The organism is uncultured Methanobrevibacter sp. (assembly GCF_902774605.1).
Taxonomy (GTDB): Archaea; Methanobacteriota; Methanobacteria; order Methanobacteriales; family Methanobacteriaceae; genus Methanocatella.
Window position 1 is genome coordinate 1 of the sequence record NZ_CACYJE010000003.1, and the last position, 57671, is coordinate 57671.

General features: G+C 40.3%; 48 protein-coding genes and 1 pseudogene (1 of these 49 running past the window's edge). 24 read left to right on the top strand and 25 right to left on the bottom strand.

From position 1 onward, the window contains the following. The 7 genes and pseudogenes from QZU77_RS00920 to QZU77_RS00950 all read right to left on the bottom strand — a co-directional run. A pseudogene (locus QZU77_RS00920) lies at positions 1-246 on the bottom strand (formylmethanofuran dehydrogenase subunit C); the annotation flags it as partial. 2 nt (positions 247-248) lie between these two features. Further along, positions 249-1964, bottom strand: coding sequence for a formylmethanofuran dehydrogenase subunit A (locus QZU77_RS00925; RefSeq protein WP_295598933.1), 1716 nt, complete (start codon positions 1962-1964; stop codon positions 249-251). Positions 1965-1971: 7 nt separating this feature from the next. Then, positions 1972-3348, bottom strand: coding sequence for a formylmethanofuran dehydrogenase subunit B (locus tag QZU77_RS00930; RefSeq protein WP_295598647.1), 1377 nt, complete (start codon positions 3346-3348; stop codon positions 1972-1974). After that, positions 3338-3907, bottom strand: coding sequence for a molybdopterin dinucleotide binding domain-containing protein (locus tag QZU77_RS00935; RefSeq protein WP_067040048.1), 570 nt, complete (start codon positions 3905-3907; stop codon positions 3338-3340). Before QZU77_RS00935 ends, QZU77_RS00930 begins: the two co-directional genes overlap by 11 nt. Before the next feature lie 12 nt (positions 3908-3919). Further along, the gene (locus QZU77_RS00940; RefSeq protein ID WP_292743149.1) at positions 3920-4150 is read right to left on the bottom strand and encodes a ferredoxin family protein; all 231 of its coding nucleotides are present in this window, start codon (positions 4148-4150) and stop codon (positions 3920-3922) included. 8 nt (positions 4151-4158) lie between these two features. Next, positions 4159-5256 carry a tungsten-dependent formylmethanofuran dehydrogenase subunit FwdF gene (fwdF, locus tag QZU77_RS00945; RefSeq protein WP_295598649.1) on the bottom strand — a complete coding sequence of 366 codons (1098 nt, stop codon included), beginning with the start codon at positions 5254-5256 and terminating at the stop codon, positions 4159-4161. Beyond that, a complete protein-coding gene (locus tag QZU77_RS00950) occupies positions 5249-5719 on the bottom strand; it encodes a 4Fe-4S binding protein (protein ID WP_295598651.1) in 471 nt (156 codons plus the stop codon). The genes fwdF and QZU77_RS00950 overlap by 8 nt, the downstream gene beginning before the upstream one ends. Before the next feature lie 589 nt (positions 5720-6308). Between QZU77_RS00950 and mobB the strand changes: the two genes are divergently transcribed. Together mobB and moaA are read left to right on the top strand one after the other, a co-directional pair. After that, entirely contained in the window at positions 6309-7346 is a 1038-nt protein-coding gene (mobB, locus tag QZU77_RS00955) for a molybdopterin-guanine dinucleotide biosynthesis protein B (protein ID WP_295598653.1), read from the top strand. Between the two features lies 1 nt (position 7347). Next, positions 7348-8277 (top strand): GTP 3',8-cyclase MoaA, encoded by a 930-nt coding sequence (gene moaA, locus QZU77_RS00960; protein WP_295598655.1) that lies wholly within the window; start codon positions 7348-7350, stop codon positions 8275-8277. Between the two features lie 88 nt (positions 8278-8365). Here the strand turns inward: moaA and QZU77_RS00965 are convergent, their stop codons facing one another. The 3 genes from QZU77_RS00965 to QZU77_RS00975 form a co-directional block, all read right to left on the bottom strand. Then, a complete protein-coding gene (locus tag QZU77_RS00965; RefSeq protein WP_295598657.1) occupies positions 8366-9571 on the bottom strand; it encodes a Coenzyme F420 hydrogenase/dehydrogenase, beta subunit C-terminal domain in 1206 nt (401 codons plus the stop codon). 17 nt (positions 9572-9588) lie between these two features. After that, on the bottom strand, positions 9589-11754 hold the full coding sequence (gene fdhF, locus QZU77_RS00970) for a formate dehydrogenase subunit alpha (RefSeq protein WP_394350516.1): 2166 nt from the start codon (positions 11752-11754) through the stop codon (positions 9589-9591). An 84-nt stretch (positions 11755-11838) separates the two neighbouring features. Beyond that, positions 11839-12645 carry a formate/nitrite transporter family protein gene (locus QZU77_RS00975; RefSeq protein WP_295598659.1) on the bottom strand — a complete coding sequence of 269 codons (807 nt, stop codon included), beginning with the start codon at positions 12643-12645 and terminating at the stop codon, positions 11839-11841. Between the two features lie 474 nt (positions 12646-13119). Here QZU77_RS00975 and fdhD point away from each other — a divergent pair, with 474 nt between their 5' ends. Then, positions 13120-13866 carry a formate dehydrogenase accessory sulfurtransferase FdhD gene (fdhD, locus tag QZU77_RS00980; protein WP_295598661.1) on the top strand — a complete coding sequence of 249 codons (747 nt, stop codon included), beginning with the start codon at positions 13120-13122 and terminating at the stop codon, positions 13864-13866. Here fdhD and hxlB read toward each other — a convergent pair. Next, complete coding sequence (gene hxlB / locus QZU77_RS00985) at positions 13858-14448, bottom strand: 6-phospho-3-hexuloisomerase (RefSeq protein ID WP_295598663.1); 591 nt, start codon at positions 14446-14448, stop codon at positions 13858-13860. The two genes, fdhD and hxlB, sit on opposite strands and share 9 nt — an antisense overlap. A 58-nt stretch (positions 14449-14506) precedes the next feature. Here hxlB and QZU77_RS00990 point away from each other — a divergent pair, with 58 nt between their 5' ends. From QZU77_RS00990 to lysS, 6 genes are all read left to right on the top strand, one after another. Next, a complete protein-coding gene (locus QZU77_RS00990) occupies positions 14507-15376 on the top strand; it encodes a LysR family transcriptional regulator (RefSeq protein WP_295598666.1) in 870 nt (289 codons plus the stop codon). 178 nt (positions 15377-15554) lie between these two features. After that, positions 15555-16469 (top strand): carbohydrate kinase family protein, encoded by a 915-nt coding sequence (locus tag QZU77_RS00995; protein WP_295598669.1) that lies wholly within the window; start codon positions 15555-15557, stop codon positions 16467-16469. A 230-nt stretch (positions 16470-16699) separates the two neighbouring features. Further along, positions 16700-17998 (top strand): phosphomethylpyrimidine synthase, encoded by a 1299-nt coding sequence (gene thiC / locus QZU77_RS01000; RefSeq protein WP_295598672.1) that lies wholly within the window; start codon positions 16700-16702, stop codon positions 17996-17998. A gap of 112 nt (positions 17999-18110) precedes the next feature. Then, positions 18111-18614 carry a hypothetical protein gene (locus QZU77_RS01005; RefSeq protein WP_295598675.1) on the top strand — a complete coding sequence of 168 codons (504 nt, stop codon included), beginning with the start codon at positions 18111-18113 and terminating at the stop codon, positions 18612-18614. Positions 18615-18710: 96 nt separating this feature from the next. Continuing rightward, positions 18711-19904: a proteasome-activating nucleotidase gene (locus tag QZU77_RS01010; protein WP_295598678.1), complete on the top strand. Its 1194-nt coding sequence runs from the start codon at positions 18711-18713 to the stop codon at positions 19902-19904. Positions 19905-20058: 154 nt separating this feature from the next. After that, positions 20059-21642, top strand: a complete 1584-nt coding sequence (gene lysS, locus QZU77_RS01015) for a lysine--tRNA ligase (RefSeq protein ID WP_295598682.1) — start codon at positions 20059-20061, stop codon at positions 21640-21642. A gap of 75 nt (positions 21643-21717) precedes the next feature. On the opposite strand, the gene QZU77_RS01020 is transcribed toward lysS, so the two are convergent. Genes QZU77_RS01020 through QZU77_RS01030 form a run of 3 tightly spaced genes read right to left on the bottom strand, consistent with a single transcriptional unit; the run spans position 21718 to position 23785 of the window. Then, on the bottom strand, positions 21718-22095 hold the full coding sequence (locus QZU77_RS01020; RefSeq protein WP_295598685.1) for a hypothetical protein: 378 nt from the start codon (positions 22093-22095) through the stop codon (positions 21718-21720). Next, on the bottom strand, positions 22076-22567 hold the full coding sequence (locus QZU77_RS01025; protein WP_295598688.1) for a nucleoside deaminase: 492 nt from the start codon (positions 22565-22567) through the stop codon (positions 22076-22078). Before QZU77_RS01025 ends, QZU77_RS01020 begins: the two co-directional genes overlap by 20 nt. A gap of 36 nt (positions 22568-22603) precedes the next feature. Next, positions 22604-23785, bottom strand: coding sequence for a hypothetical protein (locus QZU77_RS01030; protein WP_295598691.1), 1182 nt, complete (start codon positions 23783-23785; stop codon positions 22604-22606). Between the two features lie 178 nt (positions 23786-23963). Between QZU77_RS01030 and polC the strand changes: the two genes are divergently transcribed. The 8 genes from polC (at position 23964) to QZU77_RS01070 (ending at position 33214) form a co-directional block, all read left to right on the top strand. Continuing rightward, positions 23964-27260, top strand: a complete 3297-nt coding sequence (polC, locus tag QZU77_RS01035) for a DNA polymerase II large subunit (RefSeq protein ID WP_295598695.1) — start codon at positions 23964-23966, stop codon at positions 27258-27260. Between the two features lie 259 nt (positions 27261-27519). Continuing rightward, on the top strand, positions 27520-29838 hold the full coding sequence (gene nrdD, locus QZU77_RS01040; RefSeq protein ID WP_295598698.1) for an anaerobic ribonucleoside-triphosphate reductase: 2319 nt from the start codon (positions 27520-27522) through the stop codon (positions 29836-29838). A 259-nt stretch (positions 29839-30097) separates the two neighbouring features. After that, entirely contained in the window at positions 30098-30388 is a 291-nt protein-coding gene (locus tag QZU77_RS01045) for a 50S ribosomal protein L21e (protein ID WP_295598701.1), read from the top strand. Positions 30389-30393: 5 nt separating this feature from the next. Next, positions 30394-30738 carry an RNA polymerase Rpb4 family protein gene (locus tag QZU77_RS01050; RefSeq protein WP_295598704.1) on the top strand — a complete coding sequence of 115 codons (345 nt, stop codon included), beginning with the start codon at positions 30394-30396 and terminating at the stop codon, positions 30736-30738. A gap of 195 nt (positions 30739-30933) precedes the next feature. Continuing rightward, a complete protein-coding gene (locus QZU77_RS01055; RefSeq protein ID WP_295598707.1) occupies positions 30934-31560 on the top strand; it encodes a DUF655 domain-containing protein in 627 nt (208 codons plus the stop codon). A 9-nt stretch (positions 31561-31569) separates the two neighbouring features. Beyond that, on the top strand, positions 31570-32442 hold the full coding sequence (gene rsmA / locus QZU77_RS01060) for a 16S rRNA (adenine(1518)-N(6)/adenine(1519)-N(6))-dimethyltransferase RsmA (protein WP_295598711.1): 873 nt from the start codon (positions 31570-31572) through the stop codon (positions 32440-32442). A 7-nt stretch (positions 32443-32449) separates the two neighbouring features. Beyond that, entirely contained in the window at positions 32450-33034 is a 585-nt protein-coding gene (locus QZU77_RS01065; protein ID WP_295598714.1) for a HemK2/MTQ2 family protein methyltransferase, read from the top strand. 15 nt (positions 33035-33049) lie between these two features. Then, positions 33050-33214, top strand: a complete 165-nt coding sequence (locus QZU77_RS01070; RefSeq protein ID WP_295598717.1) for a hypothetical protein — start codon at positions 33050-33052, stop codon at positions 33212-33214. 6 nt (positions 33215-33220) lie between these two features. Here the strand turns inward: QZU77_RS01070 and dapF are convergent, their stop codons facing one another. After that, positions 33221-34081: a diaminopimelate epimerase gene (gene dapF, locus QZU77_RS01075; protein WP_295598720.1), complete on the bottom strand. Its 861-nt coding sequence runs from the start codon at positions 34079-34081 to the stop codon at positions 33221-33223. 10 nt (positions 34082-34091) lie between these two features. Beyond that, complete coding sequence (lysA, locus tag QZU77_RS01080; protein WP_295598723.1) at positions 34092-35375, bottom strand: diaminopimelate decarboxylase; 1284 nt, start codon at positions 35373-35375, stop codon at positions 34092-34094. Positions 35376-35508: 133 nt separating this feature from the next. Between lysA and QZU77_RS01085 the strand changes: the two genes are divergently transcribed. Continuing rightward, positions 35509-35913, top strand: a complete 405-nt coding sequence (locus tag QZU77_RS01085) for an NUDIX domain-containing protein (protein ID WP_295598726.1) — start codon at positions 35509-35511, stop codon at positions 35911-35913. Here QZU77_RS01085 and QZU77_RS01090 read toward each other — a convergent pair. Next, positions 35910-37070, bottom strand: a complete 1161-nt coding sequence (locus tag QZU77_RS01090; RefSeq protein WP_295598729.1) for an acetylornithine transaminase — start codon at positions 37068-37070, stop codon at positions 35910-35912. The genes QZU77_RS01085 and QZU77_RS01090 overlap by 4 nt on opposite strands. A gap of 72 nt (positions 37071-37142) precedes the next feature. On the opposite strand from QZU77_RS01090, the gene QZU77_RS01095 reads away from it, so the two are divergent. Beyond that, entirely contained in the window at positions 37143-37574 is a 432-nt protein-coding gene (locus QZU77_RS01095; protein ID WP_295598732.1) for a peptidylprolyl isomerase, read from the top strand. A gap of 43 nt (positions 37575-37617) precedes the next feature. On the opposite strand, the gene QZU77_RS01100 is transcribed toward QZU77_RS01095, so the two are convergent. After that, the gene (locus tag QZU77_RS01100; protein ID WP_295598735.1) at positions 37618-38979 is read right to left on the bottom strand and encodes an MFS transporter; all 1362 of its coding nucleotides are present in this window, start codon (positions 38977-38979) and stop codon (positions 37618-37620) included. 203 nt (positions 38980-39182) lie between these two features. Between QZU77_RS01100 and QZU77_RS01105 the strand changes: the two genes are divergently transcribed. Beyond that, positions 39183-39479, top strand: coding sequence for a hypothetical protein (locus QZU77_RS01105; protein WP_295598738.1), 297 nt, complete (start codon positions 39183-39185; stop codon positions 39477-39479). A 209-nt stretch (positions 39480-39688) separates the two neighbouring features. Here the strand turns inward: QZU77_RS01105 and QZU77_RS01110 are convergent, their stop codons facing one another. The 7 genes from QZU77_RS01110 to QZU77_RS01140 form a co-directional block, all read right to left on the bottom strand. Further along, entirely contained in the window at positions 39689-40594 is a 906-nt protein-coding gene (locus tag QZU77_RS01110; protein WP_295598741.1) for a DNA glycosylase, read from the bottom strand. Further along, on the bottom strand, positions 40591-41415 hold the full coding sequence (gene hisF, locus QZU77_RS01115) for an imidazole glycerol phosphate synthase subunit HisF (RefSeq protein ID WP_295598744.1): 825 nt from the start codon (positions 41413-41415) through the stop codon (positions 40591-40593). The genes QZU77_RS01110 and hisF overlap by 4 nt, the downstream gene beginning before the upstream one ends. A gap of 45 nt (positions 41416-41460) precedes the next feature. Then, positions 41461-41622, bottom strand: a complete 162-nt coding sequence (locus tag QZU77_RS01120; RefSeq protein ID WP_295598747.1) for a preprotein translocase subunit Sec61beta — start codon at positions 41620-41622, stop codon at positions 41461-41463. 120 nt (positions 41623-41742) lie between these two features. Next, positions 41743-51660: an Ig-like domain repeat protein gene (locus QZU77_RS01125; RefSeq protein WP_295598750.1), complete on the bottom strand. Its 9918-nt coding sequence runs from the start codon at positions 51658-51660 to the stop codon at positions 41743-41745. A 478-nt stretch (positions 51661-52138) separates the two neighbouring features. After that, on the bottom strand, positions 52139-52606 hold the full coding sequence (moaC, locus tag QZU77_RS01130; protein WP_295598753.1) for a cyclic pyranopterin monophosphate synthase MoaC: 468 nt from the start codon (positions 52604-52606) through the stop codon (positions 52139-52141). 4 nt (positions 52607-52610) lie between these two features. Beyond that, the gene (locus QZU77_RS01135; protein WP_295598757.1) at positions 52611-53819 is read right to left on the bottom strand and encodes a tRNA pseudouridine(54/55) synthase Pus10; all 1209 of its coding nucleotides are present in this window, start codon (positions 53817-53819) and stop codon (positions 52611-52613) included. Between the two features lies 1 nt (position 53820). Next, on the bottom strand, positions 53821-55170 hold the full coding sequence (locus tag QZU77_RS01140; protein ID WP_295598935.1) for a signal recognition particle protein Srp54: 1350 nt from the start codon (positions 55168-55170) through the stop codon (positions 53821-53823). 79 nt (positions 55171-55249) lie between these two features. Here QZU77_RS01140 and hpt point away from each other — a divergent pair, with 79 nt between their 5' ends. The 4 genes from hpt to QZU77_RS01160 all read left to right on the top strand — a co-directional run. Next, positions 55250-55819, top strand: coding sequence for a hypoxanthine/guanine phosphoribosyltransferase (gene hpt, locus QZU77_RS01145; protein ID WP_295598760.1), 570 nt, complete (start codon positions 55250-55252; stop codon positions 55817-55819). A gap of 2 nt (positions 55820-55821) precedes the next feature. Beyond that, positions 55822-56826, top strand: coding sequence for a diphthamide biosynthesis enzyme Dph2 (gene dph2 / locus QZU77_RS01150; RefSeq protein WP_295598763.1), 1005 nt, complete (start codon positions 55822-55824; stop codon positions 56824-56826). A 124-nt stretch (positions 56827-56950) separates the two neighbouring features. Continuing rightward, positions 56951-57520 carry an exosome complex RNA-binding protein Csl4 gene (locus QZU77_RS01155; RefSeq protein WP_295598766.1) on the top strand — a complete coding sequence of 190 codons (570 nt, stop codon included), beginning with the start codon at positions 56951-56953 and terminating at the stop codon, positions 57518-57520. 14 nt (positions 57521-57534) lie between these two features. Then, positions 57535-57671, top strand: the start of a protein-coding gene (locus tag QZU77_RS01160; protein ID WP_295598769.1) for a DNA-directed RNA polymerase subunit L. 142 nt of this gene lie beyond the right edge of the window; the window shows 137 of its 279 coding nt (coding positions 1-137); its start codon is at positions 57535-57537; the stop codon falls past the right edge of the window.

Here is a 57671-nt window from a genome sequence, read left to right on the forward strand (position 1 = left end):
GTATTTTACTCTGTTTAAGTCACCGTTTAAAATCATTTTAACTTCATCAGGTCCTGCTGCGTCTCCTTCAACGGTTACTTTGAAGAAGTCGGTTAATGGGAATCTTGAGTTTCCGATTGGGACTTGATATTTTGCGAAATCAGCTTCAGTCCAGGAGTAAATTTCATCTGGAATTAATTCATCGAATTCTAAAGCGATTGAAGAAGTTTTGATTTGATCAAATGTAATTGTTTTCAAATTAAACACCCCTATTTACCTTCAACGTCTATTCTAATTGGGTTGGATACGTAGTGGTCGTGTACTGGGTAGTTTTCCCATTTGACAGAGTAGTATTGGGTGAAGAACGGCATGATGTTGTCGATGACTTTTTGCTCGTTTTGTTCCCATCCTTTTACGTTAACCCAAATGTTTTGACTTTCTTTAACTTTAACAATTTCTTTGTCTTTTACTAAGATTTGACCATCTTTAATAGTGTAGTCAGCTACGTTGAAACCTTTTTCGATTTCGTCAGCTTGTCTGGATGGATCAATTTCATTAGGATTTATGTCATATACTGCAATGTCTGCTCTGTAACCAGGGGTAAGTGCACCTCTGTCAGTGAATCCGTAGATTTTAGCAGGAGCTGCTCTTGTAATAGTTGCAATATCGTAGAAATCGTATTCCCTTTCAAGAGTTGGGAGAAGAGTTCTTTTGTGTACCCATTTGTGAACTTCATTGTCACACATGTCTTGCCTTTTCTCATTACTCATTAACCAAGAGATGATTCTTGGGTATCTGGTGAAAGGACCTGCGTTAGGGTGGTCAGTTGTTAAACATACTCTCCATGGATCTTCGATTAACAAGAATAATTCAAGACCGATAGCCCATTGTAATGTGCTAACTGGACTTTTCTTGGAGTAGATACATGGGATGATACCTGCTGCAGTTTCACATTCAATATCCTTGTTGGTCCATTTGAGACCGGATAATTTGAATAAGTCGTATTCCATAGGAGCGTCTGCAGTCATTGTGGTGGTTTCATCGAAAGTAACCTGACCGATATCACAAGTTAAGTTGTCAGCTTTGTTGAAGTGTTTAGCGACTTCTTCAGCACCGGATGTTACGTCTTTCCAACTGTTACCTAAGTAAGAGTGGAATTGTAAGTGAGTTAAGTGCATGACTTGGTCCCTAACTTCAGCTGCGCCTTTACCTTTCTTGATTCCTTTAACAGCATCCATTGTTTCAATGGTAGTTGGTACGTTACCAGGGTGTCCTAAGTCGTTAGGGTGAATGTGGATAGAGTGAGGTAAGTTTAACATTTCGTTAGCTTTTGCGAGTGCAACGATAACTTCTTTGGAAGTTACATCAAAGTATGGTGCTTTGTCGTTTACACCGTGCACGTTCATACCCCATCCCCATGCTTCACTTCCACATGGGTTTACGATTTTAATACCGTAACCTTTGGATATTTTTAACCAAGCAGATACGAATGCTGCGATGTCTTCAATGTTATTATCTTTTGCGTATTCCATTACAAACCAATTGTTACCGAATAATGGTAAAGCTGGGATGTCTATTTGTGGAATGGTTGCGATTTCTTCGTGAGTGTGTTTTGCTTCAAGAGGAGGCATAGCTGCTTCTACAACAGTACCGTAACCTAATCTTGAATATCTGTAACCGGTTGCAGGACAACTTGGGATGGAGAAACCAGATTCTGATCTTAATACTTTTGTTTTTTGAGTAACACCTCTTCTGGAATCTTCAGGCCTGTATAATCTTCCTACTACTAATTTAGGACCTGCAACGTGTGCGTGAGGGTCAACACCTGCTGGCATGACTATTTTATCGGTAACGTCTAAGACTTCAGCATCTGCAGAAACACTGTCTACAATAATACCGTCTTTGAACATGACGTCCATCTTTTCCCCGTTAACTTCATTAGCTGGGTCGTAGACTATACCATTTTTAAGAATATATTCCATTATATCACCTTTATAGTGCGTTTGGATTTGGCACATATTTTGGAGCTACGTTTGGCTCTTCTCTGAGTTTCATTACTCTTTCTTTCAATTCACGGACAATCCATTCGTCGTCACGACAGGTTTCTGGTTTGTCGATTGCTTTTTTCATGTAGATAGGCACACCATCCATACGATAACTGGTACCGGCACATTCTACAGCGATGAATGAACCTGGAAGTACTACGTCAGCGAGTTCGGTTGATGGACCCCAGTGAATATCGATTTGAATAACTGGAATGTTAGCTAAGTGTTGGTTTGCTCCGTTAGGGAAGTGAGCACCTGGGTCAGCTGCAATAACCATGAAACAGTCTGGTTCTTTCCTTACTAATAAATCGATAGTGTTGGTTTCACCCATCATGTATCTTGGGTAACCTCTAGCATAGTCTACACCGAAAGCGAATCCACATTCGAATGCCATGAAAATGTTGAATCCGTTTACGTTAAAGTGACCTCTCATTGGAGTAAGACCCCATTTACTGTATTTGTTTAGGTCTTGTACCATTTTAATAGCAATGTCAATGTTTCTTTGTTTTGATAATGTGTGGGTTAAACCTAAACCGAAGAAGAGAACACCGAATTCAGCTTTCTTCATTTCTTCTGCTAATTCGTAAATGTCTTCTTTAGGAATACCGGAAATTACGTCTTGGTATAATTCTTTTCCTCTGAGAACAGCTCTGATAGCGTTGTAGAAACCGTAGTCTCCGTTTTGTTCAAATCCAATCCATTTGTCGGAACATTTTGCGGTATCGGAGAATTTTGGATCCATGGTAACAACTGTTCTGTCGAATCTTCCTCTTTGTCTGAAGTATCCACGGCAGAACACAGCGTATCTTGCCATGTGTCTTGGGTGAGAGTTCATAGCGTTACTTCCAGAGTAAACAATCATGTCTGCTCTGTTTTGAACTTCTCCTAAGGTTTGGATAGGGTAACCTGCGTTTTGCACAGCTTGGAGAGAAGGTCCGTGACAGATGGTAGCTTGGTTGTCTAATACTGCACCGATGTATTCACCTAATGCTACTCCTTCTTTCATACATTCAGTAGAGGTTTCGGACCATCCGTAGAATACTGGTCTGATGGAATTAGCAATGTATTCTGCAGCTTTGTCTAAAGCGGTATCCCAGTCTACTTCTTTGAGTTCTCCGTTTTCATCCCTAATCATTGGAACAAGTAACCTTTGGTCCATATCTTCCATAATTTTACTTGCCCCTAATCTGCATGCGTGTCTAACTGCAACTACGTGATTGTCTTTTACCAAGTAGTCTAAGTCGTCACAGTTACAACCACAGAATGCACAGGTACAGTTTTCAACAATGTAATCATAATCAGTTACAGGTGGTTCATAAGTCATGGTCAATCAACTCCTCCCATTTACGTCCGTGATAAACAGGTAATTCACCTAAAGATTCCATGTTTTCTACAACATCGTCATCTTCTTCATCAACGTATTTTTTGTATACCCATCTCATTAAGTCAGCCATGAGTAATACTTTTCTGTCGGTTTTTTCGACAGTACATCTGATTCCTTTGTAGGTTGGGTCAGAACAGCAGTAAGTGTCGTGACTTACGATAGTGTTAGCCCATGGTCCTTTACAAATGAATACAGTTCCTTCGTGAGGTGCATCTCTTGATACTGCACAGTTTACTACAACTTCACCGAAGTCGGTTTTTACAAGTACGGTATCCCAGTTGTTTACACCTAATTTTGCCATATCTCTAGGATCCATGTAGCAAGTACCGGAAGCGTTTTTGTATTCTTCTTTTAAAGTGGATCCTCTTTTTTTACAAGCACCTTGGTAGATGTCAGAACCTGTGTTTAACATACATTTGAGTACGTCAGTTGTTCCTTCACCAGTAATCTTTACATCAGGTACTACAGGTTTTTCTAAATAAGTATTAGCGTAATGCATATAATAATCCCCCTATTCTAACCATATAGCATTTACTGGACAAAACATTTGACATGTTCCGCATTCTTCACATTTTTCTGGACTGAAGAGTTTGATGAATCCGTTTTCAACCATCATGATGACTTCTTCAGTCTTTGCACCGTTACCACCAGCGTTTTCTGGACTGATAGCAGCATTTACAGGACAAGCGATTACACAAATCCCGCATCCTAAACAATTATCTTGATTTACTTTAAGTTCCATCATATCACCTAGTCTTTAATAGCGTCTAAAGCTTCTTTCCAAGTAGTTGAGCTGATAGGTGTGTGGTCAATTTCAGTTCTTTTTACAGTAATTGCACCGTTAGGACATGCGTTAGCACATGCTTTACATTTTACACAGTAGTCGTTGTTTGCAATTACGTGTTCCATTCTTGAACCAGGACCTGAGGATACAGGGAATGCTAATGCGTTACATCCACAAATATCTACACAAGCTCCACAAGCTTGACATTTATCGTCGTCGATTTCAATAGAACCTTCGAATGGTTTTTTGTGTTTTGCTGCGTCAGTTGGACATACGCCTTCACACCATCCACAGAATACACATAATTCTGAGTCGATGACGGAGTTTCCTTTAACGACAGCTTTTGAAGGATCTAAGTCGTATTCACCATAGTTACATGCTCTACAAATCGCTTTGATAGCGTTGGTAGGACAGGATTTTTTACATACCAGACAGTATACACATGCATCCTTGTCGATAACGATGGATTCTTTTCCGGTTTCTTTGTCTACGACGATTGCTTCTGCAGGACATAATTCTTCACATACTCCACAGTAGATACATTCATCTTCATCGACGTCGATTTCACCAGTTACTAAGTCAGCACGGTTTGGTAAAATTCTTTCGATAACGATTGCATCACGAGGACATGCGATTTCACATCTTTTACAGTAAATACATTCATCATCATCAATTTCTGAGAAAGCGTTGTAATGAGGATATGCGTCGATTTCTTTGATCGGTGTTCCGTCAATGGTTAATACTAATGCATCAACTGGACATAATCCGGAGCACATACCACATAATACACATTTACTTTCGTCAATGCTTATTCTTTGAACATCAAAGTCTTCTTTGAAGTTTTGAGCGATCTTTTCGTGACCACTGAAGTATACGTCGTTTGAGATTCTGTGACGTGCGTCCACAGCAATTGCGTTTAAGGTAATTGCTTCTACAGGACAGGTTGATTCACAAATCCCACAACCTAAACATACGTGGTCGTTGAAAGACAAGTTTCTGACTTCTTCAGCAGCTCTTGTGATGTCAAAGTTGTTGTCTTGAACCTCTTTTAAATTTCTAATCATATTCAATCTCCAAAATTTTTATAGAATTAGTTGGGCAATCCTCGCTACATAGCTGGCAACCGCAACATTGTATGGAGTCTGCATGCGCTTGCAATGATTCCAACTTAATGGCTTTCATCGTGCATGCATTTACACATAAGCCGCAACCAATACAGGAATCTTCTATAATTACTTCGAAATTTCTTTCTCTGCAAATATTCACAATTTTTCGACTCTGTTCTGGTTCGTCAAATATTGCCTCGGCCATTTTCAAGAAATCCTGGGGGCACAGTTCGATTATTGTTCTTGCAACGTCGATTGAGTTCCAAGAAAGGTTTCTGCCATTCAGGTAGTGTGAGATGGTAGACCTGTCGACTCCGAGCTCGTCAGCAATTGCTTGGTGACTTTTACCAGCATCCTTCAACTTGACCGCAGCCAAATATTTTAGACCAGATGCAATATGTTTTGGCATTTGAACCACCATGTGTAATGATATTAAATATATTTACTTATATAAATATAGTTGCCTACTAAAATCAAATAGAAAGTCTTATATATTAGTGTGGTAGAACTACACATATTGACTTGACAATACCAATCATCATGAGCCCAAATAAGATATTAAATAAGCATGAAAGCTTATCTGCTATGAAAATAAATATCAGTATGTTTTGTTAGAAATACGATGATTTAAATAGTAATCTTATGAAATAAATGAGAAAATTCAACGAAATTAGTAATAAAAAATTATCAAAAAAGTATTACGAAATCAGGAAAAATTATAGAAAATTTTTAGGTTAGCCTAAAATGTGTAGTAACTACACATCAAATTTTGAAAAAACCATCAAAATTGAGAAAGGCCCAAAAAAGGGAATTATCATCAATTTTTCATGCATCATCAGGATTGTTGCAACTTCCAGGGATTCACCATAAATTCATCGATTTCCATATTTCCCAAGGGACGGAACATGTAAGAAAAACACTACATTCCATGAAAATGTGTAGTAACTACACATGCCTATTGAAAAGATATAATTAATACAAAAACATATAATATTACAAGGGGATTACAAATGAAAATAGTATCAATAGTTGGCAAGAAAAATACAGGAAAGACTTCACTGACCGTGAAGGTCATTGAAGAGCTGACAAGAAGAGGCTACAACGTCGCCTCAATAAAGCATTCCCACCACTCAATAGAAATGGACAAGGAAAACACAGACACCTGGAAGCACAAGCAGGCAGGTGCAAACCTCGTGGTGGGCGTTGGATCAACCACATTCTTCAATGCCCGAAGGGAACATGACCTCAACAGGATACTATACCTTCTAAAGCACTTCGACGACTTTGACTTCGTAATAATCGAAGGCTACAAGAGCTACAACTATCCCAAAATAATAACCTCCCCGAACGTGAAAGACCCGTACACAATAAAGGAAGTGGACTCATTCACTATAGATGAAAGGGGAGTGAGCGAACTGGCTGACATCATAGAGCAGAAGGGCCATGATATAGTCGACACATTGTTTGCAAACAACTGCGGATACAATGACGGGGAACTGATAGCCAAGGAAATCCGTAACGGAAACCTGACAGTTGAAGACCTGGACGATGTCAAAAGCTACCTTTCCATTGACGGCAAGGTGGTTGGGCTGAACAGATTTGTCAGCGACTATCTGAAGCAAAGCGTGACCGGTGTCATCAACACCCTCAACCTCAAGGATTTCGGCGTTGACGAAATAGGAAAGATAGAGCTTGTAATCCCGAATGAGAAATCCCCTAAAAAACAGACAGATGCCCAATGCAGCATTCTGATCAATGGTGAAAACCTTGAAATCAACCAATTCACAGGAAATATTGTTTCAAACTCCATAAGGGGAATGGTGAATGCAATCAAGACAGAGGACAATGTCAAAAAAATCGACATTGAAATAACAGGCATCGGCGATGACCTGGCCAGTGCGGGAATTTGGCTCAAAACCAATGACCATGACGTGGAACTGAATGATTTCACACAGGCGATTCTGAAAGAGACAATATTTGCAACAATAAATACATTAAAGATTGACGATAAAATAACTGATATGAAGATACAGGTGAAAGGGGAATAGCATGCTTGAAAACGTTGTTCATGACAAATACGAAAGACCGATTCTTTCACTGAGAATCACACTGACAAACAGATGTAACGTGAACTGCCTGTACTGTCATCATGATGGAATGGTGAAGTCAAAAGATGAGATGACAGCCGATGAGCTCCATACCATCTGCAAGATAGCCAAAAAGATTGGCGTTCGAAAAATCAGACTGTCCGGCGGAGAGCCTTTGCTTAAAAAGGATATTGTTAAGATTGTTGAAAGGATTGCAAGCCTCGGCTTCAAGGACATTTCAATGACCACCAACGGAATACTGCTTGAAAAGTACGCTCAGGCTTTGAAGGATGCCGGTCTTGACCGTGTCAACGTCAGCCTGGACACCCTTGACCGTGAGACTTTTGAGTTCATCACCAAGAAGGATTATCTTGAAGACGCCAAAAAGGGAATTTTGAAGGCCGTTGAGGTTGGACTCTACCCTGTCAAAATCAACATGGTCATCATGAAGGACATCAACCAGGATGAGATCGATGACATGTTCGAGTTCTGCAAGGAGAATGATATTGTGCTTCAGCTCATCGAGCTTATTGAAAGCGAGAACTGTGATGATGACAAGTTCAGTGCGGATTACCATTATAAGCTGGATGACATTGAAAAAGAGTTGGCTGATATATCTGATGATGTTCGTGAACGTGAGTTTATGCAGGGGCGTAAGAAATATTACATAGACGGTGGAGAAATCGAGGTAGTCAAGCCTGTTGACAACTCTACCTTTTGCGCAAATTGCTCCAGATTAAGGATCACACCTGACGGAAAAATCAAGCCATGCCTTCTCAGGAACGACAATCTTGTCGAGCTGATTTCACATGTGAGAAACGGTGCAAGTGAAGATGAGCTTGAAGAGATTTTCATCAATGGAATCAATAAGAGAGAGCCTTTCAACCAGTAGGTTCACTTATTTTTTTAGAAAAGTTATATAACACTGTTATGTCGGTTTTGGTAAAAAAAAGAAAAATTGGAAATAAGGAAAATAATCCTTATAACCATTTAGCTTTGGATACGTGGTCGGTAAATGGAAGTGGATCGTCACTGCCCATACCTGGGATGTATCCGTAGATTTCTCTTACTTTGTTGTTTACGGTACTCCATACTTTAGCTACAGGGATTTCACATGGACATACTTCGGAACATTGACCACAGTTAGTACATGCGTCAACCATGTGCACCATACGTGTTAAGTGGAAGAATGGAGCAGCAGGAGTGTATCCACCAGGAACCCATTCAGGACCTTCAGCTTCAAGACAGCAGTCTTCACAGAAACATAATGGACATGCTTCACGACAACCGTAACATTTCATACATTTGGAGAATTCGTCTTCGTATTGGTAGAATACATCGATGATGTCTCCAGTAGTACCTGCATAATCGATTTCTTTTTTAGCTTGGGATTCTTTTAACATGAAGTTGTTAACGTTTTCTCTGATTTTGATACCTTTTTCGATTGGTTCTTCGGTAGCAATTAAACCTGCGTCAATTACTTTACCTAAAACTTCAGCACCAGTTTCGGAGAACACTTCAACAAAAGTAGCTTTTCCTGCTAAAGGACCGATTACTCCCCAGTTACCTAAAGCTAAGTCAGCGTTGGAAGGGATTTTGAGATTACATCTTTGACAGTTTTCTCTTCTACCCATACCTTGTTCTTCTAATTCATCGATTTTGAAAGCTTTTTCGCCGTCAGCGGTTTCCATGATGAGTTTACCTTTAGCGATTTCTTCTTTGATAACATCTTTAGGATCTAAATCGTATACATCTCTAATCATGTTCATGGTTGGAACAGGTGACATAGTTCCACCACAGTTTACACCGATCATAATGACGTTTTCTTCGATGATTTTTCCTTTTTTCATTAATTCACGGATGGTCATTGCATCACATGGTTTACATGCAACAGCAAGCTTCATGTATCTTGCACCATCTAAGTATTTGGATACAAATTTAGCAATGTTTAAAGTACCACAGTGAATGGAACCTGCAGTTTTAATTACATCAGCAGGGTCAGTAATGAGAGTTGGTACACCGTCGTAAATATCGTGACCTTGGGTTACACCAACAACACCATCAACAATACCTTCTTCTAATAAGTATTTCATGATGGTAGTTACTACTCCTCCGTACTCTCCTTTTTCTTTGATGTCATCAATAGCAGAGTATGCGTAGTACATATCGTTAATTTTTGCGCTCATTTAAATCTACTCCCTATTTATTTACCTACTTTTACGGTGGTAGTTGCCATGTTTTCAGCTTTAATTTCAGTGTCAGTACCTTCTTTGTAGACTTCTCCTTTCATTTCAACAACTTCTGGGAGTTTTTCTACTTGGATAGCACAAGCTTTTAATTCAACCATTTTGGATTTAGGGTCGAAAGAATCGGAGTTGGTTAATACATTTGCAGCACATTCTACAAAGTGCATTGGAATGTTTACAATACCTTCTCTGATGTCGTCAGTTACACGAGCAGGAATTGCGATTTCTCCTCTTCTAGAGAAAGCTCTTACAACTTCACCATTGAGGATTCCTCTTGCTTCAGCATCTTTAGTGTTGATTTCGATGAATCCAGTTTTTACCTCATTGTTTAAGGTTTCACATCTTCTGGTCATTGCTGCGTGGTAGTGGAACAATATCCTTGTAGTGGTTAATAATAATGGATATTCTTCATCTACGGTTTCGACAGGTCCTTTGTGTTCTAATGCTTGGAAGACACCTAAACCATCAGGGTGTGCAAATTTAACTTTGTGCATTAATGGTTGACATGGGTCGTCTTCGGAAGGACAAGGCCAGTGAAGTGCTTCTGGAGTGTCTAATCTTTCACGGTTCATACCTGCCATGATAGGAGCACATTCTCTGATTTCATCGAAGATTTCTTCAGCAGATTCGTAGTGGAATAATTCTCTTGGTACGCCCATTCTAACAGCGATTTCTTCCATGATTTTCCAATCTACCCATGCGCCTTCAGGAGGTTCTTGTGCTTTGTGTAAGCATTGTACTCTTCTTTCACCACTGGTGAAGGTACCTTCTTGTTCACCCCAACCTGCTGCAGGTAATACAACATCAGCACATTGTGCAGTGTCGGTTAAGAAACATTCTTGAACGATTAACATTTCTAAGTTTTCAAGTGCTTCTTTTGTGTGTGCTACGTCTGCGTCAGAGAGAACTGGGTCTTCCCCGTGGATGTATAATACTTTTAAGTCACCAGCGTGAGCAGCGTTCATCATTTCTACTAAGGTTAAACCAGGAGTGGTTGGTAAGTTTACTTCGTAACCGTATCCACTGTAGTAGTCGTTGAACCATGCTGTGGTTTCTGGGTCTTTAACTTTTCTGTATCCTACGTAATCGGAAGGTAATGCACCCATATCACAAGCACCTTGTACGTTGTTTTGTCCCCTTAATGGGTTTACACCAGTACCTTCTCTACCAATGTTACCAGTTAACATTGCGAGGTTTGCGGTGGACATAACGTTGTCTGCTCCGTGAGAGTGTTCGGTAATACCTAATGAGTATACGATAGCTGCTTTGTCAGCGGATGCATAGTCAATAGCTAAGTGTTCAATTACTTCAGGTTTGATTCCGGTAATTTCGGAAGCAACATCTAAAGTGTATTTTTGTACGGTTTCTTTCATTTCGTCGAAACCTTTGGTTCTGTAGTGGATGAACTCTTCATCTTGTAATCCTCTGTCGATGATTACTTTGATCATAGCGTTCATTAATGCTACGTCAGTACCGGTTTCAAATTGAACATACTCATCTGCGATTTTAGCAGTAGGAGTGAATCTTGGGTCTAATACAACTAATTTAGCACCGTTTTGTTTTGCTTGGATTAATTTACGTCCGAACAATGGGTGTGCTTCCATGTTGTTTGATCCAATACAGAAGATGTAGTCAGCTTCTTTGATACTGTCGAATCCGTTGGTCATAGCACCGGAACCGAAAGTGTTAGCTAAACCTGCTACGGTAGGACCGTGACAGATACGTGCACAGTGGTCTACGTTTTGAGTTCCACAAGCTACTCTTGCTAATTTTTGAGTAATGTAGATGTTTTCGTTTGGTGAACGAGCACATGCGTAGAATCCAACTTTGTTAGGATCTTCGTCAGATACTTCTTTGAGTTTGTTAGCAACAAGGTCTAATGCTTCATCCCATGATGCTTCTCTGAATTCACCGTTTTCTTTTATTAAAGGAGTAGTTAATCTGTCTTCCCTATTAATAAATTGGTATCCAAAGTTTCCTTTTGGACATACTTTACCCTCGTTTACAGGGTGTCTTTTTAAAGGTTCTACACCAACAATTTTTCCGTCTTTTACAACGAAATTGAGTCCACAACCGGTACCACAGTATGGACAGATTGTTGGAACATATTTAATTTCAACCATTTTATAATCTCCAAAATATTATAGTTTTTTTTAAAATATTTAAAAAAAAGAAGCTTTAGAAAGCTTCTTTGAAAGTTAACAAGCTTATTCTTTTAAGTAGGTGTACCAGTAGATACATGCTACAAAGATTGCTCCACCAATGATGTTACCAATGGTAACTGGTATTAAGTTGTTTACAATGATAGTACTCCAAGTTACGCCTTTAGCACCTAAGAACATACCTAATGGTATGAAGAACATGTTTGCAACACTGTGCTCAAATCCTATGGTTACGAAAGCCATAATTGGGAACCAAATACCAACGATTTTACCGATGATATCATCAGATGCATTAGCTAACCATACAGCTAAACATACAAGCCAGTTACAACCAATAGCCTTAATCATGGCGACTGTAAATGGCATGGTGACCTTACCTTCAGCTACTGCAATCGCTTTTGCAGAAATTGCGTAAGCTGGTGCGGTTGCGTCAGTAGGAGTGATTCCACCCATAAATGCTAAAACGTATGCAACGAATAAAGCACCTACGAAGTTGAAAATCCAACTTACAACCCAGTTTTTAGCGAGACCGCCAACAGATGCGGATCCGTCTAATACACCGAGAGTCATGAACATTACGTTACCTGTAAAGAGTTCTGATCCTGCTAAAACTACAATGATCAAACCTACAGGGAACACTGCACCAAATACGAATTTTTCTAAACCTAATGGAGCGCCTGCTTTTAACATACCTGCGCTTGCTACTACTGCTAATAATCCACCGAATGCAATGTATGCTCCTGCTAAGAAGGAGAGTAAGATTACATTGACGATATTAGCTGAGTTTTTTGCTCCAGCAGTTCCTGAAATTGCTTTTGCAGTTTCTACTGGACTTTTAAAAGATGAACTCATATTATCAACCTCTTTTATTCCCTTTAATTTAAATTTTTATAATACTAATGAATCCCACAATTTAGTTCAATGAGTATTATGATATTATATTAGTTTATTATATATAAAAAGGATTTGTTATTAGAACGTAAAAGAAATACTTAAATACTACGAACTTACAAATTTAATCATAATGATAAATCATGATGGATTATATACACATCGTGAAAAAAATCTTTTTTTGCCAAATGGACTTTAATTTAACTTTAGAATATGCTAATTTTATAAATTAATCGTTAAATTCTCAAATGATTAATCATGCTGCCTTCTTAAAAAAATAAACGGCGATAATATCCATATGTTTAAAAATCACCCTCGTTGTTTTTTGATGAAAATGCTAAAAAAAGTTTACAATCGATGAAAAAAACATACCTAAATCGAGAAAAAAATAATTAAAATGGCATAATAATATTATATTATGGAAAAGGTGAAAACATGAGAATCGAAGAAGTCGATGCAATACAATATAAAAACGATGAGGCAACCGAGGCAAAGGAAAAAGTCGTGAAGGATGAAACAATAACATTGACAATCAACAATGACATTTCAAGAAGCCTGTCCGCAATAGAAGACTCCCTTAAGGAATTTGCAGTGGGATACCTCTTCAACGAGAACATGGTGAGATCCCTCGACGACATTAAAAAAATAGACATTGACGGACCACAAATCAATGTTGAAATAGACGATACCCTGCTCAAGACTAACGAGACAGTGCTCTGCTCCGACTCCGCAGGAGGCTGGAGAAGCAAAATAAAGAATGTGAACCCCGTCGAATCAGATTTCCAGGTGGATGTCCATGAGCTGATTGACAGGATCGAAGAGCTTAAAAACAATGCGGAAATCTGGCAGGCGACAGGAGGAACACATGTTGCGGGAATAGTGCATGACGGTCAATTCATCGTTAAGGAGGATGTGAGCCGCCACGTTGCAGTGGACAAGGTGATCGGGTACGGAATATTGAACGGCTTTGACCTGAACCATTCATATGTCATCTACAGCGGCAGGATGCCGGCCGACATGGTCATTAAGATGACCCGTGCAGGAGTGCCGATACTTGCATCGAACGCAGCTCCCGCTAATTCAGGATACAATATTGCAAAAAAAGGTAATATTACATTGGTCGGCTTTTTAAGGGGCCAACGCTGTAATATATATAATAATCAGAATAGAATCCTATTCTAGAACTGTGTGTCTTGCTTTCAAGTCGCTTTCTGTTTGATGCATCTTCTCCATGAGTTCGGAAACGATTGCATCCAAGAATACGAGAGTGGTCAATTCGAAAGCGGTTCCCAATGGAGTGAGTGAAGTGTAGTTACCGTGGATTTGACGTTTCATATAGTTTTCGTCGTCCACTTCTTTTTTTGTTCTTCCCTTGACTAGAATGTAACTGTCACATAACTGACCCAATGTTGAATCTGGATATGATGTTAAGGCAAGAACTTTAGAACCTCTATTTTTAGCAATCCTGGCGGCGGATACGATAGTGTTGGTTTCGCCGGAACCTGAAATCGCAACGATGCAGTCATCTGCATAGATAGCTGGAGAAATGGTTTCGCCCACAACATATGCACTTAAGCCAAGGTGCATCAATCTCATTGCAAATGCCTTTGCAGCAAGACCTGACCTTCCCGCTCCGGTTACGAAAATGTTTTTAGACCCCATTATGATTTCTTCAAACTTTTCAATAGCTTCTTCATCCAAGTAGTCTTGTGCAGTTTCAATATTATTCAATATAGCTTTAATAGAGGTTTTCATTATTTCCATTTTTACCTAATCCATAAATCGATATTATTAATTATGATTACAATTTTATTTATAATTAATGAAATTTGAAAGCAGGGGATTGATAAGTCTTGAAATCGATGGCAAAGTCTATGACTATAAACTGTACCAGAGCTTGGAATCCCTATCCCAAACACATTCACAGAGGAAATCCGCAAAGGAACTGAACATATCCCATACGGTATTCAACAGACGTCTCCTAAAGGCTGAGGACAAGTTGGGAATAAAGATTACCCGCAAGGAGGGCAACGGCAGTTATTTGACCGAGGACGGTTTGGGGTTGCTTGAAGAGTTCAGGAAATACTTGATCCAGATTGAAAAAACTCCCAATATAAATATTGCCGGAGGACATATAAGCACCGGATTGCTGGAAAGCATAGCCACACCATTCAATACGAACATTTACAGCAGCAACGACAATGACGCATTTGAACTTGCAAAAAGGGGAGCGGTCGACATCTTAACATTGGACGACCCGCTGATTGCATATGAGCGCGACATCAATTTCATGCCGATAGCCTATGACTATCTTGTCCTGGTTGCAAATCCCAAATCAAGGAATATCGAGAGCATTTCAGACCTGGAGGGGCTTGACTTTGTCAACGTCAAGGGTTCGGCCCAGAGGCTTGCCTGGAACAGCCTTGACCATTATGATATCGAGTACAACCTCAAGGAGAATGTCAATTCGCAGTTTGATGCATTTAAGATGGTCAGGAATTCAGAGGACCTTTATACATTTTTGAATGCCAGTTATTTCAAGGGAAATGAGCTTTTGAAGTATGACACACAGCATGTTATCAGCGTCATCAAGGTAAATGATGATAAGAGCGAAGTTGATGATTACATCCGTTTTCTGCTCAACGATGGTCAGAAGGCCATTGAAAATGAGGGTTTCACACCAATGGGTTAGGAATACTCATCATGCGCTCTCGGCAAAATTGGATATCATATATATTATAAAAGTATGTGCATTCACTCATGTTACATTATGATTTTGTGCAGGTGTGCATACTCGACCGATATGCACTTTCAAAACATTAAATAATGATGAAGCACAATATTAAATTGAAATATAAAAAGGCGATATTATGGTTAAAAACAGAGATTTACTAGCAATTGGCCACTCTGCTCATGATTATATTATTAGAGTGCCTGAATTTCCAAAAGCTAACTTTTCAGCCCCAATAACCAACATGAAAACTTTTAATGGTGGAGCGGCTGCGAATGTGGCTTGTGTTGGAGCGAAATTAGGTTTAAAGACCTCCCTTGTTTCAGCTGTTGGAGGAGATTTCAAAAGAACTGAATATTATGAACACATGCAAAATTTAGGTATCGACACCGAATCATTAATCATTGTTCCGGGCGAGGAAACACCGACCGCCTTTGTCCTGACAGATGACAATGATGACCAAATCAGTTACTTCTACTGGGGCGCCGCCAAGGAATTTGGCGAAAGTAAAGTTCCGGTCAAAGCCATTGAAAATGCTGAGGCGGTTCATCTTGCAACCGGTGATCCTGAATTCAATTGGAAATGTTCACAGGAAGCTAAAAACCAGGACTTGCTCGTTTCATTTGACCCTGGCCAGGACCTTGGAATGTATGATACCAAAAAGCTGGTCGACGTTATTGAAAACACCACCATACTCTTCGGTAATCATCATGAGATTGAAAGAATCCTTGATGCTCTTGAGGTGGACCTTGCGGGATTGAGGACAATGGGTCCTAAAATCATCGTCAAGACCTGCGGAGCCAAGGGATGTGAGATTTATTCAAATGAAGACAAAGTCGTCATTGAGGCAATTCCTACCGAGGCTGTTGACCCAACCGGTGCCGGGGATTCATATAGGGCAGGATTCTTATCAAGATTCCTGAATGGAGAATCACTTGAGGAATCCGCGAAGTTCGCATCTTCAGTTTCTTCATTTATCATCCAACATCAGGGTTGTCAAACCAATATGCCAACTTTTGATGAGGCTTTTGAAAGAATGAGTGAATTTTATTAATTCCTACATTTTTTCAATTTTACTTTATTTTTATCCATACTGCTTTATTTTTATTGTGCTTTTTTTATGAATGCTATTTTTTAAAAAATACTTTATTTTACTCAATAAAATTGGAATTAAGTTTATCATACTAATTTAAATACTATTAACTAAATATATGAGATTATCAATTTGATATGAGAGATTTTTAAATTAAATTTGACTGTTTTAAATTTTAATTGAGGGAAACTATGACACAAATTAGCGATGCAAAAAAAGGCATATTAACAGATGAAATGAAGCACGTTGCAGAAATAGAAGGAGTATCCGAAGATTTCATCCTAAAATCAGTGGCACAAGGAACCATTGTAATACCAAGCAACGTCAACAGAGACATTGAAGCATCAGGTATCGGTGCAGGCCTCAGGACAAAAGTGAACGCAACAGTGGGAACATCAACCGACATCGTTGACTTTGATGAGGAAGTGCTAAAGGCACAAATCGCAATCGACAACGGCGCTGACTGCCTTATGGAGTTAAGTATCGGGGGAGAACTGGACGTAATTAGACGCAGAGTCCTCGACATGTCCCCATTGCCTGTGGGATCCGTGCCGGTGTACCAGGCCGCAATCGAAAGCATAAGAAAGGACGGTTCAGTAGTCTACATGGATGAGGATGACCTCTTTAAAACCATTGAAAAACAGGCAAAAGACGGTATTGACTTCATGGCAATCCACAGCAGCATCAACATCGAAACACTAACCAGGCTCAAAAGACAAGGCCGTGTGACCGGATTGGTTTCACGTGGAGGGTCATTCATGTCCGGCTGGATTGTTGAAAACGAAAAGGAAAACCCATTATATGAAAACTTCGACTATGTGCTTGAAATAGCCAAGGAACACGACGTGGTACTGTCACTCGCAAACGGTATGAGAGCAGGGTCCATTGCCGATTCAACCGACAGGGCTCAAATACAAGAATTGATCATTTTAGGAGAACTGATTGACAGGTCACGTGAAGCCGGAGTTCAATGTATGATTGAAGGACCTGGACACATTCCAATCAACGAAATCCCAACCAACGTAATGATTCAAAAGAAAATGTGCTCCAACGCACCATTCTATATGCTCGGACCAATCGTATGTGATGTTGCACCTGGATACGACCATATCGTATCAGCAATCGGAGCCGCATCATCCGCAAAGGCCGGAGCTGACTTCATCTGCTACGTGACTCCTGCGGAACACCTGGCATTGCCTAACCCTGATGATGTGAGGGAAGGAGTTATTGCAACCAAGATCGGAGCATATGCAGGTGACCTTGCAACCGGCCAAATCGACGGTTCACAAGACCTTGCAATGGCTGAAGCCCGTAAAAGACTTGATTGGGAAGCACAATACGAATGTGCAATGTTTCCGGAAGCGGCACGTGCCAAAAGGGATCAAAGACCACCTGAAGAGGAAGACACCTGTACAATGTGCGGCAACTACTGTGCAGTGAAAATCGTTAACGAATGGCTTGACCAGTCAGATTCAGAATTAATCAAATAGATAATCAATCATTATCTATTCCTTCTATTTTTTTAAATAATGTAATTTATATATTCCAATGAACAAAATATTATACATCCATTTTAGATTATACTAAAAGAGGTGTATTGAAATGAGAAAAATATTAATGATAGGAGTATTTCTACTCGCAGTTTGCATTACAATCGGTGCTGTGAGTGCTGATGACGGATTCAGTTTCAACTGGTCTTCAAGCGACAGCAGCAATTCCGACGGAGGCCAAATCAGCTTCGACAATGGTAAATTAAAAATACAAGACGTGGAATTAAACATTCCAGACGGATACAAGGAAAACGAAAGTGCACAGAAATTAGCTGAAAAGGCTGAAGACCTGGAAGACGCTAAATTTTCACTATGCTCATTCCTCAACGGAGATAAGGAAATAGTTACCAAAGTGTTCTTCTCAGATGAGGTTGACTTCAACAAGCTAACCCCTACTGACGATTCTTCCGTTGAAAAGACCATTGCAGGTATCGATGGACTCTACTTTAAGGACAAATACGGTGACGGAACTCCAACATTCGAATTTTTAAAAGACGGCAAAATCGTTGAAGTGAACGCTCCGGACGATGACACCATCGAAGAAGTTATCAAATAGGGATCAAATCATTCGATTTTATCCTTTCTTTTTTTCAAACACCAAAACATCAAACTATTTTTACATTCAATTCCATAATTATCAATAGGTGAGATTATGGAATCTATCAAGGATGCGTCAAAGGAAGAGTTGATTGACACTATCGAATCATTGCAGGAAGAGAATGAGAAAACCAAAGACGAACTGATGGAGAAACTTAGAAAGCTTGAAGGGGAGCAGTTAAAAACTAATGTGAGCAACCGTCAGCTCGAAGGCAAGATCAAGGAACTTAAAGGGGAAATCAAGTCATTCAAGAAAACGCCGCTGATACTTGCCACCATAACCGAGGTCTTCGATGACAATCAGGTGGGGATTCAGGGAAATGTCGGCCATGAGTTCCTGGTTAACTATCCCAAATCAATAAACACCGAGCACCTGGAGCCCGGCGCAAGAGTGGCCCTCAACCAGAACAACCTGACAGTGGTTAACGTCTTCCCAAAAAAGAAGGACAAGAACATCACCGCAATGGAGATTGAAGAACGCCCAAGCATCACCTATGATGATATTGGCGGCTTGAAATACCAGATTGTAGAGCTGAGGGAAACCGTGGAGCTTCCAATCAAGCACCCTGAAATATTCGAGGAAATCGGAATCGACCCGCCGAAGGGAATCCTTTTGTATGGGCCTCCGGGAACAGGAAAGACCCTGCTTGCAAAGGCCGTGGCGAACGAGACCCATGCAAGGTTCATTAAGCTTGTTGCTTCTGAATTCGTGAACAAGTACCTTGGCGAAGGTTCACGATACGTGAGGGAAGTTTTCGAGCTGGCGCGTGAAAAGACCCCTGCAATAATATTCATTGACGAGATTGATGCAATCGGTACAAAAAGAATGGGCGACACATCAGGTGCTGACCGGGAAGTGCAGCGTACGTTGATGCAGTTGCTTGCCGAGCTTGACGGTTTCGACTCCCGCGGAGACATTGGAATCATCGGTGCAACCAACCGTCCGGACATACTTGACGATGCACTCCTAAGGCCGGGCCGGTTCGACAGGACCATTGAGGTGCCTAATCCTTCAAAGGCGGGCAGAAAGCATATTCTTGAAATACACACCAAAAGGATGAAGATCGATGATGGCATTGACTTTGAAAAGATTGGTGAAATCACTGAGGGATTCTCGGGTGCCGACCTCAAGGCAGTGTGCACTGAAGCCGGAATGTTTGCCATAAGGTCAGGTAGGAAAAAAGTAATCACCAAGGATTTCCTTGATGCAATCGACAAGATCATCAATCAGGTGCCTGGAATAATTTAAGAATGATATTTTAATCATCATTGATTTTTAATTATCCATCGATTTAAAATCAATTCATTCCCTACCCTGTTAAATAGGTTATTTTTTATAGTACAAAAAACAGATATTAATTTATTATAAAACTTATTTTTATTATGACTAATGGAGAATAATAATGACACATTGGATAGAAAACATAGCAACTGAACTTGCTAAAAGAGATGTAGAAGAACATATTATCGCAAGTGGAACCTCAATCTCAGGTTCCATTCACATTGGAAACTCATGCGACATATTTATCGCTAACGCAATAGGCAAAAAATTAAGGGAACTGGGAAAGGAAGCAAAAACCATCTGGATTGCAGACGACCATGACCCGTTAAGGAAAGTTCCATACCCATTGCCTGAAGATTATGACAAGTACCTTGGAATGCCATACTCAATGATTCCATGCCCTGACGGATGCTGCGCTAACTTCGTGGAACACTTCGAAAAACCATTGTTAAGCGTGATGGATGATTACGGCATTGAAATGGAAACCAAATCCGGTTTTGAAATGTACAAGAACGGAGACTACCTCGACTACATCAGAACCTCCCTTGAAAGAGTGGATGAAATCAAGGAAATCTTCAACGAGTACAGGAGAGAGCCTTTGGCTGACGACTGGCTGCCATACAATCCGATCTGTGACGAATGTGGAAGAGTTAACACCACCTACGCTTACGATTACGATGGCGACACAATCAAGTACCGCTGCGAATGCGGCCATGACGGTGAAATGGACATCAAGTCCGGCAACGGTAAATTGACATGGAGAGTTGAATGGGCTGCAAGATGGAAAATCTTCGGAACCACATGCGAACCCTTCGGAAAAGACCATGCTGCAAGCGGAGGATCATACGATGTCAGCAGCGTGATTTCCGAGAAAATCTTCAACTACCCTGCACCATACCCTGTGCCATACGAATGGATCACCCTTGACGGGGAGGCAATGAGCAAATCCCATGGAGTGTTCTTCGCACCTGAAGAATGGCTGAAAATAGGACCTGCCGAAAGTCTCAACTACTACCTCTTCCGTTCCAAACCGATGAAGGCCAAGGACTTCTCACCTAAAATGCCGTTCCTCGATTTCATCGAGAATTTCGACACCGTGGAAAAGGTATTCTATGATGAAGTTGAAGCCCCATCCGAGAAGGAAGGAAGGAAATTCAGGGAAATATATGAAATCGTGCAGATCAATGAGGGCAGTCCATTGCCGTTCAGACCATCATTCAGATTCCTCGTTAACGCTTATCAAATCGCAGGGGATGACTTGGAGAAAATCTTCGCTATCCTTAAGAAAAACTCTCAATTGACAAAAAGCTTTGAGAACAAGGAATTCAGTGACTTGACTGAAGTCGAGCTTGCACAGTACCGTGAAAGAGTCGATAACGTCATCTACTGGCTGGACACTTACGCTCCTAAGTTCGTCAAGTTCCAAGTGCAGGAGAAAAGCATTCCTAAATTGCCACTGACTCCAGAGCAAGACAAATTCTTAGCAGGACTTGCTGACTTGATTGAAAACACTGAATTTAATGATGCGGCAGTGTTGCACGATTCAATGTATGGAATTCTTGAAGAACAAGGATTGAAACCTCAAAAAGGATTCCAGGCAATCTATAAAATGATTCTTGGTCAAAAACAAGGCCCTAGGGCAGCATCATTCCTGTTAAGTTTGGACAAGGATTTTGTTGTTAAAAGATTAAGGAAAGAGGCTTAATCTTTAAATACTCTTTTTTTTAGCCGGTTACATTTTGTAACCATCTTAACTATTTTTTCAAAATTAGATTTTGTTTTAAATGAGGCTCTTGAATTCCTTTTTCATCAGGAGCTCTTCGACGAACTCGTAATCAAGTTTTTCAAAAACATCAATCAGAATATCCTCTTTTGAATCGAAGCTGACCACTATGCTTTTGAATTCATAGTCTATGGCTATCTTTTCAAGTTGGCGGATAAGCTTATATGATATTCTTTCACGGTCATCGTATGAGTTTAAAAAGAGTGTTGTTATCTCTGCGGAATCTGCATCATACACCTTGAAGCTTGTGCACCCGACTATTTTGTTGAAACTGCTTAAGAGAAGCACCACTTGAGGGTCATTCACTTCGCATCCGAATGAATCGCACATTTCAATGAATCTTTCGTCACGCTCATCAGTCACTATTATCTCCATTCTGTTTCACCTCTGTTGTGTTTCCCACTTTTTTCAGTTCCTCATCCCACACTTCAGGGTTGTTGCAGCTGAACCTTAAAAACAGGTCCCTGCATCTGATGTCATTCAAAACCACCACTTCAACATCATTGCATTCGAGCAGGTTCTCAGCGCCCATGAGGGTTGTGTTCTCACCGATCACCACCCTTGGAATGTTGTACAGTATCACTGCCCCTGAACACATCGGGCATGGAGATAGTGTAGTGTAAAGTGTGCATTTGCGATAGTCCCCATAGTCGAGGCGCCCTGCATTCTCGATTGCATCCATTTCCGCGTGAAGGATTACTGAATCGTTCTGTATCAGTCGGTTATGCCCCCTGGAGATAATCTCATCGTCCTTGACGAGCACCGCTCCGATTGGTATTCCCCCTTCGGTTAATGATTTTTCAGCTTCATTGATGGCTTCGGCCATGTAGTAGGTATCGGGTTTCATAAAAAAAATAAGGGCATAGATGATATTTATAATCATCTATTTGAATCTGTCAAAGAATCCTTTGCTTGATTCTTTTTCATTGATTTCTTCAAGTTTTGCAACTTGTTTTCTTAAATCAGAAATAGTTTTACTTGATTCGTTTGATAATTTATCATAGCTGCTTTCTTTAACTTTGAGTTGAGTTCTGAGTGTGGATATTTCTTCCTTGTATCCGTCCACTTCTTTTTTGCTTTGGGCTTCAACTTCTTCCTTGTAGTTACCGAATTCTATGATTTCCGCCCTTAGCTTGTCAATTTCTTCTGAAAGCTCAATGTTTTCTTTTCTTGAATCAGCTAATTTTGCTTTTACATCCTCGATTTCATTGGTTAATCTATTGTTCTCTTTAGTAATAGCATCAACATCTGATTCTTTTAGTTTGGCTTTTAAATCATCAATTTTTGATTCCAATTCCTCTTTGATGGAGTCCACTTGGGATTCGAGTTTGTCTGCCCTCACCTTGTGGACAGCTGCGTCAGCACCCAGTTTTCCAATATTGTTACTTAAATCAGCATTGATATCTAATTGATCAAAGTATTTTCTGGATGTTTTTTCAAGTGCTGCGGTTAGCTCGTCTTTTAAGCCTTTTAACTCAGCGTTTTCTTTTTTGAGTTTTGGAATTACTTTATTTGTCAAGTAGTTTAGCTCGTTTGATTGATTTGATAGTTTTTGGTCTTTTTCATCTAGCTTGTTTTTCAAATCATCAACTTTTTTAGAGTCCTTCTTGGAATGTTTGGAGTGTTTTTTAGGTTTTGATTTTGGTTTGCGAACTGGTTTTTCGTCCACGACTTCTTCAATGTTTTTAAGGTCGTCGACTGTTTTGTCAGTTTCCTTATCAGCTGCTTCAGGCTCTTCAGCAACCTCTTCAACTTCCTCAACAGCTTCTTCAGCCGCTTCAGGTTCCTCAATTTCTTCCACAACAGGCTCTTCAACTGCTTCTACAGCTTCTTCAACCTCTTGGGGTTCCTCAATTTCCTCTACTACAGGTTCTTCAACCTCTTGAGGTTCATCAACTACTTGTTTGGTTTCAACAGCAGGTTCTGGAACTTGCACCTTGGCAGGTTCTTCCTCTACTGCTTTTTCAACTATTGGTTCTTTAGTTTTTGATTTACTCTTGAGTTTATCTAAATCCAATTTGATTTTACCACCGTACATGGTGTTTATTGGTTTCTTATCAGACATTAAAATCACCATAATAGCAATAATAACTTAAATAATTCGACTACTAAATACATTGATAATTTAAGTTGCTTTGAATATTTAAGTATTATTAAAATTTTTCACATCATCAAACATTATTAATACGATGAGGAACAATACTAATTATACTGAATTAATTTTTATTGACTGTGGCGATATCATGGATTATTTTGATAGATTAGAAGCTGAAACCAATCACCTATACGAGATAGCTAATAAGGCAAGGTCCAGGGGCTTGGACGTTGAAACAGAAACTGAAGTTCCTCTTGCAAAGGATTTAGCTGAAAGAGTAGAGGGGCTAGTGGGTCCCGAAGGTGTGGCAAAAAGAATCAAGGAATTGGAAACCGATATGGACAGGGAATCCGTTGCCTTCGAAATTGCCGCTGAAATTGCATCAGGCAAGTTTCCCCTCACCGGCGAAAAGGCCAACTGGAACGAGGAGCAGAGATGCGACCAGGGACTGAGAAGCGCCCTCGCTATCCTGACAGAAGGAGTGGTTGCAGCTCCTTTGGAAGGAATTTCAGATGTTAAAATCAAGGAAAACTTTGACGGGACAAAATATATCGGAGTTTACTTTGCAGGACCTATCAGAAGTGCGGGAGGTACAGCCGCTGCACTGGCCGTGCTTTTAGGAGACAAGATCAGACGGGCAATCAACATTGACGCCTTCAAGCCGATTGATGACGAGATTGAAAGGTATGTTGAAGAGGTGGAGCTTTACGAGTCCGAAGTCACAAACCTGCAGTACTCACCAACACCAGAGGAAGTGAGATTCGCCGCAAATCATATTCCTGTCGAGGTATCCGGAGAGCAGACCGACCAGGTGGAAGTGTCACACAGGGACCTGGAACGTGTCGAGACAAACAACATTCGTGGAGGAGCGCTCCTGGCTATGGTTGAAGGAGTTATCCAGAAGTCCAAGAAAATCCATAAGATTTCCAAGAAACTGGGTCTTGACTGGGAATGGCTAAGCGAATATTCAAAGCCTAAAAAGGACGACTCATCAGATTCGGACGATGATTCGGATGTAGTGAGTGAACCTAAATACATTCAGGATATCATCGGAGGAAGGCCGATTCTCGGATACCCTTCAGAGAAGGGTGCCTTCAGGTTAAGGTATGGAAGGTCCCGTAACACAGGTCTCGCCACAATGGGAGTCCATCCGGCCACAATGGCCCTGCTTGAGTTTCTGGCAGTGGGCACACAGCTGAAGATCGAATATCCCGGCAAGGGTAACTGTGTAGTTCCTGTGGATTCCATCGAGGGTCCGACCGTCAAGCTCAAGAACGGTGACGTTTTGATTTTGAATTCAGTCAAGAAAGCCCGTGAGGTTAAAAAGGATGTTGTTGAAATACTCTTTTTAGGCGACATGCTCGTTGCATTCGGAGAGTTCTTAAGGAACAACCAGCCATTATACCCGTCAGGTTGGGTTGAGGAATGGTGGATACAGCTTTTGATGAGAAGCGATAAGTTCGACAAGGACAACACTGACTTGGACCTGCATGCATTGGAATACGATTACCTTCCAGCGGTTGAGGCCTTCAAACTGTCCAAGGATTATGATATTCCATTGCATCCAAAATACACTTACTGCTACAATGACGTTACCATACAGGACTTGAACAACCTGATTGATTTGATTGAGAAGGCAAAGCCTGATTATACTCCTGGCGGAGAACTTAAACTAGATTTATCCTACCAGAAAAGAGTATTGGAAGTTATTGGCGTGCCCCATATCGTTCGCGAAGGCAAGATCATAATCGACAAGGACCATTCCTATTCATTGCTCGTGACATTGTCCGCAAGCCTGCCTGAGATGAAAACCACTCTCGAGGCCGTGAACAGCGTTTCACCGGTAAAGATCATCAATAAGGCACCGGCCTATATCGGCACCCGTGTGGGAAGGCCTGAAAAGTCCAAGGAAAGGCTTATGCGCCCTGCTCCTCATGGACTGATACCTATCGGGAACAATGGAGGTGCCAGGAGGCTGGTTGCCACTGCCGCCAAGAAGGGAAGCATCAAGGTCGACATTTCAAGGCGTAAATGTACCAATCCTGAGTGCGGCATAAGTTCATTCGGTTCCCTTTGCCCTAAATGCGGCCATCCGACCGAAATGGGCAAGCCTTCAGAGAAAAGCATTCCATTGGCATCCATGCTTAAGAAGGCCTCCGACAACGTTAAGGTAAGGCGTGTAGATGAGGTCAAGGGCGTTGTTGGAATGATTTCCGAGTCCAAGCTGCCCGAACCTATCGAGAAGGGTATCCTAAGAGCCAAGCATGAGGTCTTCACTTTCAAGGACGGAACCATCCGTCACGATTCAACCGACTTGCCGCTGACCCATTTCATCCCAAGGGAGATTGGGGTCACCGTTGAGAAACTGCTTGAGATGGGTTATGAGAAGGACTGCTACGGCAACCCTATCGAGAATGAGGACCAGATCATTGAGTTGAGGGTTCAGGACATTGTAATCAGTGACAATTGCGGAGAGTACCTAAAAAGGACCGCCCAGTTCATTGACGATGAACTAGTAAGGTATTATGATATGGAGCCGTTCTATAACGTCAAGGAGAAGGAGGACCTGATCGGACACCTGGTTGGAGGTCTTGCACCCCACACTTCCGCTGCGGTTCTTGGCCGTATCGTAGGTTTCACCAAGGCTTTGGGTTGCTATGCCCACCCGTACTTCCATTCCGCCAAGCGTAGGAACTGTGACAGTGACGAGGATGCCGTGATGCTTCTTTTGGATGCTTTGATTAATTTCTCCAAGACCTATCTTCCGAACACCCGTGGTGGAAGTATGGATGCTCCGCTGGTTTTATCCTCCAGGATCGACCCTGAGGAGATTGACGATGAGTCACATAACCTGGACATTTTCGAGCGCTTCCCTGTCGAGTTTTATGAGAAGACCTATTCCCCGCTGAAGCCTGCTGAGGTGTTGGAGTATATTGACAATGTTGAGATGCACTTGGGAACTCCGCAGCAGTATGAGGGTTTGATGTTTTCCCATCACACTTCAAATATCCATGCGGGACCGACAGTTTGCCTTTATAAGCGTTTGCCTTCAATGAGGGAGAAAGTTGAGGCTCAGATTGCATTGGCTGAAAGCATTCGTGCTGTGGATCAGCGTGGTGTTGTAGAGAAGGTATTGTCCTCTCACTTCCTGCCGGACATCATGGGTAACTCCAGGGCATTTTCCAAGCAGAAGGTGCGGTGCACCAAGTGCGGTGCGAAGTATCGCCGTATGCCTTTGACCGGCAAGTGCAGGTGCGGAGGAAATCTTATCCTGTCTGTTTCCAAGGGTTCTGTTACTAAGTATCTTGAGATTTCAAGGGATTTGGTTAATCGTTATCCTGTTTCCCATTACTTGGAGCAGCGTTTGGAGATTCAGGAGTTCGGTATCAACTCATTGTTTGAAAGTGACAAGTCTAAGCAGAGTTCGTTGGACGTGTTCTTCTAGGAATACTCGTCAGACGCTCTCTTGGATTATTCTTTTTTATTATTATCAATATAATAAATTTCATAGTACATGAAGAATGTTCGATTCAAGACGAACGATTTATATACTATGAGAATCTAAGTATTAAGTAGATGTTCGTATTAATACGAACGATTTTTATACATGTGACGACAAATATTAAACCAGTTGAGAGAGGCCACCCTCTCGAAAATTGGATAATGAAAATTTTTAATAAACTAAGGAAAATGGTGTGAATTAAATGGAAAAAATTTCAGAATTAGGAAATAATATGAATGAAACCGTTAAAATTAACGTAGAGAAAAATAACGGTATTAAAGAAAGATTCAGCTATGAAAAATTAGTAAAATCATTAGTGATGGTGGAAACCCCATTCTTTGAATCTGATAAAATCATCGCAACAGTAGTGTCCCAGCTATACGACGGAATCAAAACCAAGGAAATCAAGAAAATCGTGCACGAATGTCTAGAAGACATCGACCCTGAAATCGCAAACAAATACCTGGCAAGCACACAATTAAAAGTAAGAACCTCAAGAGACACTATTGAAGCATTCGACTTATCAAGAATCGCTAACACCTTGATTGAAGAAACCGGTGCTAGCCAAGAAACAGCTTTCGAAATCGCTACAGAAACTTGGAAAGAACTCAAGAAGCTAAACGTGGAATACCTGACCGCACCAATGATTAGGGAAATGGTCAACACAAAACTCATAGAATACGGACTGGAAGACTTAAGAAGCCGCTACACCCGTTTAGGAATCCCTGTATACAACATTACATCCCTTATCGAAAACGGTAACAGGGACAACGCAAACATGATACACAACCCTGAAAGTATCCACAAGCACGTAGCAGACGAAGCATTGAAACAATATGCATTACTTAAAATGCTGCCAGGACACCTAGCAGACGCACACATGTCAGGGGACATTCACATTCACGACTTAGAATTCTTCGCTGGAAGACCAATGAACTGTCTCCAACACGACATAAGAACATTCATCAAATACGGACTCAAAGTTGATGGAACAGGAGACCACACCTCAATTGCAGGTGCACCAAACCATATGGAAACCTTGATGAACCATACCGGTGAAATCATGCTTGCAGCACAACAGAACATGTCCGGAGGACAATCAATGTCCCTTTGGAACGTATTCGTTGCACCATTCGCAAGAGGAAGAACCTATGATGAAATCAAACAGGCCGTGCAGATGCTCGTATACAACCTAAACATGGCATACGCAGCACGTGGATCACAAGTTCCATTCACAAGCATGGCATTGGAATTCGGTGTTCCTGACTTCCTGAAAGAAGAAACCGCATACGGACCAAAAGGTCAAGTTGTTGGAACTTACGCTGACTTTGAAGAAGAAACCAGATTAATCCAAAGAGCATTCACTGAAACATTGCTTGCAGGTGACAATGAAGGTAAACCTCACTTATTCCCAAATACTATCTACACATTAAGACCTGAAACAATGACCAGTGAATACGAAGATGACTTAAGACTAGTTCACGAACTATCCGCAAAATACGGCTCATCATACTTCGTGAACATGTTCCCTGAATACCGTGGCAAAATGGCAAACTACATGGGATGCAGAACATGTCTACAGGACACATGGACCGGCGACTGGGACAAGGACTGCTTAAGAACAGGTAACCTTGCATACGTCACCTTGAACTTCCCAAGAATCGGATACCAATCCAAAGATGAAACCCAAGTCTTTGAATATCTCGACGAATACATGGACCTTGCAGTTGAAACATTAATGCTTAGAAGAGAACAAGCATTAAAATGCCTAAACGATTTCCACATCCTGCCGTTCCTAAAACAAAAAGTCGGAGAAGAATCATACTACAGAATTGAAAACTCAACATTATCCTTCGGATTCGTTGGATTGAACGAAATGCTGTTATCACTCTTCGGCGAAGGAATCGAAAACCCAGACGCTAACAAGTTCGGTGTAAAATGTCTCGAATACGTAAACGACAGGGCTAAAAAACTACAAGAGGAAACCGGCCTCAGATGGAGTGTACTTCAAACTCCTGCTGAATCAACCGCTTACAGATTCGCAACCCTTGACAAGAAACAATTCGGCGATCAGGCAATCGTACAAGGTGAAGGAAACGCTAACTACTACACAAACTCATCTCACGTACCAGTAGACACAGGAGCTTCACTCATTGAAAAAATCAAAATCGAAGAACAATACCACAGCTTAACCCCTGGTGGACACATCTTCCATGCATTCATGGGCGAATCATACTCAGATCCTGACTCATTAATGAGCTTAACCCACAAGATTGCTAAAAAATCCGATATCGGATTCTGGGCTTACAGTTCAGCTTTAAGCTTCTGTCTAAAATGTAAAACATTAATGAAAGGATTGAACAATGTATGTCCTACCTGCGGTGAGAAAGAAGATGTGGAATGGTATGACCGTATCACCGGTTACGTCCAACAAGTCGGCCGTGCAAAATCCGCATCCGGTGGTTGGAACCCAGGTAAACGTCAAGAGTTAATTGACAGAAGAAGATTCGAAGATAACTAAGTGTTATCTTCCTCACACCATTTTTTTCAAACACCATAAAACCATCTCTAAAAAAAATTAAAAACCTGAATTTTCAGTGATAATCACTAAAAAACTAAAAGTATATTAATAGGATTAAACTAAAATTATAATATTATCATATCACTGGATGATAATTGTTATTTTCACATTCCATGTTACTAGTATTTATGGGCTTTTTTAATACTAGGTCGCTGATAACATGGATTAATACCCAGACTACTTATTAAGAGGTTATATTATGCAAAGATCAAGAGGATTAAAAAGTAGATCAAGAAAAAAAATGACTAAAGTACAAAGACCGGGCAGAACCAACCCAATTACCAACAGGCTCCAAAGGTTCGAGGAAGGAGATTTAGTTCACATTACTATCAACCCATCCATCCAAAAAGGACAGCCTGCACCTAGGTTCCACGGTAAAACCGGTAAAATCAGTGGTCAAAAAGGTAAAGCTTACATTGTATCCTTAAAAGATGGTAACAAACCAAAAGAATTAATAGTAAGACCTGATCACTTAAAATTACAAAACTGATTTCTATGATTGGAAAAGAAGTTATTGAAAGCGAACCAATAACCGGTTCTGAAGTTAAACAAATAATTGAGGAATTTGCTGAAGACAATGAACTTAACTATGAGCAAAACCTCACATTGAACCATCTTGCAAGGTTCAAAAGATACTCCGCTGAAGACGCAAAGGAAATCTTTGAAAAGCTTCAGGATGAATTTGGCTTAAGAGCTAAGGTCGCTGCTCATATTGTTGATTTGGTTCCGGTCGATTTGGCTGACATGAGATTGATTTTCGCCAAGGAACCAAGTAAAACCGACAAGGAAGACATGGAAAAAATCCTTGAGTTTTTAGAACAATATGATGTTGTAGAATAGTATCACTACTATTCCCTTTTTTTATTTATTTTATTCAAACTGTACCCTAATTTGTTTTTTACAGATTTTATTTAAACCCTATTTTTAGTCCTTTTTTAGATATCTTTATTATACTTGAAAACAAAATTTATAAATAAGTATACTTTATAACAATTTAAACGTTATAAGTAAATAAACTAATAGTGAGTGATTAATATGGCTGAAAGAAATAAAAATGAAAAAAGACCCACAGTTAAAAAAGAGGAAAATGCTGTGGTACTGGATTATTTAAGTCGTGGATATGTCACATCAGACATGTCAAAATTCGGTGGTAAACCTATTGCTCAAGCTATTGGTACAGAACAATTCACTTTACTTGAATTAGCTCCTAAAAACGGTGTTGATTTGGAAATACAAGACACTGTATATATCGGTAAAGGAAAGAGAGACAAGATATACAGGGTTTTAGGGAAATTAGATTTCGAGAACTTAACCGCAACAAGCAGAATCGAGCTGGATTACGCTATCCGCGATATTGTTGAAGCGCAGGAAGAAAGATTCGTTGAATTCTTCAACACTACAGGTTCTGTGAGCACAAGAATGCATTCACTTGAATTGATACCTGGAATCGGCAAGAAATACATGTGGGACATCATCAAGGCCCGTGAGGAAAAGCCTTTTGAAAGTTTCAATGACATAGCCGAAAGGCTCCCTACATTAGCCGATCCTGCAGGAATGATAGTGAACAGAGTCAAACAGGAACTTGACACTACAACACCTAGAAGAGGCAAAAATAAGTACTACATATTTACCCAGCCTCCAAGAGCTGCAAGAAGAAAGTAAGTGATAGATTTGACTAGTGAAACTTCCCAATCATTATCTAAAACAACAAAAAGCATTTTAAGCCAGAATGGGATTACACTGAACAGGAATCTTGGTCAGAACTACCTTATTGACAAGAACAAGCGTGACCAGATAATCGGTTTCGGTGAAATCACAAAGGACGATGTTGTTTTGGAGATAGGCACCGGGATAGGGACACTGACAATTGAACTTGCCAAGAAAGCTCGAAAAGTGATAGCCATTGAACAGGACACCAGGATTTGTGAAATATTGGCTAGACGACTTGAAGAAGAAAAGATAGATAATGTAGATTTGATTAATGATGATGCATTGAAGGTGGATTTTCCGCATTTCAACAAGATCATCTCCAACCTACCTTATCAGATTTCATCACCAATAACCTTCAAATTTCTTGATTATGATTTTGACCTTGCCGTTTTGATGTATCAGAAGGAGTTTGCAGACCGCATGAACGGTGAAGTCGGCTCCAAGAATTATTCACGCTTATCTGCAATGCTTTATTTTAAATGTGACGTTGAGAAGCTGACTGATGTGAGTTGCGAGAGCTTCATTCCAAAGCCTCAAATCGACTCCACGGTCGTGAAGCTGACACCGAAGGAAAACAGGATTCCGGAGGATGAGTTCAGGATTTACTCAAGGTTCACCAGGGCATTGTTTCAGCACAGGAACAAGAAGATCCGAAATGCCCTTATTGATTCAAGGCATATCATCAACAATATCGACAAGAAGGTGCTGAAGAAGAGATTAAATAGCATTGAGGATGAGGAATTGTTGGATTATCTCAAAAAGCGTGTCGTGGTTCTCACTCCAGAGGAAATCCTATACATTTCACTTAAGCTGCATCCATTGTTCAGGGAGTAGATCATTTATGCCCGATTTTATTTTAAACACTGACGACAACGTTTACAATCCCGCTGAGGACAGTTATCTCTTGGCCGATAATCTTGAAATACAGGAGGGGCAGAGCGTCCTGGAGATCGGTACCGGTTCGGGGATTGTTGCAATGTACGCATCCCGACTGACCGATAGGATTACTGTCACCGACATCAACTTCGATGCGTGCGAGCTTGCCCGCAGGAATTTTGAGGACAATGGGATTGATGGGATTGAAATCCTGTTCGGCAACCTCTTCGAGCCTGTGGAAAATCGAAAGTTTGACGTGATTCTGTTCAATACTCCATATCTACCGACTGAAGATGATGATGTTATTGATGACACTATAAATTATGCATTCGACGGTGGAGTAAACGGCAGGAAAGTGATTGATCTTTTCTTAAATGAAGTGGGAAATCATTTAAATGATGGTGGAATTGTGCAGCTCATACAGTCCTCGCTTTCAGGCAACCAGGAAACCCTGTCGATGCTTGATGAGTTGGGTTTCATAGCCGAGATAAAGGCCAGCGAGCACTTCTTTTTCGAAGACATAACATTGATTAATGCTTATAAGATATGACAAATGGTGAAAATTATGGAAGAATGGAAAAAATCAGTACTGATAGGTGTAATACTAATAATACTTGCAATAGCCTTTGCAATAGCAAGAAAGGAATTCAACATCTGGATAATCTTAATCCTGATACTTGCAGTGGTTGACATCATATTCGGATTGATGCGTAAAAAAATGAACAAATAGGAGAATCTAGAATTCTCCATCAAAAACGAGTTCTGCTGGGCCTTCCATGAAAGCGCCCAATTTATCTTCTTTTTCATATACATTGAATTTCAAGTCACCGCCAGGCAGGTGAAGCAGCACTTCACTGTCGAATAGCCCGAGCTTGAAACCTGATATTGCAGTTGAGGTTGCACCGGTTCCGCATGCGAGTGTGACTCCTGCGCCACGTTCCCAGGTCCTCATCTTGCCCTCGTTTTTGCTTATAACTTCAACGAAGTGGACATTTATTTTTTCAGGGAACACTTCATGTGCCTCGATGGCCGGACCGTACTTGTCGATGTCGATTTCATCAACATCATCGACGAAGATTATCGCATGAGGGTTTCCGACGCTGATTGCTGTGACGTTGAATGTTGTGTCAACGACTTCAAGCTCACCGTCTAAAAACTCATCCTCATCCGAGGTCATTGGTATTTCCGGAGTCTTGAATGTGGACAGTCCCATGTCGACCTTGAAAAGCACCGGCTCGTCATCTTCAAGTGTTATTTCGATTGTCTTGATTCCAGCGCGTGTTTCAACAGTCATTTTTTCCTGCTTTAAGATGCCTTTACGGTAAACGAAATCGCCGAAGCATCTTATGCCATTTCCACACATTTCAGCTTCGCTTCCGTCAGGATTGAACATTCTGTAGCCGATATCGGCCACTTCTGAAGGTTCGACGAAGAGTACTCCGTCTCCCCCTACTCCGAAGTTCCTGTGGCACAGGATTCTGCATGCTTCAGGCTTGTCGGCTTCAGGTATGACTTCACCGTCGAACTCGTTGATTATTGGGAAGTCGTTTCCGATTCCGTGCATTTTTGAAAATTTTAATCCTTTTAAATCTACCATATTATCAACTTTATTTTAAGTGTGGTGGGATGCATTGCTTAGCGTATAGGTCCTCGAATGTTTGTCTTTCACGAACCACGTTGCACTCACCGTCAGTGACCAGCACTTCTGATGCCAGTGGGCGTGAATTGTAGTTTGATGCCATTGTGAATCCGTATGCACCGGCGTTCAATATTCCTAAAACGTCTCCTTCCTCAACGTCAGGCATTGGCCTGTCACGTGCGAACAGGTCTCCTGATTCGCATACGTTACCTGCTATGTCGACTTCCTGAGTGTTAGGAGCGTCCATTCTGCTTGCATCCACGATGTGGTGGTATGAGTCATACATTGCAGGCCTTAGGAGTGTGTGGAATCCTGCATCGACTCCGATGAACTTGCGGTAGCTTTGCTTTACGCTGTTGACTGTAACCAACAATACACAGGCATCAGCAACAAGGTATCTTCCAGGTTCCAGATACATTGTAGGGTTTCCCATGTCATACTGTTCGAGTTTTTCCTTGAACAGTTCGATGTTGACTTCAGCGAACTTGTCAAGGTCCAATAATTTTTCTTCAGGAGTGTATGGAACGCCCACGCCTCCTCCGAAGTCAACGAACTCGAAGTCGATTCCCGCTTCCTCATGGACTTTTCCTGCAATGTCCATTGTGGACTCGATTGCCAGCTTGAATGGTTCAGGGTCGAGAATTCCTGATCCGATGTGGGAGTGCATACCGATTGGGTTGAATCCTAATTCCTTAGCCATTTCATAGACTTCAACAGCTTCATTGTCCATGATACCGAATTTGCTCATCACTCCACCGGTGATGCAGTGGTCATGGTGTCCTGCACCTACCATAGGGTTTACCCTGAATGATATCTTCAATCCTTCCGGATCAACCATCTTGGCTAGCCTTTTAAGCGCTGAGACTGAGTCGATATTCAATACTGCACCTTCATCGTGAACGTACTTCAACTCTTCGTTGGTTATGTTGTTACCGGTAAATAGGATTCTGTCGCCGGAAAATCCGAGCATTTTTGAGATGTGAACCTCGCCCGGTGAAACTGCATCGATGCAGCAGCCTTCGCTTTCCAGTATTTTCATGACTGCAAGGTTGGTGTTTGCCTTGCATGCGTAGAATACCTTGAAGTCTGGATAGTATTTTGAAAATGTTGAGTGGAACTTATTGTAATTGTCCCTTATCCTGTTCTCATCCATTACATAGGTTGGAGTTCCGAATTCTTCTGCAATTTCCACTGCATCTGCGCCACCGATGTCAAGGTGGTTCTTGTCGTTTACCTTAATATTCAAATCCATAATCTAAACTCCTTAAAAAAGTTACATTATATATTTAGTTATCTAGTTTAATCTATTTAACATTAGTGAAGGAAAAGGTTTTGCCGGTAAAAAATGAAAAAATGTTTAAAAAACATTTCTTAAAGGTAATACTATGAAAAGCGATTACGGACTTACAATGAGAGGAATCATCAAAAACTCTGACGGTGAAATACTGATAGTTAAAAGGCATCCCAAAAGCCGAACCGACCCCGACACTTGGGAATTGCCCGGCGGAAAGGTTGATGAGGGCGAATCATTTGATGATGCGCTTGTTCGTGAAATCAAGGAAGAGACTAACCTTGACTGCAAGGTGGGAGACCTTGCAATAGCCATACAGCACGATTACCCATATAAAAGGACTGTTCAGATGATAATGCATCTGGATGATGTTGAAGGCGAATTGATGATTAGTGATGAGCATACTGATGCCAAGTACGCTTCAATCGATGAGATCAAGACTTTAACATTGTCAAGTTGTCTTGAAAAAGTTTTAGAAAAAAAGAATTATGTGCTTTAGAGTATTTCATCTAAAGCTTTTACAAATTGGTCAATTTCCGCCTTGGTGATTGTCAATGGTGGCACGAACCTTAATACGTTGCCTGCAGTGCAGTTTATAAGGAATCCTGCTTCGCGCAACTTGTCAACGTATTCCGCTCCCGGCTTGGCCAGTTCCAATCCAACCATCAATCCTTTACCGCGCACATCAGCGATTATTTCCTTGTCTAATTTTTTCAATTCTGAAATGAAGTATTCACCGACTTCATTGACATTGGATAATATGTCTTCCTCTTCAAAGACATCAAGCACTGCGTTAGCCGCTGCTGTGACCAATGGTCCTCCTCCGAAGGTGGTTCCGTGGTCTCCTGGCACGAATGCACTTGCCACTTTCTCGGTTGCAAGGATTCCTCCCATTGGAACTCCTCCACCGATTCCTTTAGCCATTGTCATGACGTCAGGCTTTACGCCGAATAGCTCATAGGCGAAGAGTGTTCCGCATCTTCCGAATCCGGTCTGCACCTCGTCGACTATGAAGACTATGTCGTTTTCGTTACAGATTTTCTGGATTTCCTTGAGGTATTGCATGTCTGGGACGTGAACTCCGCCTTCACCCTGCACAGGCTCGACGATGATGGCAGCGGTGTTCTCATTGACCGCTTCCCTGATTGCTTCAATGTCATTGTATGGCACGTTGATGAATCCTTGTGGCATTATTTGCTTGAATGGCTCATGGTATTCCTCATGGCCTGTTGCCGCAAGGGTCATTATTGTCCTTCCGTGGAATGAGTCGACTGTGGATATGACTTCGCTTTTGCCGGTGTATTTAACTGCCAATTTAATGGCTCCTTCATTAGCTTCAGCACCGCTGTTTGCGTAGAATATCCTGTCGAAATCTGTTTTGTCAACGAGTCTTTTAGCATATATTAATGCTGGCTCGTTGTAGTATATGCTTGAAATGTGTATCAGCTTTTCTGCCTGGTCCTGGATTGCCTTTACGAGTTTTGGGTGATTGTGTCCTAGGCAGTTGACTGCTATTCCTGCAAACATGTCCAGGTATTCGTTTCCGTCGATATCCCATACTTTAGCACCTTCCCCGTGATCAAGCACGATTGGCTGTCTGGTGAAAGTGTTAATGAAATAGTCATCTTCAATTTTAATAAGTTCTTGAGTATTCATTTAAATCCTCCATAAATTATTTTAATCAATAATAACTATATTATTAATATTATATAAAAATTAGGTGATAAAATGAAAGTCGCAACTATTGAAACTGATAAAGGGAATATCGTTCTTGAATTATTCCCAAATGAAGCACCTGGAACCGTAGCTAACTTTGAAAAACTAATCAAGGAAGGATTCTATGACGGATTGACATTCCACAGGGTTATCCCTAACTTCGTGATTCAGGGCGGATGTCCTAAAGGCGATGGTACTGGCGGACCAGGTTACACCATCAAATGTGAAACCGAAGGAAACCCTCACAGACACGGAACTGGTGCATTATCCATGGCACACGCAGGAAAAGACACCGGCGGAAGCCAATTCTTCATCACCCACTCACCACAGCCACACCTGGATGGTGTTCACACCGTATTCGGCCAAGTAATTGAAGGCATGGATGTCGTCAACGCAATCCGCCAAGGCGACGTGATGAACAAGGTTACCATTGAAGAAAGATAAGTCCTTATCTTTCCCAATTTCTTTTTTTAATCAAAATAAAAACTCAATTTTCTGATTTTATCCCAACGAATGATGCGAAAACCGAGAGTATGCACAGCACCACACAGATAATGCATGTAATCTGGCAGCTTTGGATGAGCAGCGGATAGTATTGTTCGATGATTGGAACATCACCCATGATGAATGCAAACACCAGCGTCAAAATCCCCATACTCATAGCCTGGCCCACGGTACGCATTGTAGCCACTGATGCTGATGCGATTGAAGTGTCGTTTGGCGGAACCGAACCCATTATGACGTTAGTGTTCGGCGGGGAGAAGAGTCCGAAACCGACACCGTAAATGATCATCGCCGCTACGAGGAATGTCATTGATGTTGCGCTGTCGAGGGATGAGAATAGAAACAGTGATATTGTTCCGAGAGCCATTCCGATGGCTGCAAGGATTTGCGGAACGAACCTGTCGGAGAGCCTGCCTGCAATAGGCGCAAGCACCACCTGGCACAACGGCGCCACTAGAAGTATCAAACCTGCGGTCTGTGAGTCGAACCCCTTGATGTATTGCAGGTGGTAGTTTAGGATGGTTGTCACCGCATATGTTGCAAGGTATGCGCACAGTGATGCGAAGTTTGCTGAGAGGAACTTGTGGTTTTTAAAGAATCTGATGTCGAAGACAGGGTGGTCTTGTCTCATCTCGATTACTGCGAACATGATTAGAATGATTACCCCAAGGACTGTTAAAATCATTCCCATTTGGGTGTTGAGTATTGTGAACCCGTACATGAAAAGAGCCATCCCGACACCGTAGGATAGTGCCCCCTTGATGTCAATCGGTATTCCCTCGAATGTTATCCATTCGTCCTTGATTGTTGTTAAAAGCAATGCCAGTATGACAAACAGGAACGGCACGCCAAACAATACCACTGATCTCCAGCCCAGATTATAGTTCAGGATCCCGCCTAAAACCGGGGACAGTGACAGTCCAATGTATACTCCAGTGATGTTTATTCCAAGTGCTGTTCCGCGCTCTTCTGGGGGAAACGCTGAGACTATCATTGCCATTGATGTGACGTTGATGAAAGCCAATGCTATTCCCAGAATCAATCGGCATGCGAGGAACTGCTCCTGTGAGGTTACAAGGACATTGACGATTGATATTATTATGAATAGTATTGTGCTTATGATTGTTACTTTCCTTAGACCGTATTTTCCGGTGATTTGACCTGCCGGCACTGACAGTACCGCCACTACGAGCAGGAATATGATTGTAATCCAGTTCTGCATGATATTGCTCATATGGTATTCCGCTGCGATTGTTGGAATCACTATTGTGACCGCATTTACTGCAAACACTGTGAAAAAGGACAATACCGTACAGATTAATAATAGTAGATTTTTCCTCTCCATCACATAATGTATAGTTCAACATGATATAATCATTTTTCCAAACACATGTCAATATCGATTCCAGTTTAAAATGTCTTATTTCACATTTACAGTGCCATATTATATTCATTATATGAAAAAATGAATTAATAGTGAGTAATATTTATATACTATACGGCACTAACTATAATCAAGATTTAAAAAGATTATGGAGGTTAAAAATTATGCAAAAAAATTACTCACAGGGACTTGAAATGCAGATTCCTCGGGAAAATGCATACACCGGATTGGCCATCAGGCCAGATTTCGATGATGAGTTCGACAAGCTATCAGAAAATTATGCCATTAATCAAATCAATGATGTTAAGTGCTTCATCGAAAAGCATGAGAATATTCTTGAGTTCATTCATGAGTTAACACCATTAATCGACGAATACTTTCCAGACTATAGAAAAATCATTGAATTATGTAAAGATCCCGAATTTGGTGATTTGGATTTCATAATGATTTATGTAGATTGAGAGAATCATTATAAAGATAGAGCAACATTAAAAAAAATTTAAGGATGAACGATTATACAAATCCAAATTCTCAAAAAAAAATTAATGGTTTAGTTTGTGTGGAGTTATGGTAAAATGAGTTTCGATTTTGAAAAATTTCATGATGTAGGAATCATTTACATCAATACTCCCAAGAGGAAGAATATCAACGTTCATCAATGACCCATTTATTATTTTTTCAGCTTTTTCATTAGCCCACTCATTCTTGCATAGTGGAACATGTACAGCTGCACGTAGCCGGCATTCTTGCCGAACTCCTCCATTCCAAATTCTCTGACTTTAGCGACACTTATGTCTTTTCCATCAAAATATAAGTGTGAAACTATTCTTTTTATCCAAACATCTGACGGAAATGCTTCCCTAAAGTTAAAGCCATATAAGAGTATGCAGTCCGCCACTTTAGGACCCACCCCAGGCACTTCAAGCATTGTTTCGAATGCCTCATCATAGCTCATCTTGAAAATTTCTGAGAGGTGAATTTCATCTGTAAACATCTCGGATGCCCTTCTCATGTAGGGTGCTCTATATCCGACGCCGCAGTTTTTAAGATTATTTTCACAGCTTGCAATATCTTGAATATCTGATGAGTTAAATTCCTCTTCATCATCCAAGTATGCTTTTGCAAGGACGTTGCTTTGAGGAAACATGCAGTAATTTTCATGCTGCTTTCCCCATTTCCGCTTCATGTCAGAAACTGATTTTGTCCATCTCTTGATGGAATTGTTAGCTGAGCATATCGATGAGATGATGCACTCGAAAGGGTCAGGTGCCAAAAAGAGTCTCAAGCCTTTGCAGAACCCGGACATTTCAGATAGTTCAGGCTGATTGTCCAGATACTTATAGAACTTGTTTAAATCATAATCCAAATCGAAAATATATTTAACCTTTGAAACGGCCTTTTCATCATCCAGATTAAAATCAAGGCAATTGCCTGACTTTTTAACCTTAAAAACTGTTGGCTTGCCGTCAAGCATCACTGCATTGCTGTAACAATCATCCGTTAAAGTCCATGGAGGCTGGGATGTCTGGCCCGAGTTGATTGTCAAGTCCAGGTTGATGGGTGAATCAATTATCATAATCTAACAGCCACATTGTTTTTGTTCAGGTAATCCTTGACCTCGCCAATGGAATACTGGTTAAAGTGGAATATGCTTGCCGCAAGCGCCGCTGAAACATCGGTTTTCTCGAAAACATCCAATATATGTTTAGGCTCGCCGACACCCCCGCTTGCAATAACCGGAATGTCAACCGCATCATTGATGGCCTTGTTAAGTTCAATGTCATAGCCGTTCTGGGTTCCGTCACCGTCCATACTGGTCAGCAACACTTCACCGGCTCCGCGCTCCTGGCATTCCACTGCCCATTGGATCGCATCTATTCCTGTGAATTCCCGTCCGCCATAGATGCTTGTGTCAAACCAGCAGTAGCCCTTGTCGGTTTCAATGACTGTCTTGTCCCTTGCGTCATCCGGATGGTCAACGTATCTTCTTTTCGCATCTATTCCTATGACGACAGCCTGTGAGCCGACGACCTTGCTTGCTTCGGTCAGGAGTTCCGGGTTCTTGATTGCTGCAGTGTTGGTTGAGCACTTGTCGGCTCCGGCCTTGAGCATCTTGATGTAGTCATCGACTTTCCTTATCCCTCCGCCGACGCAAATCGGCATGAAGACGTTCTCGGTCAACCTGTCAATGACATCGGCCATGGTTGCACGGCGCTCATGAGAAGCGGTGATGTCCAGCACGACAACCTCATCGGCTCCTTCCTCATAGTAGCGTGTTGCAAGGTCAACTGGGTTTCCAGCGTATTTTATTTCCTTGAATTCAACTCCCTTGACGACACGGCCTTCGGGAACCTGCAGGTCACAGTCCAGACATGGAATTATTCTTTTAGTCAACATGAAAATCTATAAAAAAAAGTAGTGGTTTTTGTTTGTAAAATATTCTTAAGCAGAATATCTTAAAACAAAACATAAAATAGCTACAATTACAGTAGCGACAATAACGTGCTCAGGTGAAAGTTTTGGTCCTAAACTTTCTTCATCAAAGTATCTAACTAAACCTGCACCAGTTTGAGGCATGGAAATTTTATTATCTTTTTTTGCCATGATTAATCTCCTAATAATTTATTTATAAAAATAACTGTAATATAATTATTTTTTTCATCATATATAAAAATAGTGTTAAAATTTTATTTCAAAAAAATAAAAAGGGAATTTTAAAATCCCCTATTTTTTTGCTTTTATATATCTTTTTATTTTATCGTTTTTGTAAGCTATTGTGTATTTTACTTTTTTACCCTTCTTGAATTTCTTATTTTTCTTAAGCTTTTTCATTGCTTTTTTATTTATTTTGAACTTACCGACACCAAATTTGTTGGTTTTTACCTTATAAGTCTTTTTAAGGAACTTTACTTTTACTTTGACTTTGCTGTAAATCTTTGATCCCTTAAATTTGACTTTAGTTTTATAATTTTTGCCTTTTTTAAGTTTCTTAGCTGTTTTCTTCTTCAATTTTAAAGTTCCCTTACCATTGGATTTCACTTTAACCTTGTAAGTTTTGCCTTTGAATCTGACTTTAACTTTTTGCTTTTTCATCTCGATTCCAAAGTTTACCTTAACCTTTCTTTTGCCTTTGTACTTGAACTTGACGTTTTTGCTCAGAGTTTTCTTTTTAGGGCCACTTACAAGAATCTTGATAGTTGCCTTTTTGGCCGATTTTTTGATTTTTGTAGTCTTTTTAGCCCAGACAGCATGTTTTATCTTAATCTTTTTGGAAACTTTAATTCCATTAAATTCTGATGTTACTTTATATGTCTTAGGTTTTAATCTAATTTTAAGGGAAGCATACCCTTTTGCATTAGTAACGCGATTATATGTTTTGCCATTTACTGATATTTTAACATTAGCTTTTGAAACAGGATTATTATTGCTGTCAACAACCCTAACAGTGTAATAGGAGCCGTCAAGATAGAACATTACAAAATTGTTAGCTATGATCCTATAAGTAACTACAGGTTTAGGAATAGTGAATATTGTATTATTGGCCAAATAATTAGCATCTCCATTGTAGACTGCAACTATAGTGCCGGTCAATCCAGAAGCAAATGTTGCATTTCCATCCTTAATTTGTGAAGTGAGGACAACTCCATTTGCATAAATTGTTATGTTGCCTGTAGCATTTGCCGGAACAGTGACGACAATATTATTGTCCACAGTAATCTTCATCGGAGTGTCCAATTTTGGAATAGTTATTGTGGTATTGACTGAAATCGGATAGTTATTTGAATCTCCTGAGTATTCAACCCTAAGAGGATATTCTCCAGATGTTAAATTGGACAGATCAAATGTTGCTACACCATCCGCAATATTGGCAGTATATGTACCATTATCAATAGTAATGGTCACATTACCTGTGGCATTTTTATCCAATATGATGTTTAAGGTCCTGTTGTCCAAATCTATTATGACACTCGCATCGTTATAGTCAGGATTTTTATACTCTTTTATAAATGAAGCATGATATGTTTTGGCAGTGTAGTTCTCATTGCCTGTGGAGACTGTTATTTGATGAGTTCCAGTTGGCAAATCATAAATATCTAAAATTCCAGTGCCATCATCATTAAATATCACATCACGTTTAATATCATCAATCATTACTGTTACATTGTCCTTGAGTTGAGAAGGAACCTTGATTTCAACTGTATCATTGGCAATAGTGACATTAATATCATAATCATCAATAGGCAGGCCGATGAATGAATCATTTAAGGTCACATCATTGTATTTTGTATCGTTTAAAAGTATTGCAGTCACATTATGCCTGCCCACTGTAGTGGTTACATTAATGGCATATATGTCCTTTCCAACTTTTACGCCAAGATATTCAACATCATCAATACTGATGGTCACGTTTCCATTGAAATCATCTGAAACTGTGACTGCAATGGAGGTATTCTGCCCATACTTGCCCGCAATTATAGTAATATTTGCTGTGAGATTGTTCAATTTACCTATGCTGAATTTTGCAACTGTTGCATTTCCTGCATACTTTGCATTACCTGAGTATGTGACATCCAAGGCATAATTCGCTTTTGGCAGTACCCCCAGGTTAATGTTAGCAACACCGCCGGCAACATCCGCTGTTACATTTTCCCCGTTTGGCAAAGTTATATTGACTGTGCCATCAGCATCAGTGTAATTAACGCCGACAACAACAGTTACATTATTATTTTTATCCACAATTACCTGCAGAACATTAATTGATGTGTTGAAAACAGGAATGGTGAATTCTGATTTGAATGAATCAGATGAAGTATAGTTATTGTCTCCAAGATACCTTGCAGAAACATTGTGTTTGCCCGGTTGAGCATTCACAACTGCACAAGTGGCTTTTCCAGCAATAACATCAACAACATGATCTACACCATCAACTGTAATGACGACCTTTCCTGTGGCTTTCAAATCAGTTTCAACAGTGATTGTGACATTTTCTCCAGGAACACTGCCTTCAACAACAATGCCAATTGTCGGATTTGCCTTATCTATTTTGAAACTTGTGTAGTTAATTTTTGTAACGTATTTATAATTGCCTGCACTCACTTCAAGCAAATGATTGCCTGCAGCCAATGTGGAAATGTTTAATACGCCACTACCATGTTCATTAATAGAAATGCTGTACTTTACACCATCAATGGTTAAATTAACATTGTCTTTAAGCTCAGGAAGAACATCCACTATGATAGTTGTATTTTCACCGTATTGACGCGGAATTACTGTAATTTCAACTACATGGTCGATAACATCTCTTCCGGTGAAGCTTGAAGTGTTTACAGTATCATCGTATCCTGTGTCATTTACTAACTTGGCAACGACTTCATGAATGCCAAAATTTGTCATTACTTCAGCAGTGAATGATCCATCAGGATTTTTGATAACTGGAGTGATGTTTTGCCCGTCAACACTGATTGTAACGTTACCGTCAGCATCATCTGGAACAATTACTGTTATTGTGGTGTATTCGCTGACATGTCCCGGATGTATATGAATGATGACTGTGGCATTGTTTAACTTGCCTACTTTGAAGTTGGTCAATGTTGAGTTGTGGCTGTATTTATCATCTCCTGAATAGTGTACTGGCAATGTGTAGTTGTCATTGTTTTGTTTTAAAATTCCTAAATTGATAACAGCCTGACCGTTTACAACATCGGCTGTGATAGTTTCACCGTTGATGAGAGTTACATTAACCTTACCTGTTGCATCATCCTTATCGATTTTTACAGTGATTGTAACATTATTATTATCCCCTATATCAACACTTATAACATTGACGGATGCATCAAAGAGCGGAACATTCAATGTCTTGTTTTCTTGTGCTTCAACTTCAAGGTAGTTATCATTACCAAGGTATTTTGCAGAAATGTTATATTGACCCGGCTGGATATTGAGGATTGTGAATGTAGCGTTTCCATCATTTTTAATGGCTACAATATTGTCTTCTCCATTAATGAGGATATTCACATAGCCTACTGCATCATCAGCAACACTTACACGAATGTCAATGTCACTACCTGGAGCAATTGTCTCAGGCGCGTGGATAACAATTGAATGTGTAGCTTTTGGAACTGTTATCCAGGTCATATTTGTTTTAGAAGCATAGTTTAGATTGCCTGAAGTTACGCTTACAACATGATTGCCTGCAGATAATGTTGAAACATTTAAAATGCCTGTGCCTTTTTCATTAATAATGATTTCATATTCATCATCATCGATGGTTAAGGTTACATTATCCTTAAGTTCGCTTGGAACGGTCACAGTAATGGTAGTGTTTTCGCCATGAGGACGCACAACCACCTCAAGTCCTATAATATAATCAGTGTTTGCTTCTCCAATGAAAAAGGTAGTGTTTGTTGCATCCTCGTATTTGGTATCATTCACCAACCTTGCAATTACTTCATGAGATCCTAAAGTTGTAGTTACATTAACAGTGTAAGTGCCATCAGTATTTTTAACAACTGGAGTGATATCTGCACCGTCAACACTTACAGTGACATTTCCATCAGCATCATCCGGAATGATTACAGTAATGGTAGTGTTTTCACCATACTTGCCGGGATTAATCACAATAACAACAGTCGCATTTGATAATTTACCTACTTTAAAGTTAGCGGTTGTAGTGTTTCCTGAATATTTTCTATCTCCTGAGTAGTGAACAGGTAACGTGTAATTCTCATTGCTTTTTTGTAAAATTCCAAGGTTAACAACCGCAATACCATCAATGACCTTAACTGTTACGTTATTGCCGTTCGGCAAGGTTATGTTCACAGTGCCGGTTGCATCCAATTTGTTTACTTTAACAGTGATTGTTACATTGTTGTTATCACTGACTGTGACATTTATGACACTTATTGATGCATCGAAAACTGAAACATTGACAGTGGCATTTTCTTTTGTTTGTGCTTGTGTATAGTTATCGTTTCCGAAGAATTTGGCTGAGATATTGTATATGCCCGGTTGGACATCCGTAATGTTTAATGTTGCTTTGCCATCGTTTCCGACTGCAAGGGTAGTTTCCTGACCGTTAATTAATATGGCCACATAACCTTCAGTGACATTTAAGACACTTACAGTAATTGTTGCATTATTTCCAGGAGCCACTGTAGCAGGTGCATCAACAATAATGTCTGGAGTGGCTTTTGGAACTATAATCATTGTGGAGTTGGTTTTAGTTGCATAAAACTCATTTCCTGATGTGGCTTGAATATAATGATTGCCTGCGGACAAGGTGGATATGTTTAACACTCCTGTGCCGTTGTCCACAATATTAATTGTGTATGAAATGCCGTCGATAGTCAATTTCACATTATCCTTAAGTTCGCTTGGAACTGTCACCTTTATGGTGGTGTTGCTTGCGTAACTTCTGACAGTGACATTTAACTTGATTTCATAAGTGTTGTTAATCGCTTTGATTGTTACAGTTCCATTATTGATTGTCACCTGATTGAATCCCATATATTGTCCTTTAATGTCGTATGATCCTTCTCCTCCCAGGTAGTACATGAACCACCATGTTTTATTGTCTCCACTTAAAAATGGACGAATGACCTGGTTGTTTGGTAGGAGGAATTCAAATCTTCCGCCAAGCTCTGAATTGTTGAAGTCACTTACGGCAGTAATGTTTACAACACTGTTTGTTGTGACAATGCTTGTAATGTTAATGACATAATCCTTATTTTTAACAACATGGAATGTCGATGAGTTTGAACTGGCTTCATATTCATCATCTCCGTCGTATGATACAATAATGGTATAAACACCGGTTTCAAGGTTGTCCAATACCAATTGACCTTTTTTGATTGTGTAAGTTTGAATCAAACCGTCTTTGGTAAGAGTTGCATTGATCAAATCTGGCTTATTTCCATTGAGTGTGACGTTGATTATCTCAACTTGACCCTGCTTGATGGAATCTGTTTCGATTACAATTATAGGATCATACTTGTATGAGTATATTAAACTGTCTTTTGAAGGCCAGTTAGTACGATTACCATTATAAATGGCAGTGATATTATATATTCCAGCCCGTAAATGATTGACATTACATTCAGCTACGCCATTTGTTAAATCAACAATACGGGAATACACGAGTCTTCCTTCACTGTCAGTTAAAAAGAAGGTAACGTTGCCCCTAGCAGGGTTTACTTTAGCATCAACTTTCGCAATCAATTTAATTCCGATAGCTGTTTTTTCCACGGTTAATTTGGTGGTAGTTTCATAACCTAAAATTTCCAAGGTTTCCTGTTTGACTGCACCGGTGTAATACTCATCGTCATCGTGTCTGACATTTATTTTAAAAATGCCTGCACTGTGCATGGTGAGGACTATCTGACCGTTTTCATCAGTCACAAAAACACCATCCACCATAGAAATATCATCATGGGAAATTGATACGGTAATGTTTTGACCAGATTCATTAGAATTTGCAGCAAGTACATTGGATCCAGTGTTTGAAATTCCTTTAGCTCCCCAATAGGTAACGTTTTCAAATTCTAAAGCCTCATCATTTCTTGTATAAATCGCATTCAAGTGATTGTCGTTACCTGAAAATGTGATGGTGAATACGTTTGCACTCTGCTCAATTGAAAATGATTTGGCATCCGCCTTATTTTTTAATAAAACTGTATTGGTAATTTTACTTTCACCCGGATTGTAGTAATAAATAGCGGAACCTATTTTTGCACGATTATATGTGAAATTGGAACTGTCAACAGTACCTTTGGCGGCGAAATATATTGCACCACCATAATAATTGGCGGAGTTATTAGTAAAAGTGGAATTAACCACATTACCTGTGCCTGCAAATCTTATAGCTCCTCCACCATTATAACTATACAGAGCATTATTTGTGAAATTACAATGGTAAACCTCACCTACTGATGAAGTGCCGCTAAAGCAGATTGCTCCACTACCATATGACCCCGGTGTGGAAATCTCAGCAGTAGCACTGTTGTTTACAAAGCTGCTGTAATACACCTTACCATCAGACAGGAATAGTATTACTCCGGAAGCGTCCCTTCTGTTGGATTTTGAACTGCAATTAGTAAATGTACAGTTTGTTACAGTACCGGTTGATGCAAACATGACCGCTCCAGCAGCCCATAAAGAGGTATCCCCCATCACAAAGCTATTGTTGAAATTACAATTGGACAATGTACCTTTAGATGCAAATGATATTGTTCCCGCACTGTACTCGGAACTCCTCGCATAATTATTTGTGAAATTACAATATTCAACCCTACCATCAGAGACGAATCTTATTGCTCCTGCTGTGTAAGCACCTCCGTTAGCAGTGTTGTTTATAAAATTACAATATAATACGTTTCCAGAAGATAATGAAATGGCTCCCCCTGTCATACGGGCATGATTATTGTCAAAACTGGAATTGGTCACCACACAGGCAGAACCGGAAACGGCTCCTCCATAATACCCTACACGGTTATTTATGAACTTACAATTTTCAACAATTGCACTTGCCCCGGAGTTAATATAAATTCCAGCACCTCCACCATCTTTTGCAGCATTATTTATGAAAATACTGTTTGAAACCTCACCAACAGAGGCATGGAAGTATACTGCTCCACCATTCCCCTCCTTTACACTGTTATTTGTGAAATTTGAATTGTCAACAATTCCTGAACGAATAAAGACTACAGCACCCCCGTGCCCATCTGCAAAATTATCAGTGAAATTACAATATTCAACCAATCCAGAACTTCCAGCCCCATTACTCCTAAAGAATACTGCCCCACCACCAGGAGTTAATGTTATGCCAAATCGAGAGTTATTAACAAAATTGGAATTTGAAACTGAACCTCCATTATAGAAATAAACTGCTCCTCCACCACAAAAATTAGTATATGATGAATAAGCAGTATTATTTTTAAAATTACAGTCATTTATAGTTCCATCACCCAATATACATATTGCTCCGCCGCCAAAATCATTATAACGAGCATAATTATTGGTAAAATTACAATTATCCACCATAGCAGTTGCTCCATTAGCTGCGCATCTGAAAAAGATTGCACCCCCTCCAGTGTTTTGGCCGGCATTTAATTTAGAGTTATTGATGAAATTAGAACTGGAAACTGTCCCGCCGTAATTGAAGTGGATAGCTCCACCCCCATTTAAATTCATATTCCCTATTGCAGTATTATTTATGAAATTACAATTTTCCACAGTACTTGTATCAGTGAATCTTATTGCTCCACCGAATGCTGCGGAGTTATTTGTAAAGTTACAATCGCCAACAGCACCCTTGGATGATGTATATATAGCCCCACCGCTTAAGAAATTACAATACTGAATGTTACCTGTGCTTGAACTAATTGCACCACCGTTTCCATTGGTTGCAACGTTATCTGTAAAATTACAGTACATGACTGTAACGGAACTCATTAAAATAGCTCCACCATTTCCAATATCTGCAGTGTTTTTTGTAAAATCACAATATGCAATTTCACCTGATTTTAAAAATACAGCACCTCCACCATATCTTGTGTTTTTTACAGTATTGTTTGTAAAGTTACAATATCCAATAGTGCTTGACTCGGAATATATTGCGCCACCAGCAGCTTCGGAAGATCCAACACTGCTGTTTATAAAATTACAATATTCAATAGTGCCGGATCTAGAATAAATTGAACCTCCATTTATATATGCATTGTTGTTTGTGAAGTTACAGTTGATAATTGTTTCACCCGGACTGTTGACATATATTGCACCTCCAGAACTGGTTAGAGCAGTGTTATTGAAGAAAATACAATTTTCAACTGTGCCAAAATTGTTAATAAATATTGCACCCCCTAGACGGGCAGAATTATTTGTAAAATTACAATCAGATATTGTACCTCTGTTGGTTGATACAGCACCACCCCTTAAGCCTATAGAATTATTAATAAAAAGACAATTGAATACGATTCCTGAGTTAATGTGGAGAGCTCCGCCACTTCCAAATGTTGCAGTGTTGTTGGTGAAATTACAGTTCAAAACACTTCCCTCTTGGGAAATAGATACTGCACCTGGAGCGATACTATCTGTACTCCTAGCACGATTACCCGCAATATTACAGTTTTCAACAATACCATCATAAAGTAAAAAAGCAGAAGCAGATTTAGCAGTATTGTCTATAAAATTACAGTTTAATATATTAGAATTTCCCTGAATCCTAAAAGCTCCACCAGAAGCACCGGCATTATTTTTTGTGAAATTACAATATGATAAGTGAAGTGAAGAACCGCAATAGATGGCACCACCACTATTACTGTTTCCACAAGTGTTATTTACAAAGGTAGAATTAAATATGCTTCCCCCAACGCCATAATAAGATACTGCACCGCCAGTACCGTTTGCGGAATTGTTATTGAACTTACAGTTAACAATTTTACTAACTCCTGTAAAAAAGTAAATGGCACCTCCATGTCCACTAGCAGTGTTATTATTGAATGTGCAGTTTTCAACTATATTTGTAAATGAGCCGGCCTGGCCAAAGTAAATAGCACCACCCCAAGCTTTTGAAGTATTATTAGTAAAAATACAATTTGATACGGTGCCTCTGGAAATAGTAAGTCCACCACCAAATGAACCTGCAGAATTATTAGTAAAGTTACAGTTTACCACATTTCCTAATTTCTCAATTGTAACTATACCTGCCCCCTCACAATTTATAAAACTAGAATTTTCAATATGGGCATTGCCGCCAACAACAAGAGAGGTATTTCTTAAAGTAGAATTGTATAACTCAAAGTCATATGCAAATCTCAATCCTCGGTTACCGGTGTTATCGGTAAAATTAGAATTGGAAATGATACCGGAAGATTGGGAATAAATTGCTCCAGCAACACCTGTTAGAGCACGATTGTCTATAAACTTACAATTATCAACTATTACATATGAGGAATAAATAGCTCCACCATTCCATCCTGCCACATTGTCTGTGAAATTAGAATTCAGCAAATTTAAATTATTGGTCCATCTAATGGCACCACCATTGCCTGCATAATTATCGGTAAAACTGCAATTTTCAACAGTGCCAAACTTTGAATAAACGGCACCCCCGGTTATGTTTGCATAATTGTCAATAAACTGGGAGTTTATCAGATTTAAGGTGCCAGAACATAAAATAGCTCCCCCATCACCATTGGAATGATATCCGTTCTTAATGATTATGTTCTTAAGGGTTAAAGTATACCCATTGTCTATTTTAAATATTCTTCCCTGTTTGCTTGCATCGATATAATTGCCCTTTCCATCGATTTCAAGGTTTTTAGAAATAGTAATGCCGTCACCACTGCTTGCAGTAAAGGTGTAATTTTTGTTTAGCTCAAGAGTTGCTGCAGCATTGTTTATTTCAGTCTCTAAATCAGAAACATCCCCATCTGCAGTTAAAGTTTCCTGATTTTCATCAGTGCCAAGAATTTCATCATCTAACTTCATCGTTGACGATTCATCAACTTCACTGACAATTTCTTGATCAACTGTAGCTAATGTTTCGTTATCATCAAATGCATTAACTGAATTGATTGAAACGAACAGAAGCAATAATATTGATAAGATCGTCAGAATTTTTATATTTACTTTAATAATAGCCATAGTATTTCATCCTATAAAAGTTTATTAATAATTTGAAAATCATGAAAAATTTTAAAATATTTATCAAAAAATAGTCTTAAAATTATTGAAATATCACAAATCTTATTGTTTATGAAAGATATAACATATGCAATATTATATGTTACATATATTACATAACACCATATATAAATGTTTCTTTAAAACAAGAAACTTTCATAAAAATAATCAGATTTATAAAAAATTATAGAAATTATATACATTACTATAAATTTTTAAAAAAAATGGAAAATATCAAAAAAATTACGCAAAAATAGAAAATTAATTAATTTATTGTTAACTTTGAATGATATCTTCCCATTGAACCACTCCGGCTTAAAGAAGCCGGAGAATTCTTGCACAATAATGTTAAAATAATTCAATACCTACCTTACAAAACAAACAAAAAAAATATTCAAAATGATGGAAATTTAAATAAGAAAAATAAAAAAAATGAAAATTAAATTTTTTCTTTCTTAATGACCTTAATGTCACTTATTCTGGTGTCAGGGTATTGGCCATCCTCATCCTTTTCAACAGCCTTTACCATATCCCATACTGTTAAAAGCGCAACGCTCACACCAGTGATTGCTTCCATTTCCACACCAGTCTTGCCTAAAGTGTTCACTGCACATTTTGCGATGATTTCATCATCCTTGACCTCAAAGTCAAGCTCGATTCCGGTCAATGCCAACGGGTGACATAACGGAATTATTGAAGAGGTATTTTTAACGGCCTGTATGCCGGCAATCTGGGCTGTGGTGAGTACATTGCCTTTCTTGATTTCCTCATTCTGTATCAGTTCGATGGTATGCTTGTCCAGGAATATGCTTCCTTGAGCAATAGCCCTTCTTTTCTGGTCAGGCTTGTTTCCTACTTCAACCATGTGTACTCCGCTGTCTGTTAAGTGTGTGAATTCTTCTGCCATATTATCATTTCTCGCTTACTTCCAATACATCCAATTGTTCGCATATTGCCTTGACACCAAGTATATCGCTCACGTTGGGCTGGCTTCTTCCCTCGTCGCCTGAAATCAATTCCTTGATGTAGAGTCCCCCTTCGGTTTTTATCTTCATGTTGAAGGTGGTCTCGTCAATGATTTCATATGATAGGTCAAGAACGTGCTTTACGCGAACCATATCTGTTCTTCTTCTTAAAACCCTTAATGGGGTTTGCTGGTTGATTTCATTCAATTCAAGTAATTCCTCAAGCTTACCTGCATCATATGCCTCTTCGCATTTCACGATTGCATTGTAAACCTTATATGCGTCAGGTGAGGATTGCTTTATCTCCGCCTTTCTTGGCCTTTCGCATAGGTGAAGGTTGTGGTAAGCGGTCTTGCCCTCATTGATTTTATTGATTTCAGCTTCCATTTTAGCCAAATCAAGGTTTCTTATCTTCGGCTCCTTTATTTCGAGGACGAATTGCCTTCCTGAGCCAAGCATTAGCACGTCAATGTCTTCCCTACCTGCCCCGTGGAATTTGGCTTCCTTGCCGTGAGTTACTTTAAGGAAGTGCTCGGATATTAGTTCCTCGACAGATTCAGGGTATTGCTTGCCTGTGAAGTTGCATTCCTCACATCCTCTTCCCTTGCATTTGGTGCATGGCCATTTTGTCTGCGGGATTCCGCGCTTGTACTTATTGTATTTTCCCTCAATGTATAATGGGTTGATTTGTATTCTCACCTTCGGCTCGCCGGTGAGGTCGATGTTGAACACGATGTCCTGCCTTTCGAATTCCGCATCCTTGTCGAATCTTTCCCAGATTCCAAGTCCGATTAATCTGTTGACTTCCTTTTTAAGTGTTTCCACACCGAGATTGAATTTTTCAGATAGCTCCTCATCCCTATTTTGAATGTCCTTTGGAATCTGTGAGCCGACCAGGAAAGTGTTGAATTCAACGCCCAGCTGGCTTATCTTGGCATCAATCTTATCATAGAGCGTGTCATCGAGCTTGTCGAATATATTATCACATATTACACAGTCGACATCATTCAAATCAATGTTAAGCTCATCGCAGACCTTATCTGCCCTTTCGATGTTGTTTGTGCCCTCGATTGTTTTTGAAAGTTTCCTGCCGAGGCAGTGCTTGCATATTCTGCCGTCACATTCGTCAATTATCTGTTTAGCTAGTTCGTACATGTTATCTGTTCATGAATTGACCCATCATACGGTTCATGGCTCCTCCGCCCAGGCGGCCGCCACGTTTTCCCAATCCTTTCATGGTCTTTTTGGTATTGTTATAGTATTTCAACAGCTCCCTGACTTCACTCTCATCCACACCAGAACCGCGTGCGATTCTCTGGATACGTGACTGCTTGATGATTTTAGGGTTTAGCATTTCCTCATCGGTCATTGATGACATCATTATCTTATATGAGTCAATCTTGTCCTCGGTCATCTTTGAGGCTTCCTTGGTAATCTTGTTTCCCATTCCGGGAATCATGTTGAGCACCTGCTGCATCGGACCCATCTTGTTCATCATCTCGAACTGGTTCTTCATGTCCATCAGGGTGAACTTTCCGGTTAGCATGTTGTTCATTGTCTTTTCGGCAATGTCCTCGTCAATGTTCTCCTCAGCCTTCTCGATGAGGGACTTGATGTCGCCCATTCCAAGGAGTCTTGAGATGAACCTTTCAGGGTCGAAGAGCTCGAAGTCATCCACCCTTTCACCGGTACCGATGAACTTGATTGGCGCGCCGGTTTCCGCCACTGCAGACATTGCGCCCCCACCTTTGGCTGAACCGTCGAGCTTTGTGATTATGATTGAACCGATGTCGGTAGCCTGGGAGAATGCCTTTGCCTGCTCGCCGGCCTGCTGGCCGATGGTACCGTCGATTACAAGTATTGCCTCGTTAGGGTTGATGATATTGTCCAGCTCATCCATCTCTGCGATGAGGTCTGATTCCTCCTTGTGCCTTCCGGCGGTATCGAATATGATGACCTTACGGTTCTTGAACTCCTGAAGACCCTTGGCGGCCAGGTCGAGGGCGTCCTTGTTGTTCGGATCCCCATACAACGGCACATCCATTTCCTCTGTCAGCTGCCTTAGCTGCTCATATGCTGCAGGCCTCCATGTGTCTGTACATACCACCGCAGGGTTGAAACCCTTTTTCTGAAGGTATCTGCATAACTTGCCGATGGTTGTGGTTTTACCTGAACCCTGAAGCCCTAGGAAAAGTATCTTGTAGGGCCTTTCGTTGATGTCAAGGCCTGCGGCCTCGCTGCCCAACAGGTTTACCATCTCTTCATAAATGATTGTTATAACATGCTCCCTTGGAGTGATTCCCTTTGGAGGTTCCTCTTCAAGAGCACGGTTTTCTATTTTCTTTGATAAATCCAATACTAATTTGATGTTAACGTCTGATTGAATTAATGCACGCTGAATGTCCTTCACTACTTCCTTGATTGTTTTCTTGTCGATAACGGACATTCCCACTAATTTTTTCATCGTATTAGTAAGGTTTTCTCCTAAATTTCCGAGCATAATAATCACTTGTAATAATAATTTATAAATTATATTAGAATATATTTATATTTATATAAGTTTTAATAATTTTCGTGTGATTACCATGTTAGAAGAAGTAATAAAATCATTAGAAGCATCCCCAATCGTTAAGAAAGGAGACTACAACTACTTTGTAAACCCAATAAGTGATGGCGTTCCGGCAATGGACCCTATAATGCTTAGGGAATTATCCCTTGCAGTTCACAAGTATGCTAATTTAGACATTGACAAGATTGTGGCCGTTGAAGCAATGGGAATACATCTTGCAACCGCACTGTCACTTGCAACCGACATTCCATTCGTAGTGATCCGTAAAAGGCAATACGGACTTCCAGGCGAGAAGGAAGTTTATCAGAAAACCGGCTACGGCTCATCAAACCTTTACGTCAACGACCTGCATGAAGGCGAAAAGATCCTGCTCATAGATGACGTTGTGAGTACCGGAGGAACACTGGTTGCCTTAATCAGGACACTTGAGGATATGGGCCTTGACTTGAAGTCCGTGGTGGCAATCATCGACAAGGGCAAGGGAAAGGAAATAGTCAAAAAGGAAACCGGCATAGACGTGCTGTCCATCGTGAAGCTTGACGTCATTGACGGCAAGGTAGTTATCGAAAGCACAATTGAAGATTAATCATGTCAATGTATGATATGGATGTCGATAAGGTAATCCGCAAGATTAACTCAATCGATGCAAAGACCGTTGGCCTGCAGTTTCCCGAAGGGTTGAAGATGCAGGCGACAAAGATTGCCCGCATCATCGAAGAGGAAACCGATGCGATCGTCATAATATCAGGCGACCCATGCTTCGGGGCGTGCGATGTTGGTGACTGGAAGATGAAGGGTTCAGTTGACCTCATCGTTCATTACGGCCACACCCCACTTCCGCTGAAGTATGAGATTCCTACACTCTTCATCGAGGCCTACTCAAAGATTGACATCAAAAAGGACCTTAAGAAAAGCCTTGAATACTTAAAACCATACTCAAGAATAGGATTGGTGACTACAACACAGCACCTGCATCTTTTAAGTGAAACAAGGGATTTTCTTGAGGACAACGGCAAGGAGGTTATCCTCGGCTCCTCCCCTTCAACACGGAAGGGCCAGGTATTGGGATGCAACTTCTCATCCATCAAGGACCTTGAGGTTGACGTGATACTCTTTATCGGAAACGGCAACTTCCACCCATTGGGGATAAAGCTGTTCTCAAACGTGCCGGTTCTGGCATTGGATCCGTACAATTCTGAAATCAGAAGCATGGACGAGTTTGCCGACAGGATATTGAGGATTCGCTTTGCAAGAATAACCAAGGCCCGTTCAGCCAAAAAATGGGGAATACTCGTTTCTTCCAAGGAAGGACAGTACCGCATGGCATTGGCAAAGGAAATCAAGAAAACACTGGAGGATGCAAAGATGGAGGCCTACATCATCCTCGTTGATAACGTGTCCCCTGATGCACTGCTGCCGTACATGGATTTGGAGGCATTTGTGGTTAGCGCATGTCCAAGGATAGCTGTTGACGATTCGCAAATGTACAAGAAGCCACTCCTGACACCGCAGGAATTGGAGATTGTCTTGAACAAGCGTGAATGGGAGAATTATCAGTTGGATGAGATATTATTCCATGAACGCTACCAATAACCTTATTTTTTTTAAAATTTTCAAACCGCACCATTTATATATAAATAGTTTTAAATATTAAGTGAAATCAAAATTATAATATTAAAGAAAATTTAGTATATCTTTATGTTTGGTGGATTTTAATATGAGTGTAAAAGAGGATAAAATCGTAATGCCTGGAGACAAAATCGGAATCATAGAGCAATACCTCCCAGGCGAGGGTACTTATGACGACAATGGCGACATTAAGTCAGCAGTACTCGGAAATGTTAAAATTAATCAAAAAATGAAGGTTATTTCTGTTGTGTCAGATGCTAAACCTGCCCTTTTGAAAGTGGGCGATATCGTTTATGGTCAGATAACCGACATCAAGCCTCAAAGGGCCAACGTCAAGATTGACTGCATGAAGGATAATGGAAGGCCATTGGCCCTACCTTACATGGGTGCAATACACATTTCACAAGCCAAAAAGGATTATTTGGAAAAATTGTCCGATGCCTTTAGAATAGGAGACATTGTTCAGGCGAAAGTTGTTAAGATAACCGGAGACAATGTTGATTTAGGAACCGTTGATGATGATTGTGGAGTCCTAAAGGCAATGTGCACACGCTGCAGGGATTTCATGCACACTACACAAAAGAAAGATGAGCTTCAATGCAATACTTGCAATAAAAAGGAAAGACGCAAAGTCTCTAAAAACTATGTTAATGATTAATTAAGGTTGATATAATGGAAAATTTTGAAATAGTTGAAGATAAAACCCTAGAACTCACATTTATTGTACATGATGAAAGTCACGGTGTCTGCAATGCCTTAAGGCACATTCTGATGCAGGACCCTGACGTTGAATACGCTGTCTACAATAT

Coding starts and splice junctions, on each gene's coding strand:
- QZU77_RS00930 (WP_295598647.1), bottom strand. CDS start 3,348: ATGACTTATGAACCACCTGTAACTGATTATGATTACATTGTTGAAAAC.
- QZU77_RS00935 (WP_067040048.1), bottom strand. CDS start 3,907: ATGCATTACGCTAATACTTATTTAGAAAAACCTGTAGTACCTGATGTA.
- QZU77_RS00940 (WP_292743149.1), bottom strand. CDS start 4,150: ATGGAACTTAAAGTAAATCAAGATAATTGTTTAGGATGCGGGATTTGT.
- fwdF (WP_295598649.1), bottom strand. CDS start 5,256: ATGATTAGAAATTTAAAAGAGGTTCAAGACAACAACTTTGACATCACA.
- QZU77_RS00950 (WP_295598651.1), bottom strand. CDS start 5,719: ATGGTGGTTCAAATGCCAAAACATATTGCATCTGGTCTAAAATATTTG.
- mobB (WP_295598653.1), top strand. CDS start 6,309: ATGAAAATAGTATCAATAGTTGGCAAGAAAAATACAGGAAAGACTTCA.
- moaA (WP_295598655.1), top strand. CDS start 7,348: ATGCTTGAAAACGTTGTTCATGACAAATACGAAAGACCGATTCTTTCA.
- QZU77_RS00965 (WP_295598657.1), bottom strand. CDS start 9,571: ATGAGCGCAAAAATTAACGATATGTACTACGCATACTCTGCTATTGAT.
- fdhF (WP_394350516.1), bottom strand. CDS start 11,754: ATGGTTGAAATTAAATATGTTCCAACAATCTGTCCATACTGTGGTACC.
- QZU77_RS00975 (WP_295598659.1), bottom strand. CDS start 12,645: ATGAGTTCATCTTTTAAAAGTCCAGTAGAAACTGCAAAAGCAATTTCA.
- fdhD (WP_295598661.1), top strand. CDS start 13,120: ATGAGAATCGAAGAAGTCGATGCAATACAATATAAAAACGATGAGGCA.
- hxlB (WP_295598663.1), bottom strand. CDS start 14,448: ATGGAAATAATGAAAACCTCTATTAAAGCTATATTGAATAATATTGAA.
- QZU77_RS00990 (WP_295598666.1), top strand. CDS start 14,507: ATGAAATTTGAAAGCAGGGGATTGATAAGTCTTGAAATCGATGGCAAA.
- QZU77_RS00995 (WP_295598669.1), top strand. CDS start 15,555: ATGGTTAAAAACAGAGATTTACTAGCAATTGGCCACTCTGCTCATGAT.
- thiC (WP_295598672.1), top strand. CDS start 16,700: ATGACACAAATTAGCGATGCAAAAAAAGGCATATTAACAGATGAAATG.
- QZU77_RS01005 (WP_295598675.1), top strand. CDS start 18,111: ATGAGAAAAATATTAATGATAGGAGTATTTCTACTCGCAGTTTGCATT.
- QZU77_RS01010 (WP_295598678.1), top strand. CDS start 18,711: ATGGAATCTATCAAGGATGCGTCAAAGGAAGAGTTGATTGACACTATC.
- lysS (WP_295598682.1), top strand. CDS start 20,059: ATGACACATTGGATAGAAAACATAGCAACTGAACTTGCTAAAAGAGAT.
- QZU77_RS01020 (WP_295598685.1), bottom strand. CDS start 22,095: ATGGAGATAATAGTGACTGATGAGCGTGACGAAAGATTCATTGAAATG.
- QZU77_RS01025 (WP_295598688.1), bottom strand. CDS start 22,567: ATGAAACCCGATACCTACTACATGGCCGAAGCCATCAATGAAGCTGAA.
- QZU77_RS01030 (WP_295598691.1), bottom strand. CDS start 23,785: ATGTCTGATAAGAAACCAATAAACACCATGTACGGTGGTAAAATCAAA.
- polC (WP_295598695.1), top strand. CDS start 23,964: ATGGATTATTTTGATAGATTAGAAGCTGAAACCAATCACCTATACGAG.
- nrdD (WP_295598698.1), top strand. CDS start 27,520: ATGGAAAAAATTTCAGAATTAGGAAATAATATGAATGAAACCGTTAAA.
- QZU77_RS01045 (WP_295598701.1), top strand. CDS start 30,098: ATGCAAAGATCAAGAGGATTAAAAAGTAGATCAAGAAAAAAAATGACT.
- QZU77_RS01050 (WP_295598704.1), top strand. CDS start 30,394: ATGATTGGAAAAGAAGTTATTGAAAGCGAACCAATAACCGGTTCTGAA.
- QZU77_RS01055 (WP_295598707.1), top strand. CDS start 30,934: ATGGCTGAAAGAAATAAAAATGAAAAAAGACCCACAGTTAAAAAAGAG.
- QZU77_RS01065 (WP_295598714.1), top strand. CDS start 32,450: ATGCCCGATTTTATTTTAAACACTGACGACAACGTTTACAATCCCGCT.
- QZU77_RS01070 (WP_295598717.1), top strand. CDS start 33,050: ATGGAAGAATGGAAAAAATCAGTACTGATAGGTGTAATACTAATAATA.
- dapF (WP_295598720.1), bottom strand. CDS start 34,081: ATGGTAGATTTAAAAGGATTAAAATTTTCAAAAATGCACGGAATCGGA.
- lysA (WP_295598723.1), bottom strand. CDS start 35,375: ATGGATTTGAATATTAAGGTAAACGACAAGAACCACCTTGACATCGGT.
- QZU77_RS01085 (WP_295598726.1), top strand. CDS start 35,509: ATGAAAAGCGATTACGGACTTACAATGAGAGGAATCATCAAAAACTCT.
- QZU77_RS01090 (WP_295598729.1), bottom strand. CDS start 37,070: ATGAATACTCAAGAACTTATTAAAATTGAAGATGACTATTTCATTAAC.
- QZU77_RS01095 (WP_295598732.1), top strand. CDS start 37,143: ATGAAAGTCGCAACTATTGAAACTGATAAAGGGAATATCGTTCTTGAA.
- QZU77_RS01100 (WP_295598735.1), bottom strand. CDS start 38,979: ATGGAGAGGAAAAATCTACTATTATTAATCTGTACGGTATTGTCCTTT.
- QZU77_RS01105 (WP_295598738.1), top strand. CDS start 39,183: ATGCAAAAAAATTACTCACAGGGACTTGAAATGCAGATTCCTCGGGAA.
- QZU77_RS01110 (WP_295598741.1), bottom strand. CDS start 40,594: ATGATAATTGATTCACCCATCAACCTGGACTTGACAATCAACTCGGGC.
- hisF (WP_295598744.1), bottom strand. CDS start 41,415: ATGTTGACTAAAAGAATAATTCCATGTCTGGACTGTGACCTGCAGGTT.
- QZU77_RS01120 (WP_295598747.1), bottom strand. CDS start 41,622: ATGGCAAAAAAAGATAATAAAATTTCCATGCCTCAAACTGGTGCAGGT.
- QZU77_RS01125 (WP_295598750.1), bottom strand. CDS start 51,660: ATGGCTATTATTAAAGTAAATATAAAAATTCTGACGATCTTATCAATA.
- moaC (WP_295598753.1), bottom strand. CDS start 52,606: ATGGCAGAAGAATTCACACACTTAACAGACAGCGGAGTACACATGGTT.
- QZU77_RS01135 (WP_295598757.1), bottom strand. CDS start 53,819: ATGTACGAACTAGCTAAACAGATAATTGACGAATGTGACGGCAGAATA.
- hpt (WP_295598760.1), top strand. CDS start 55,250: ATGTTAGAAGAAGTAATAAAATCATTAGAAGCATCCCCAATCGTTAAG.
- dph2 (WP_295598763.1), top strand. CDS start 55,822: ATGTCAATGTATGATATGGATGTCGATAAGGTAATCCGCAAGATTAAC.
- QZU77_RS01155 (WP_295598766.1), top strand. CDS start 56,951: ATGAGTGTAAAAGAGGATAAAATCGTAATGCCTGGAGACAAAATCGGA.